Source organism: Cognaticolwellia mytili (assembly GCF_002104475.1).
In the GTDB taxonomy this organism is placed as follows: Bacteria; Pseudomonadota; Gammaproteobacteria; order Enterobacterales; family Alteromonadaceae; genus Cognaticolwellia; species Cognaticolwellia mytili.
In genome coordinates, this window is the sequence record NZ_NBOF01000002.1 from 1 (window position 1) to 57,671 (window position 57,671).

Annotated in this window: 49 protein-coding genes; 17 read left to right on the plus strand and 32 right to left on the minus strand. The window is 37.8% G+C overall.

Annotation, left to right across the window (positions count from 1 at the left end):
* Positions 1–1,576: 1,576 nt before the first annotated feature.
* Both B7C41_RS20585 and B7C41_RS05010 read left to right on the plus strand, forming a co-directional pair.
* Positions 1,577–4,720, plus strand: a complete 3,144-nt coding sequence (locus B7C41_RS20585) for a S8 family serine peptidase (RefSeq protein WP_085297720.1) — start codon at positions 1,577–1,579, stop codon at positions 4,718–4,720.
* Positions 4,721–4,827: 107 nt separating this feature from the next.
* Positions 4,828–5,376, plus strand: a complete 549-nt coding sequence (locus tag B7C41_RS05010; RefSeq protein WP_085297721.1) for a PEP-CTERM sorting domain-containing protein — start codon at positions 4,828–4,830, stop codon at positions 5,374–5,376.
* 95 nt (positions 5,377–5,471) lie between these two features.
* On the opposite strand, the gene pssA is transcribed toward B7C41_RS05010, so the two are convergent.
* The 4 genes from pssA to rluD form a co-directional block, all read right to left on the minus strand.
* Positions 5,472–6,275, minus strand: a complete 804-nt coding sequence (gene pssA / locus B7C41_RS05015) for a CDP-diacylglycerol--serine O-phosphatidyltransferase (protein ID WP_085297722.1) — start codon at positions 6,273–6,275, stop codon at positions 5,472–5,474.
* A 169-nt stretch (positions 6,276–6,444) separates the two neighbouring features.
* Complete coding sequence (gene clpB / locus B7C41_RS05020; protein WP_085297723.1) at positions 6,445–9,027, minus strand: ATP-dependent chaperone ClpB; 2,583 nt, start codon at positions 9,025–9,027, stop codon at positions 6,445–6,447.
* Between the two features lie 177 nt (positions 9,028–9,204).
* Positions 9,205–10,044 (minus strand): peptidoglycan editing factor PgeF, encoded by an 840-nt coding sequence (gene pgeF, locus B7C41_RS05025; protein ID WP_085297724.1) that lies wholly within the window; start codon positions 10,042–10,044, stop codon positions 9,205–9,207.
* The gene (gene rluD / locus B7C41_RS05030; RefSeq protein WP_085297725.1) at positions 10,022–10,999 is read right to left on the minus strand and encodes a 23S rRNA pseudouridine(1911/1915/1917) synthase RluD; all 978 of its coding nucleotides are present in this window, start codon (positions 10,997–10,999) and stop codon (positions 10,022–10,024) included. Before rluD ends, pgeF begins: the two co-directional genes overlap by 23 nt.
* Before the next feature lie 175 nt (positions 11,000–11,174).
* Here rluD and B7C41_RS05035 point away from each other — a divergent pair, with 175 nt between their 5' ends.
* Positions 11,175–11,939 carry an outer membrane protein assembly factor BamD gene (locus tag B7C41_RS05035; RefSeq protein ID WP_085297726.1) on the plus strand — a complete coding sequence of 255 codons (765 nt, stop codon included), beginning with the start codon at positions 11,175–11,177 and terminating at the stop codon, positions 11,937–11,939.
* 91 nt (positions 11,940–12,030) lie between these two features.
* Here the strand turns inward: B7C41_RS05035 and glnB are convergent, their stop codons facing one another.
* Positions 12,031–12,369: a nitrogen regulatory protein P-II gene (glnB, locus tag B7C41_RS05040; RefSeq protein WP_085297727.1), complete on the minus strand. Its 339-nt coding sequence runs from the start codon at positions 12,367–12,369 to the stop codon at positions 12,031–12,033.
* A gap of 260 nt (positions 12,370–12,629) precedes the next feature.
* Between glnB and nadE the strand changes: the two genes are divergently transcribed.
* From nadE to B7C41_RS05055, 3 genes are all read left to right on the plus strand, one after another.
* Positions 12,630–13,472, plus strand: coding sequence for an ammonia-dependent NAD(+) synthetase (gene nadE, locus B7C41_RS05045; RefSeq protein WP_085297728.1), 843 nt, complete (start codon positions 12,630–12,632; stop codon positions 13,470–13,472).
* A 78-nt stretch (positions 13,473–13,550) separates the two neighbouring features.
* A complete protein-coding gene (locus tag B7C41_RS05050; RefSeq protein ID WP_158089084.1) occupies positions 13,551–14,114 on the plus strand; it encodes a GspH/FimT family pseudopilin in 564 nt (187 codons plus the stop codon).
* A gap of 285 nt (positions 14,115–14,399) precedes the next feature.
* On the plus strand, positions 14,400–14,963 hold the full coding sequence (locus B7C41_RS05055; protein ID WP_085298613.1) for a GspH/FimT family pseudopilin: 564 nt from the start codon (positions 14,400–14,402) through the stop codon (positions 14,961–14,963).
* A 53-nt stretch (positions 14,964–15,016) separates the two neighbouring features.
* On the opposite strand, the gene B7C41_RS05060 is transcribed toward B7C41_RS05055, so the two are convergent.
* From B7C41_RS05060 to murJ, 12 genes are all read right to left on the minus strand, one after another.
* The gene (locus tag B7C41_RS05060) at positions 15,017–15,358 is read right to left on the minus strand and encodes a hypothetical protein (protein WP_085297730.1); all 342 of its coding nucleotides are present in this window, start codon (positions 15,356–15,358) and stop codon (positions 15,017–15,019) included.
* 1 nt (position 15,359) lies between these two features.
* A complete protein-coding gene (locus tag B7C41_RS05065) occupies positions 15,360–15,794 on the minus strand; it encodes a type IV pilin protein (RefSeq protein WP_211279493.1) in 435 nt (144 codons plus the stop codon).
* Entirely contained in the window at positions 15,794–19,474 is a 3,681-nt protein-coding gene (locus B7C41_RS05070; protein ID WP_158089085.1) for a pilus assembly protein, read from the minus strand. The genes B7C41_RS05065 and B7C41_RS05070 overlap by 1 nt, the downstream gene beginning before the upstream one ends.
* 1 nt (position 19,475) lies before the next feature.
* On the minus strand, positions 19,476–19,982 hold the full coding sequence (locus B7C41_RS05075) for a pilus assembly PilX family protein (protein WP_085297732.1): 507 nt from the start codon (positions 19,980–19,982) through the stop codon (positions 19,476–19,478).
* Complete coding sequence (locus B7C41_RS05080; protein WP_085297733.1) at positions 19,976–20,983, minus strand: PilW family protein; 1,008 nt, start codon at positions 20,981–20,983, stop codon at positions 19,976–19,978. The genes B7C41_RS05075 and B7C41_RS05080 overlap by 7 nt, the downstream gene beginning before the upstream one ends.
* Before the next feature lie 8 nt (positions 20,984–20,991).
* Positions 20,992–21,543 (minus strand): type IV pilus modification protein PilV, encoded by a 552-nt coding sequence (gene pilV, locus B7C41_RS05085; protein WP_085297734.1) that lies wholly within the window; start codon positions 21,541–21,543, stop codon positions 20,992–20,994.
* A 409-nt stretch (positions 21,544–21,952) separates the two neighbouring features.
* Entirely contained in the window at positions 21,953–22,882 is a 930-nt protein-coding gene (gene ispH, locus B7C41_RS05090) for a 4-hydroxy-3-methylbut-2-enyl diphosphate reductase (protein ID WP_085297735.1), read from the minus strand.
* Between the two features lie 20 nt (positions 22,883–22,902).
* Positions 22,903–23,334: an FKBP-type peptidyl-prolyl cis-trans isomerase gene (gene fkpB / locus B7C41_RS05095; RefSeq protein ID WP_085297736.1), complete on the minus strand. Its 432-nt coding sequence runs from the start codon at positions 23,332–23,334 to the stop codon at positions 22,903–22,905.
* 12 nt (positions 23,335–23,346) lie between these two features.
* Entirely contained in the window at positions 23,347–23,859 is a 513-nt protein-coding gene (gene lspA, locus B7C41_RS05100; RefSeq protein ID WP_085297737.1) for a signal peptidase II, read from the minus strand.
* Positions 23,860–23,984: 125 nt separating this feature from the next.
* Positions 23,985–26,834: an isoleucine--tRNA ligase gene (ileS, locus tag B7C41_RS05105; protein ID WP_085297738.1), complete on the minus strand. Its 2,850-nt coding sequence runs from the start codon at positions 26,832–26,834 to the stop codon at positions 23,985–23,987.
* A gap of 74 nt (positions 26,835–26,908) precedes the next feature.
* Complete coding sequence (gene ribF, locus B7C41_RS05110; protein ID WP_085297739.1) at positions 26,909–27,850, minus strand: bifunctional riboflavin kinase/FAD synthetase; 942 nt, start codon at positions 27,848–27,850, stop codon at positions 26,909–26,911.
* Between the two features lie 101 nt (positions 27,851–27,951).
* Positions 27,952–29,532, minus strand: coding sequence for a murein biosynthesis integral membrane protein MurJ (murJ, locus tag B7C41_RS05115; protein WP_085297740.1), 1,581 nt, complete (start codon positions 29,530–29,532; stop codon positions 27,952–27,954).
* Positions 29,533–29,872: 340 nt separating this feature from the next.
* Here murJ and rpsT point away from each other — a divergent pair, with 340 nt between their 5' ends.
* The 6 genes from rpsT (at position 29,873) to B7C41_RS05145 (ending at position 37,245) form a co-directional block, all read left to right on the plus strand.
* Positions 29,873–30,133 carry a 30S ribosomal protein S20 gene (rpsT, locus tag B7C41_RS05120; RefSeq protein ID WP_085297741.1) on the plus strand — a complete coding sequence of 87 codons (261 nt, stop codon included), beginning with the start codon at positions 29,873–29,875 and terminating at the stop codon, positions 30,131–30,133.
* A gap of 144 nt (positions 30,134–30,277) precedes the next feature.
* Positions 30,278–31,933, plus strand: coding sequence for a dipeptidyl-peptidase 3 family protein (locus tag B7C41_RS05125; RefSeq protein ID WP_085297742.1), 1,656 nt, complete (start codon positions 30,278–30,280; stop codon positions 31,931–31,933).
* A gap of 259 nt (positions 31,934–32,192) precedes the next feature.
* On the plus strand, positions 32,193–33,548 hold the full coding sequence (locus tag B7C41_RS05130; RefSeq protein ID WP_085297743.1) for a M16 family metallopeptidase: 1,356 nt from the start codon (positions 32,193–32,195) through the stop codon (positions 33,546–33,548).
* Positions 33,535–34,923, plus strand: coding sequence for a M16 family metallopeptidase (locus tag B7C41_RS05135; protein ID WP_085297744.1), 1,389 nt, complete (start codon positions 33,535–33,537; stop codon positions 34,921–34,923). Before B7C41_RS05130 ends, B7C41_RS05135 begins: the two co-directional genes overlap by 14 nt.
* Positions 34,924–35,020: 97 nt before the next feature.
* A complete protein-coding gene (locus B7C41_RS05140) occupies positions 35,021–36,628 on the plus strand; it encodes a GMC family oxidoreductase (RefSeq protein WP_085297745.1) in 1,608 nt (535 codons plus the stop codon).
* A gap of 95 nt (positions 36,629–36,723) precedes the next feature.
* Positions 36,724–37,245, plus strand: a complete 522-nt coding sequence (locus B7C41_RS05145) for a TlpA disulfide reductase family protein (protein ID WP_235839612.1) — start codon at positions 36,724–36,726, stop codon at positions 37,243–37,245.
* Between the two features lie 55 nt (positions 37,246–37,300).
* Here B7C41_RS05145 and B7C41_RS05150 read toward each other — a convergent pair whose 3' ends face one another.
* A complete protein-coding gene (locus B7C41_RS05150) occupies positions 37,301–38,458 on the minus strand; it encodes a tetratricopeptide repeat protein (RefSeq protein WP_143764307.1) in 1,158 nt (385 codons plus the stop codon).
* A gap of 279 nt (positions 38,459–38,737) precedes the next feature.
* Positions 38,738–38,869 (minus strand): hypothetical protein, encoded by a 132-nt coding sequence (locus B7C41_RS20510; RefSeq protein WP_268875397.1) that lies wholly within the window; start codon positions 38,867–38,869, stop codon positions 38,738–38,740.
* Between the two features lie 108 nt (positions 38,870–38,977).
* Here B7C41_RS20510 and B7C41_RS05155 point away from each other — a divergent pair, with 108 nt between their 5' ends.
* Entirely contained in the window at positions 38,978–41,128 is a 2,151-nt protein-coding gene (locus B7C41_RS05155; protein ID WP_085297747.1) for a M3 family metallopeptidase, read from the plus strand.
* Between the two features lie 83 nt (positions 41,129–41,211).
* Here the strand turns inward: B7C41_RS05155 and B7C41_RS05160 are convergent, their stop codons facing one another.
* From B7C41_RS05160 to B7C41_RS05185, 6 genes are all read right to left on the minus strand, one after another.
* On the minus strand, positions 41,212–41,649 hold the full coding sequence (locus B7C41_RS05160) for a DUF3010 family protein (RefSeq protein ID WP_085297748.1): 438 nt from the start codon (positions 41,647–41,649) through the stop codon (positions 41,212–41,214).
* A 92-nt stretch (positions 41,650–41,741) separates the two neighbouring features.
* Positions 41,742–42,539 (minus strand): tRNA-uridine aminocarboxypropyltransferase, encoded by a 798-nt coding sequence (locus B7C41_RS05165; protein WP_085297749.1) that lies wholly within the window; start codon positions 42,537–42,539, stop codon positions 41,742–41,744.
* A gap of 269 nt (positions 42,540–42,808) precedes the next feature.
* Positions 42,809–43,612: a DUF2884 family protein gene (locus B7C41_RS05170; RefSeq protein WP_085297750.1), complete on the minus strand. Its 804-nt coding sequence runs from the start codon at positions 43,610–43,612 to the stop codon at positions 42,809–42,811.
* Between the two features lie 209 nt (positions 43,613–43,821).
* Positions 43,822–44,973, minus strand: coding sequence for a cell division protein ZapE (zapE, locus tag B7C41_RS05175; RefSeq protein WP_085297751.1), 1,152 nt, complete (start codon positions 44,971–44,973; stop codon positions 43,822–43,824).
* Positions 44,974–45,070: 97 nt separating this feature from the next.
* The gene (locus B7C41_RS05180) at positions 45,071–45,280 is read right to left on the minus strand and encodes a cold-shock protein (protein WP_077287100.1); all 210 of its coding nucleotides are present in this window, start codon (positions 45,278–45,280) and stop codon (positions 45,071–45,073) included.
* Positions 45,281–45,579: 299 nt separating this feature from the next.
* Positions 45,580–46,092 (minus strand): RNA methyltransferase, encoded by a 513-nt coding sequence (locus B7C41_RS05185; RefSeq protein ID WP_085297752.1) that lies wholly within the window; start codon positions 46,090–46,092, stop codon positions 45,580–45,582.
* Between the two features lie 223 nt (positions 46,093–46,315).
* Between B7C41_RS05185 and B7C41_RS05190 the strand changes: the two genes are divergently transcribed.
* Positions 46,316–46,930: a hypothetical protein gene (locus B7C41_RS05190; protein WP_085297753.1), complete on the plus strand. Its 615-nt coding sequence runs from the start codon at positions 46,316–46,318 to the stop codon at positions 46,928–46,930.
* 175 nt (positions 46,931–47,105) lie between these two features.
* On the plus strand, positions 47,106–47,771 hold the full coding sequence (gene lepB, locus B7C41_RS05195; RefSeq protein WP_085297754.1) for a signal peptidase I: 666 nt from the start codon (positions 47,106–47,108) through the stop codon (positions 47,769–47,771).
* A gap of 111 nt (positions 47,772–47,882) precedes the next feature.
* Here the strand turns inward: lepB and B7C41_RS05200 are convergent, their stop codons facing one another.
* Positions 47,883–49,664, minus strand: a complete 1,782-nt coding sequence (locus B7C41_RS05200) for a thiamine pyrophosphate-dependent enzyme (protein WP_235839614.1) — start codon at positions 49,662–49,664, stop codon at positions 47,883–47,885.
* 272 nt (positions 49,665–49,936) lie between these two features.
* Between B7C41_RS05200 and B7C41_RS05205 the strand changes: the two genes are divergently transcribed.
* A complete protein-coding gene (locus B7C41_RS05205; RefSeq protein ID WP_085297755.1) occupies positions 49,937–50,728 on the plus strand; it encodes a peptidylprolyl isomerase in 792 nt (263 codons plus the stop codon).
* 102 nt (positions 50,729–50,830) lie between these two features.
* Here B7C41_RS05205 and nudC read toward each other — a convergent pair whose 3' ends face one another.
* From nudC to hpf, 4 genes are all read right to left on the minus strand, one after another.
* Positions 50,831–51,820 carry an NAD(+) diphosphatase gene (gene nudC / locus B7C41_RS05210; RefSeq protein WP_085297756.1) on the minus strand — a complete coding sequence of 330 codons (990 nt, stop codon included), beginning with the start codon at positions 51,818–51,820 and terminating at the stop codon, positions 50,831–50,833.
* Between the two features lie 19 nt (positions 51,821–51,839).
* On the minus strand, positions 51,840–52,172 hold the full coding sequence (locus B7C41_RS05215; protein WP_085297757.1) for a winged helix-turn-helix transcriptional regulator: 333 nt from the start codon (positions 52,170–52,172) through the stop codon (positions 51,840–51,842).
* Between the two features lie 146 nt (positions 52,173–52,318).
* Positions 52,319–52,732 (minus strand): alternative ribosome rescue aminoacyl-tRNA hydrolase ArfB, encoded by a 414-nt coding sequence (arfB, locus tag B7C41_RS05220; protein ID WP_085297758.1) that lies wholly within the window; start codon positions 52,730–52,732, stop codon positions 52,319–52,321.
* Positions 52,733–52,884: 152 nt separating this feature from the next.
* Positions 52,885–53,241, minus strand: a complete 357-nt coding sequence (gene hpf, locus B7C41_RS05225; protein WP_085297759.1) for a ribosome hibernation-promoting factor, HPF/YfiA family — start codon at positions 53,239–53,241, stop codon at positions 52,885–52,887.
* A 299-nt stretch (positions 53,242–53,540) separates the two neighbouring features.
* Here hpf and B7C41_RS05230 point away from each other — a divergent pair, with 299 nt between their 5' ends.
* On the plus strand, positions 53,541–54,653 hold the full coding sequence (locus tag B7C41_RS05230) for a 1-acyl-sn-glycerol-3-phosphate acyltransferase (protein ID WP_085297760.1): 1,113 nt from the start codon (positions 53,541–53,543) through the stop codon (positions 54,651–54,653).
* Positions 54,654–54,846: 193 nt separating this feature from the next.
* Here the strand turns inward: B7C41_RS05230 and B7C41_RS05235 are convergent, their stop codons facing one another.
* Complete coding sequence (locus B7C41_RS05235; protein ID WP_085297761.1) at positions 54,847–55,728, minus strand: discoidin domain-containing protein; 882 nt, start codon at positions 55,726–55,728, stop codon at positions 54,847–54,849.
* A gap of 390 nt (positions 55,729–56,118) precedes the next feature.
* Positions 56,119–57,555, minus strand: a complete 1,437-nt coding sequence (locus B7C41_RS05240) for a zinc-binding metallopeptidase family protein (RefSeq protein ID WP_085297762.1) — start codon at positions 57,553–57,555, stop codon at positions 56,119–56,121.
* Between the last annotated feature and the right edge of the window lie 116 nt (positions 57,556–57,671).

Genomic DNA, 57,671 nt, shown 5'->3' on the forward strand with positions numbered 1-57,671 from the left:
GGATAACTATGTAAAATCAACGTTAATGTGAGTGTCCACACAAATTGCATGATAACTAATTGTTAAAGAACGTTAACTCGATGAGTTAACCGAAACAAAATCTCATTCGCTTTGCTTCGTTGCTGCAGGCCTTGCCTGAAGCAGGATGCGTATAATACGCTTCCGTATTTTAAAGTCAACATTTTATTTCGTTTTTTTGAACTTTCTTTTTAGAAGATTCAAAACCCTACTTTATAACGTTAAGTCAGCTACTTTGGCCTAAACCAGTGTAGTTAACTCTTTAAAACAAGCTTCTTGGGTTGCCCCGAAGAAGTGGAGCGCATTATGGCGATTTTTCAGAGCACGTCAACACTTAAATGCACTTTATTTACATAATAACGTTTGTTTGCTCTTTAAATAACCAAGTCGTATTTTTATCGCACCATCACTGAATAAGGTGTTCTGGATTTGACTTGAGCTTTACATTTAAACATTGAACTTGCTTATTTCCTCCGTTTACCGCGAACCTCTTACGATCTCCATTCACAACAGATATAAATTGTGAAGTCGCCGTAGAAGCTGAATTACTTCGGCTTAATTTATAGTAAGAAATTTCAACTCGGTTTAATAGGCACCATAGTTTATTAATAATAAAACTTTTACAGCCCCTCAACTTCCAAAGATGACAATTTGGTAGATATCAAACTGTTTATGTATTCGAATAGCAAGCTATATAGGTGCATCAACAACGACGATAGGCGATTAAATAGTTTTTATTAGATGCCATTGCTTAAATAGAGCTGAGGTTGAGTATTAATATAAGCAATGCAAGAGTTAGATTTCTAATGCGTTTAGATCGTCCGTAACATGCTCCCCCCCCAAAAAAAAATCTCTTGCGCTAACTTCATTTAATTAGAAGCAGGCATTGATATTTATGTCCATAATAGGCTGTTATGTACTAGCTTTGGAAGCCATTTAAAAAAATAGAATATTATAGATAAAAGTTACGATTGATAAGACAACTAGAAACAAAGCTTTAGCTATATTTAAAATGGGAATAATCGATTAATGAGTACTTTAGGAAAGTTATTTTATTGAAATGCGTTTCAGGAGCATGACACTTCACGATTTCGTATCCAACAAATTTGAACCTGCAATTTTGGGGTTAAACGAGAAAATCACACAACACGCGGGAAATCGTTATTTGTATAAAAACATTCTAAATTGATTGTGACAGATTATTTTACACTTTATTAACAATCAATATAAAAATTTTAATTCGGATTTACCCCACCCTACCTTGCTAATTATGAACTTTCATATAAAAAAAAGAAAAAAATAAAATAATATTCAAAAACTAGTATCTAGAAAAATCAAACTGTAAATATAAGGGCAATATATTGTAATTAAAATGTAAACAAAACTTACAGTTTAAATTTAAAAACGCCAACAAAGATAGCAAGTAATTGATATTAATCACTTTATTTAATTGGCATGATTTATGCTTTTATGTAGATTCGTTTAAAAGCTATTCAGAATATTAGATTTATCTAGTTTTAGACTTATTAACGAAAAATAATAATAATCGGAGAGAATAATGCAGTTTAAAAAATCTATCATCGGCAGTCTAGTTACTTTAGTCGTTACAGCCTCTTCTGGCATACAGGCAAATGAAATAATAGGAAATACTGACTTATTAAAAGAAGTCGGTCCTATAAATGTTGTAAAGAAACGTACTTCGTTATACATCGTTCAAATGAAGGAACAACCTGGTGTCGCGCAAGCTCAAGCAATAGGCGAACTTCTACCTTCTAATCAAACGGTAGGTGTTGCAGGTAATAGCTACAACGCAAGCACACCAGCGATGGTAGCTTATACGAATGCCTTGCAAGCACGACAAGATGAAGTTGCTAGTGAAATAGGTTCATTAGATATCATCCACTCGTTCAAGCATACATTTAACGGTTTTTCAGCTAAATTAACTGAAAAACAAAAAAATCAACTTGAATCTCACCCTGACATAATTGGTGTATGGGAAGATGAAATACAAACGCTAACAACGTCTAACACACCTGAGTTCCTTGGTTTAACAGGCCCAGGTGGTCAACATACGCTCGATATTAAAGGTGAAGATGTTGTTATAGGTATATTAGATACTGGTATTGTTCCAGAACACCCAAGTTTCGCTGATGATGGTACTTATTCTGACCCCGCTACATTTGGCTGGGCCGGCACTTGTGATGCAGGTCAAGAAGCTGCCGCAGATACATTTAAATGTAATAATAAATTAATTGGCGCTCGTTTTTTCAATGAATCTTTTAAATCAGTTTATGAAATTCAGACAACATTAGGTGAGTTTATTTCACCACGTGATGCTGATGGCCATGGCTCTCATACAGCAAGTACTGCAGGTGGTAACGCTAACGTTGCCGCAGTATTATCTGGCGCAGATGCAGGTATTGTTTCTGGTATCGCACCACGAGCTCGTGTTTCAGTATATAAAGTATGTTGGAATAGTGATTATGAGACTCCTGAAGGAGTTAAAGAGCGCGGTTGTTTCCCAAGCGACAGCATGGCTGCAATTGATCAAGCCGTCATCGATGGTGTCGATGTTATTAACTTTTCTATTGGTGGTAGTCGCACTGACTTAACACAGCCAGCGGCTGCAGCAATGTTACGTGCAACACAAGCTGGTGTATTTGTCGCTGTTTCAGCTGGTAACGATGGTCCAGATGTTGAAACTATTGGTACACCCGCACCATGGATAACAACGGTAGGTGCATCGACTTATAATGGTACATCTAAGGTTATCGGAAAAGAACTCGATATTAACGCTGGCGATGCAGTTGGTACTTCTCTTGTATCAGTACCGGCCGCCTTTGCCCCTGCTGCCAATGGTTTATCTGGTGATCTAGTTGCTTCAGAATCTGTTGAAGCATGTGATACAGATGATGGAACTAACCCTATCATGGAGCAAGCGAGCTTAGCCGGCAAAGTAGCATTAATTTCTCGTGGTTCATGTTCTTTTACTGAGAAGTTCCTTAACGCACAAGAAGCAGGTGCAACTGCCGTTATTGTTTATACTTATGTCGACACTGCGCCATTTGCTATGGGGGGAACAGATCCCGCTGTAACTATACCAGGCTCAATGGTTTCATTTAATGATGGTCAAGCGCTATTGACTAGTATAGGTAATGGGGAAACTAACATTACTTTCTCTGATACTAATGCATCAATTGATTCAGTTGAAGTTGGTAACACCATGGCTGATTTTTCATCGAGAGGGCCAAACACTGCCAGCTACGACATTATTAAGCCTGATATTACCGCTCCAGGTGTTAAAATTTTAGCAGCAACGACCAACACTCCAATGTTTGAACCACATGGTGCAACATTTAAGTACTTACAAGGTACATCAATGTCTAGCCCACATATTGCGGGTATGGCAGCATTATTTAAAGGTTCAAACCCAGAATGGTCTCCTTCACAAATAAAATCTGCATTAATGACAACTGCGCGTCAAGATATTACTAAAGAAGATGGCACTACGCCGGCTGATCCATTCGATTTCGGTGCTGGCCATGCCGCACCTGTCGACGCTATGGATCCTGGTTTAGTTTATAGTGCTAACTATAATGACTATCTTGCTTTTTTATGTGGTATTGGTAATGAAACATTTGTGGCTGGCTCAGGCACTACTTGTGCGGCATTAACGGCTGCAGGCTTTAGTACAGAACCAAGCCAACTAAATATTGCTTCCATTGGTATTGCAGAACTAGCAGCGCCAGAGTCTATTTCAAGAACTGTAACAAACGTATCAGGAACTGATAGCATTTATACAGCTACAATCGTAGCTCCTGAAGGCGTTAACGTATCTTTAACTACATTTGATGCTGAAGGCAATGCTAACGCTGATAACTCGTTAGTCGTCGCTGCAGGTGGCACTGCTCGCTACGCATTGAACTTCGCTAAAAATGATAGTGCCGTAATTGATGAATGGAAATTTGGTTCAATTACTTGGACTGATAGCGCAGGCCACACCGTACGTAGCCCTATTGCAATAAAAGCAGCAAAAGAAGCTACAATTGAAGTGCCTGAAAATATTTCAGTGAGTTTAACGCGCGGTAGAGCTTCTTTTCCAGTAAAAATGCTTTATACAGGTCGAACATCTATTGATTACGCTGGTTTAGTTGCCCCGTTTGGCTCTACTCGTACAGTAACTCAAGATGCAGACCAAGACTTCTCATTTAATGAAGCTGGTTTAGGCACGCACTTATTCGAAATACCAGAGGGTACCAAAGTAGCTCGTTTCTCATTAATTGACGGCTTAATTGGTGATGGATCAGGTGCTACAGATCTAGATTTATACGTATATCGTTGTACTAAGTGGAGCTGTACTCGTGTAGATCAATCGCTTAATGGAGGTTCTAACGAAACTGTCACTTTAGTTAACCCTGAGCCTCGTACTGATGCTAGCGTTGGTGATACTTATTTAATCTGGATTCATGGTTATGATTTAGCAGGTGCTGAAACATTAGACTACACTATGCCAGTTTGGATTGCTGACGGTGTTGATGCTTCAACTCGAATTTCATCCAGCCGTCGTGCTATAAAAGATCGTTTCAATCATGTAAGAATTACCACAAGAGGCTTAACTGAAGGTACTTACATGGGTGGTATTACATTTTATGATGATAAAGGTGAAGCGCAAGGTACCACGGCTATTCAAGTAAATAATTAATTCATAAATTAAAGAAATAAAGCCCATTAAGTTAAAAACTAATTTAATGGGCCATTAAATACTTGCCTATTTAGGCTACAAGCAAAAAATTAAAATAAAGGTGTAACATGTTAAAAAGCATTAAAAATATTTTCTTAGCAATGTCAATTACATTACTAGCAGTAAGTTCAGCGAACGCGGCATTAATTTCTCACGATATTTTATTTGATGATATCAATACTACTGACGTTGTGTTTGAAAAGATTGGTTATTTTGTCGTTGATACTGAGAAAGCTGATAGCTGGGGCCAAATAACCACATGGGAAGAATTTCAAATAGATATGTTCGGCTCTTCATTTAATTTTCTAACTGAAGCTGAAGCAGATGTAATTGACCCATTTCTTTTTGGCTATTTTCAAGCAATCCTTGATCCTGGTAATCTTTCAGCGGGTATTGAATCTATAGGGTTTGATGTTACTGACAATGCCGCATTCAGTTTAAACTTCAACGCCTCATTCGACTTTGGTTCCGGTATTCTTGATGTATTTGATACCGTAACTGGTTTCGAAAGCGCTGGAAATCTTCAACTAGGTGCCGTAGATGTTCCTGAGCCTTCTATGCTTTTGCTTTTCTTGACCGGTCTTATTGCACTACGTTTAAAAAAACGTCAGGCTTAATTAGCTGACCGATAGTGTTAATTAACGAAGTAGTTAATTAACACTATCATACTTTATCTACTGATAGAGCTTACTGATAATAAAAACCACACATTCTAGCCCTTATTACCTTTCTCTTTATTATCTTTTTTGTCCATACCATCAACAGCACTCTCACCAACAACATGCCTTAGCTTTAACTTTTTCACAGAGCGTATTGTTGTGAATGGTCCTGAACATGCGTAGAGTGTAAAGATTAAAAGCAATATATTTTCAGGGCTTGATGCAACAACAACAAAACCCAATACAATTAATAGCACAACGATAAAGTTTACTTTACCTTTCCAGTCTACGTCTTTAAAGCTATGGTAACGAAAATTACTGACCATTAATAAACCTGCCACTATGGTTAATAACCCGACAATAAACCCATAGTGCTGGCCATCAATTTGGTATTCACTACCTACCCATATCAAGCTAGCAATAACACCAGCCGCAGCAGGACTTGCTAAACCTTGAAAGTAACGTTTATCTGCAACACCAACCTGAGTGTTAAAACGAGCAAGACGTAAAGCGGCGCAGGCGACATAAATAAATGCGGCTAGCCAACCAAACTTTCCAAAGCTCGATAACGCCCAGTTATAAGCAACAAGCCCTGGAGCGATACCAAATGAAACCATATCCGCCATACTATCGTATTCAGCGCCAAACTCACTTTGCGTATTTGTCATACGCGCGACTCTTCCATCTAAACCATCAAAAATCATGGCAATAAATATTGCGATGGCTGCATTAACATAATCTCCATTCATAGAAGACACTACCGCATAAAACCCTGAAAAAAGCCCTGCAGTCGTTAGCAAATTAGGTAAAAGGTAAATACCTTTCGTTGAAAATGATTCATCATTGTCGTTAGGCATAAACTGAACCCTACAAATAAAATGGCATAAAGAATGTTAATCTAGCATAAGTTTAAATGTTAAAGGTAGAGGAAGCGGTGTTGAAGTTTACTGCACAGATATATAAATTTGGCTAGCAGTAACATCAAATAAAGTCGTCTGATGTTACTACCATATTGTGAGTGAGATGCTATTGAGGATTTTTAATAAAGCTTAAGCTGTCATCTATAAGTTCAACATTAATACAATCACCGGCAGCGAATTCATTTGCCAATAGCTTCTGTGCTAGCGGATTTTCAATTTCCTGCTGAATTGAACGTTTCAACGGTCTAGCACCAAAGACTGGATCAAATCCTACTGAAGCGACAAAAGACAACGCTTCATCAGATAGTATCATTGTAATGTCGCGCTCTTCTAATCGCTTAGTGAGTGAAGCTACATGGATAGCCGCAATATGCTTAATTTGCGTTGCCATTAATGGGTGAAATACTACTGTTTCATCAATTCGGTTAATAAATTCTGGTTTAAAGTGATGAGCTAACTCCGCGATAACTTTAGCTTTCATTTCCGGATATTGGCTATCGTCTGAAAACTCTTGAATAACATCTGAGCCAATATTAGACGTCATAATAATTACGGTATTTTTAAAGTTAACCGTCCGTCCTTGCCCATCAGTTAATCGACCATCATCTAATACCTGTAGCAAGATATTAAATACATCAGGATGTGCTTTTTCAATTTCATCAAGCAATATTACTGAATAAGGCTTACGTCTGACTGATTCTGTTAAGTAACCACCTTCTTCATAGCCGACATACCCTGGTGGTGCTCCAACTAATCGAGCCACAGAATGTTTTTCCATAAATTCTGACATATCGACACGAACTAGCGCATCTTCGCTATCAAAAAGAAAGTGTGCCAAAGCTTTAGTCAGTTCAGTTTTGCCAACCCCTGTTGGCCCTAAAAATAAAAAGGAACCTATCGGTTGGTTCGGATCAGCTAAACCAGATCTCGAACGACGAATAGCGTTTGATACCGATATCACGGCTTCCGACTGGCCAATGACACGTTTATGCAGCATCTCTTCCATTTGCAATAACTTATCACTTTCGCCTTCAAGCATTTTGGCAACAGGAATCCCTGTTGCTCTGCTTAAGACATCGGCAATTTCAACATCAGTAACTTTGTTACGTAATAGTGTCATTTCTTGCATTTCAGCCTGAGTGGCAAGATCTAATTGTTTTTCAAGATCTGGAATACGACTATATTGTAATTCAGCCATCGAATTAAGATCGCCAGCACGTCGAGCCGCTTCAAGTTCGATACGCGCCTGCTCTAAATCAGTTTTTATTGCTTGTGTGCCATGCAATGCCGCTTTTTCTGTTTTCCAAACCTCATCCAACTCGTCATAGCTCATTTGGCAGGTGGCAATATCATCAGAAATTAAATCTAAACGCTTTATCGATGCAGGATCAGAGTCTTTCGACAATGCTCGTTGCTCGAGTTTTAGTTGAATCAAACGACGTTCTAATCTATCCAAATTCTCCGGTTTTGAATCCATTTGTAAACGGATACTTGATGCAGCTTCATCAATCAAATCAATGGCTTTGTCGGGTAGTTGTCGATCACTAATATATCGGTGTGACAATGCAGCTGCTGCAACAATAGCTGGATCCGTTATTTCAACATTATGATGTAACTCATAGCGCTCTTTCAAACCGCGTAAAATCGCAATGGTGTCTTCGACACTAGGCTCATCTATTAGTACTTTTTGAAAACGACGCTCTAATGCTGCATCTTTTTCAATATATTGCCGATATTCATCTAAAGTCGTTGCGCCAACACAATGTAAATCACCACGTGCTAAAGCAGGTTTGAGCATATTGCCAGCATCCATCGCGCCGTCAGATTTACCGGCCCCCACCATAGTGTGCAGTTCATCAATAAATAGAATGATTTGCCCTTCTTGTTGAGAGAGTTCGTTAAGTACCGCTTTTAAACGCTCTTCAAACTCACCTCGATACTTTGCTCCAGCAACAAGCGATCCCATATCAAGCGAAAGTACTCGTTTATTTCGAATTCCTTCAGGTACTTCATGATCAACAATACGCTGTGCCAAGCCTTCCGCTATTGCGGTTTTACCTACACCGGGATGACCAATAAGTACCGGATTATTTTTAGTTCGACGTTGCAATACTTGAATGGTACGACGAATTTCATCATCACGACCAATTACTGGGTCTAACTTCCCTTGTTCTGCACGTTCAGTTAAATCAACTGTATACTTATCTAAAGCTTGGCGAGTTTCTTCAGCATTAACATCATCAACACTGTTGCCACCACGAATATGTACTATCGCATCTTGTATACGTTGTTCACTTGCACCGAGCCCTTTAAGAACTTGTCCTAACTTACTTTTATCTTGCAGTGCTGCCAGTACAAATATTTCAGAAGAAATATACTTATCACCATGTTTTTGGGCAAACTTGTCACATAAATTAAGAATATTCCCCATCGCAGCAGACAGTTGTACTTCACCACCTGTACCCGATACTTGAGCCAGTTCGCCTATCGCCGTTTCCAATTGCGTTCTCAATGTACGAACATTAATACCGGCACTTTTTAATAATGGGATAATGCTGCTAGCATTTTGATTTAACAATGCCAACATTAAATGTATAGGTTCAATGAATTGGTGATCTTTGCCTAATGCTATTGATTGAGCATCAGATATTGCCATTTGGAAAGCTTGAGTGAATCGGTCTAAACGCATGAATAATCTCCTATTGCCATATTACTGGACTTACATTTCAGTTACTTATGTTATAGGGACACTCAACTAAAATTTCAAGTAAGCAGAGTTCATACAGTTGATTTAGAACAAGAAAACACTTTCAATTTTAAAGCGTTATAACGATGTAGAGTTATTAGAGAAACATGGCTGTATAACTTAAACGAGTGAAATAACACTCGCCATGCGGCCAGTTTTTCCCTCTCTACGATATGAGTAATATTTACTGCTTTGAGAGAAGGTACAAGCATTAGTTATTGAAATATTCTCAATACCAAGTTCTTTGAGCTGAAATTTTGCAACCATGACTAAATCAGCCGAAAATTTGATTGGATTCTCTATCGAGTTATCGGTATTTAAAGCCGTAAATGCAGCGGAAAATTGAATTGAACTCTCGATAAACCTTTCTTTTACCTCACTTCCAACTTCAAACGCGCTTGCACCAATGCAAGGCCCAAACCAAGCAACAATATCACAGGCTGGAGTTTTCATTTTATCTATCGTTGCTTTAATAATGTTCGCCACTAATGGTCGCCAGCCAGCATGAACCGCTGCTATTTCATTGCCGTTTTTATCAGCCAATAAAATAGGCAAGCAATCTGCCGTCATAATAGCAAGTGCAAGCTTCTTTTCGCGAGTAATAGCTGCATCAGCAACAATTGGCGTTATCTTGTGGCGGTCTACGTAAGTAACATGATTACCGTGAACTTGCTCTAACCACTGAATTTTTGAATCGTTTTGTAAGTAACTCAATAATATATTACGGTTATATTCAACCGATATTGGATTATCGCCGACATGAGCACCTAAATTAAAAAAATCAAACTCAGTAAAACGTTCTCCTACATCAGCTTCGCATTTTTTTATAGAATCAAGATTATCAAGCGACCTTTTATCTTTAGGAGGGAAACGGGTCGTAGAAAAGGCCAACACCTTAGGCGTCGGCCAATTAACTACATGCAAGTTTTCTGGTGACTTAGTAGTCACTGCCACTGGCATGCTCTTTAGAGTCATCACGTAGCATATCAGTTAATGCCACCATATCTTTAGGCACATCTGCATGCCAGGTCATCAGCTCCCCCGAAATAGGGTGGTACAAAGATAACATTGCGGCATGTAATGCTTGGCGTTTGAACTGACGTAGCGTTTCACGTAACTCTTCCGATGCATTTTTCGGTGGACGAGGACGACCACCGTATACCGGGTCACCAACCAATGGATGAGTAATATGTGCCATATGCACTCGAATTTGGTGTGTACGACCAGTTTCTAAACGTAAACGCAAGCGTGTATGTAGTCGAAACTTTTCCATTACACGGTAATGTGTCACTGAAGGTCGGCCAGAAAACGTCACCGCCATATGAGTACGCTTAGTGGCATGACGACCAATAGGCTCATCTACAATACCACCCGCTGTCATAATACCATTAGCAACCGCTTCATATTCGCGGGTAATTTCACGCGCTTGTAAAGATTCTACTAAATTTGTTTGTGCGGCAATCGTTTTAGCAACAACCATCAAACCTGTGGTGTCTTTATCTAAACGATGCACAATGCCAGCACGTGGCACGACATCTAATTTTGGACAATGATGTAACAAGGCATTTAGCACCGTGCCGTCAGGGTTACCCGCACCAGGATGAACAACCAAGCCTGCTGGTTTATTGATCACCAAAATATCATCATCTTCATAAACAATATTTAATGGAATATCTTGGGCTTCAAAGCGAATTTCAGCTTCAATTTCAGTATTGATGGCAATTTGCTCACCACCAAACATTTTTTCACGTGCTTTATCGACTACCTGACCATTAACGGTAACGTGACCGGCCAATATCCACTCTTTTAATCGTGAACGTGAATAATCAGGGAACATTTCCGCCAAAGTCTGGTCGAAACGTTTACCTAAGCATGATTCGGGAACCGTATCCCGGTGTTGAATTATTTCAGCCATTAAACTCTCTATTAATTAGCACTGTGCAAGGCATGATTGCTAGGTTAGAATGCCAAAGCTTATTTTACCTCTTTGCTTGAGCAATTACATTAAGTAATTACATTAAGTCGTAATCGCAGCGAAGAAGCTAATTATTTTAACTAAAACCTAAAACAAAGTAGTGATATTGAAGTCTATGGAAAAAATGACAATAAAAATAATGTGCCTAACATTAGTACTAGGCTTAACTGCCTGTTCAGGAACAAACGAAAAAGAAATTGAAAAGGTGCCAGATAAGTCGGCTCAAGCATTATTTTCCGATGCGCGGACGTCACTTGACAATGGGTTGTATCAAAAAGCTATCCAAATATTATCTGCGATAGATTCCAGGTACCCTTATGGACCAATTTCTCATCAAGTGCAGTTAGACTTAATTTATGCTTATTATAAAAGTGGCGATGCTGCACAAGGTATTGCATTAACGGATCGTTTTCTAAGATTAAACCCGACCCATGCTAATTTAGACTATGTCTATTACATGCGTGCTTTAATTAATGTAGCAACCCAAGAGAATTTATTTCAAGATTTAGCGGGTATTGACCGTTCAGACCGTGACCCTACAGCTGCTCGTGAAGCCTTTAAAGATCTTAAACTAATCATAGAAAAATACCCAGAAAGCAAATACGCGGCAGACTCTCGTCAACGCATGCTAGCGATTAAATCTCGTTTAGCTAAGTATGAACTTTCTGTTGCTCGCTACTACTTAAAACGTGAAGCTTATGTTTCATCGGCTAATAGAGGTAAATACATTGTTGAGTATTTCTCACCAAGTCCTGAAACAGAGCAAGCATTAGAAATAATGATCCTATGTTATGACGAACTTGGCTTAGAAGATTTACGTGTTAATGCAAAACAAGTACTTGCCGCTAATTACCCTAATAATCCGTTAGTTGCCAACTAATTCTATTGTTAAAGCTGACTTAAGTTAATAAGTTATTCATAAAAAAATACCAGCATTAAGCTGGTATTTTTTGTTTAAAATAAATTAAAGCTTAAATAGCTTCTTCATCTTCTTCACCAGTACGAATACGAATAACTCGTTCAACATTAGTGATAAAAATTTTTCCGTCACCAATTTTTCCAGTTTGTGCGGTTTCTAAAATAGTATTTACACAGCGGTCAACATTTTCATTGGCGACCACAATCTCAAGCTTCACTTTAGGTAAAAAGTCGACCATATATTCAGCTCCACGATATAATTCAGTGTGGCCCTTTTGTCGACCAAAGCCTTTAACTTCTGAAACGGTCATACCTGTGACACCAATTTCACCAAGTGCTTCACGAACATCATCCATTTTAAAAGGTTTAATTATCGCTTCTATCTTTTTCATCTTTACAGCCTATAAGTTGATTTGAGATCCAGAACAATACTTTAGATATATTATCATCTTTATCACTGCTTAATATCAATATCTTGATCTGGATTTATATTCCATAGCCAAGTCACACAAAGATATGGGGTTCAGCGAATACTTTAAGAATCGCGTTAGCGCAAAAATTCTATTCAAGAAAAGACTTTGTTACACTACATGCTTATCAAAGTTCACTAATACAACTTGTAAAATGCCAAGTACGACTAAAAGGAAATATAATGGATCCGCAGGCAATAATCGATGAAATGAAAGTAATACCTGAAATTGACCCAACGTTCGAAATAAAACGTCGTATAGAGTTTATCAAAGCAAAGCTGAAACAATCGGGCTTAAAAACTTTAGTATTAGGCATTAGCGGTGGCGTTGATTCATCTACCTGCGGACGTTTAGCACAGCTGGCTATTGACTCGTTGAATAACGAAGTTAAACAAGAGCAGCAAGTATATCAGTTTATTGCCGTTCGCTTACCTTATGATATCCAAGCAGATGAAGAAGACGCACAATTAGCATTGGCCTTTATTAAGCCTAGCCATTGTTTGACAACAAATATTTATAACGGCGCAGAAGGTATTCACAATGAGGCACTTGCTGCATTAACCAACGTCAATATATTATCAGCCGATGAAGCACAGGTAGATTTTTCAAAAGGTAATGTCAAAGCAAGAGCGCGTATGGTGATGCAATATCATATCGCAGGCATAGTAGGTGGTTTGGTGCTAGGCACTGACCACTCTGCCGAAAACATTACCGGGTTCTTTACCAAATGGGGAGACGGAGCTTGTGACTTAGCACCGTTGTTTGGTCTGTCTAAAAGACAAGTTAAAAAGCTTGCGACAGCCCTTGGTGCGCCAGTACAACTTGTTGATAAAGCGCCGACCGCAGACCTTGAAGAGCTGTCTCCAGGTAAAAAAGATGAGGAGGCATTAGGCCTAAGTTACGATCAACTCGACGATTTTTTAGAAGGAAAAAACACAGACAAAATAGTTGAAGAAAAAATTATCGCTATCTATTTGAAAACACAACACAAGCGCTCAGCAATACCTACTATTTACGAAAACTAAACATTATAATTTGGTAAATACCAATATTTTTGACTATACCTAGCGGTGAAAAAGCACTTTCAACTAAGGATGGTTGTCATGTCAAAGTATCTTGGATTTACAATTATTGAAGTATTAGTTTCGTTGGCAATATTGCTTAGCCTAATAACCATCGGTATTCCTAGCCTTGATAATTTCATTATACACATGAGAGTGGATAACGAAATATCAGCTATGCATCGTATGTTACTGTTAGCGAGAAATAGCGCAATTAACAATGAACTCTACGTTACATTCTGCCCACTAGATAATGATAATAAATGCACTACTGATTGGGGTAAAAAGCTAACGGTCTTCAAAGATATTAATAAGAACCGCCGTTATGAGATAAATATTGGCGAATCAATAATTAAAATTAAGTCAGCAATTAATCCCAACGATAAATTGCAGTATGGCAAGGGGCGCAATGCCCTTGTTTATGGCCCTACTGGCCACCTTGTTATTTGGGGTGGCAATGCAACCTTTAAATATTGCCCCAAAAGCCATGAAAATAAGTCACGGGGCTTGGTCATATCAACGTCAGGTCGAGTATACGAAACCGCATATAACGCAAAACGGGCGCAAGATACAAATAGGAGCGGCAAGATTATTGTATGCCATTGAAATTTTATCATTTGCTACTTAGCCTCAGTTCAGCGTAAGCAGCACCACCCAACAATGTAATTTAAGCGCCTACTTACGTTGTTGGTGTGCCAAATAGCTCGCTATTGGGATACATAAATGCCTTAATATCCAATTAATTTACTACATTGCTGGTAATGGACTTCTCAATACATTGATTATCAATACATTATGATATTCATCAAGCTGAATTGTGGCTATTCTCTAGTTGTCGTTACCATTTGATGATATAAATATCCATAGAATACTTTGCATGATTAGGACCAGATGCTTAAAGATAAATGCAGTGGTTTCACCCTGACAGAGTTATTAGTCGGCATTGCTATTGCCAGTATACTAATGATGTTAGCATTACCAAAGCTAAGCAGTTTTACTGTTCGTCTACGTGTTGATAATGAAATATCGGCACTACATCGCTTGATACTGATTACACGTAACAGTGCAATAAATTCAGGAAAAAGTGCTATTATTTGTCCATTATCATCAACATTACCAATAATATGCACAACAAAGTGGCATCAAGCTATTAGCGTATTTATTGATAACAATAATGATGGGAATTATGATGATAACGATACTATCGTAAGTATTAAAGCGGCAATACCGAGCATCGACAAGTTACATTACGCACAAACTAGTTTAATTTATACCGCCTTGGGAAATTTGTCCGCAAGCCCCGTAACATCAGTTTTTAGCTATTGCCCAAGCGAAGATACTGATAAGTCGAGAGCTATTATTGTTTCCGCATCTGGGCGTAGTTATATCACTTCAGATACTGATAACGACGGCAAAGATGAAGATAGAAATAAAAACCCCATCACTTGCTCATAATCTACCTATATAACTAAATAACATCTACATTGACTCTTATCACCTGATATTAACTAGCCCATGTTTTCTTCAAGTTTATCAAGCTTAGCGGCAGCCTTACGCTTAAAAGTTTCATGCATGTATTTACATTCAATTACTTTATAAATTACCTTGCGTTGATTATTCTTTGGCAAAGCCTTATCGTCATTAATACTCATCAGTGACACTTTATACACCTTGAGACTAGCTACTGACACATTATAATTACGATGAATCATAAAGCCGCCACCAAGTAACTCGGTGTAACATTTTATATCAATACGATGGCCGGTGATCAAATTATGCATTTTTTGCTCAGCCGTAATATTGGTATTAACGAATAAGCCCACTAAAACTAATAAATATAATTTCCTCACCTTAATTTTCCCAACATGTCAAAGATTTAGCTGATTTTGTCCCTTTCTCATCAATAGATAATGTTACACACGAGCTATCTTGGCTCGCTTGAGAGTTTTTAGCTGTAGCAGTTAAGGTAAAAGTTCCCCCTTCAACCCCCTCTAATGACTCGATAATGCTGTCGATACTGTAATTACCTGAAGCGGTTATATAGGGATCAGATGCCATGCCAAGTAATTCCATATTTGTAGTATATGTTCGATGATCAATAAAGTATTGCTCTTGCAAGTTGGCAAGTTTTACCAATTCACGTTGAGCTTCTGTTCGATTTGATTTAACGATATACCCGATATAAGAAGGGTAAGCAACTGACGCCAGAATTCCCACAATAGCAACACTGACTAACAGCTCTAGCAAGGTAATACCTTTCGTATGCTTAATTTTTTTCTGAGCCATTATTTCACCTCCTTAAGATACAAGTAACTTTGGGATGTTATCAATTTGGAATTAACATCAATGACCTGTCCCCCTGTTACCAATTTGATCGTCGCAGCATCAACGCCAGGTTGGGGGTTATCTATATCTTCACCTGGCTCTGGTATTGCCTTAGGATCAGTTGTGACGATTATCGTTGGTGTATCTGGCATTCCCACTCCAGTGAATGTCTTTCTCCAGTTATAAACAGTTCGCCCCTGATACATATCAATTGCATAAAGAAAGCCAGAACCATCAATTAAAGAGCAGCTACTCCCATCTATTACTGCTCCAGGTATAAACGATGTAAAATAGGCAACACCGTTAATAACAATGGCCTCGGCAGTATTTTTCTCACCTGGAGACAAGTAATCATAATACCAACCAGATTTCGAACTCACCACTATCGATAGATCATCAAACAAGGCCTTCTGTGATGATGACATCGGCACCGAATAATCACCAAAAGGGTTATCAGTAAAATTATATAGATCACTTTCTTTTATCGTTTTTGGCACCACTGCTTTAGGCGCTGTTGCTCCGGAAACATAAGATTCTGTGATAATGTTTTCATCCTTTATCATGAAGAATTTGTCTGTTGTTTTCGTATCCGTTGGCGTTGATCTATCACCGCTGCCAATCAATATGGCATCATAAGGCGTTTCTTGGCTTGTAATAGTGTACTCACCAGTTCCAACACCGTTATTATCAAGCTTTTCTGTTTTTAGGGTGTCGGTAATAAAGGTCCGAACAATGGAAGGTTCGCTAAAAAACCGTCGATCAACTTCGTCAGTTATTCCTCCAAGCTCAGCTAATTTAAATACTGTCCATGGTGTATTACCAAAAGGTTGATCACCAGGCATATCAACACGCCATACATTTCCCCCCGTATCTCCAACATATAGCCGATCAATTAAGCCATCCGAGTCACTATCAAGCACAGCAACTCTTGAAGGGATACTGTCAGTAATACCCTCAAAATAAGTATTATTTTCAGAGGTTGCCTCCGTAGTTAAACTCCACAACAATACGCCACTCTCAGCATCAACCATATATATACCTTTACCAAGATTATCAACAGCATCAACCGCAGGAACGCCTAGAGCATCTTTTGCAATATCATAGCCTCCAGCAAATATTAAAACCGGCTTAGGTATACCACCTCTGATATTTAGTGTTGAATAGCCAACTCTAGGTTGTGACCATGATTGCCCCATCGTCTTAAATTCTTCATTACTGTTATCAACTCCCCACAACCATTTAGGGCTATTTTTATTTGAAATATCAAGGGCATAATAAGCACTACCTCCACGGCGCAACCCAAAAAACAACCAAACCTTATCTTTTATCGGATCAATGGTGCCATCACCGTTAGCGTCCTGAATATGCACAGTAGCTCTGCCATCAATGGCATATTCTTTACTTGATGATGGTAAGTTATCTTTTAATTTTTTAATTTTTGAAAAAAACTTTTTTGGCATAAATGCCCATACTTCATCAACACTAGTATCACTATCTTTAAACATGTGCAGCACACCACTATTAGTGCCAACAATGATTCTTATGTCAGGTGAAACCCCATCATCACTCAAGCCGTAGTTAATCACTACAGGTTTAAAGTGCAAAGGGTCACCAAGTACATCTGGCCTAATATCAGTTATGCTGCCATCTTTATCTGCGTCATCAACATCTAAACCCAAAGCCCAGTTAAAGTAATCAATAACTTTACTATCCGCTACACCTAATGCTGCTGCTAACCCAGACTGGCCATATTTATCGATCGCTATGGCTAAGTCGATTGGCAAAATTTTAGGTTTCTCGGTAGTGCCACCTATGTCGCTAAGAATGTTACGACTGGTCTTCTTACGTAACATTCCAACAACACCACCTTGCGTAACATCGTTGCCATCAGCACTTGTTGATGATGGCCAATATGTTGACGCGGTTGCTAGTATGTTGCCAGTATCATGATCAACAGCCGGTTTTTCGTAGCGATCTACCTGTACTTTATTGATAACTTTTAACTTCTTTAAATTGCCTTGCCAACTCGCACCGTTCGCAGGAATAAACATGCCATAATATGCGGAATCAAGTGTTTCTGTTCGATCAAAGCTATTTGATGCTACTGATGGTGCGGTGAATGTGGTATTAACTTCCAAAATACTACTTAGTGCTTGCTGAAGCCGGGTTCCAAGCTGAGTAGGGTCGGTTGCATCGTAATATTCACCACCTCCGGCAGTTGCTGCAGCTTTTAACAGCGTTGTTGCACCTGATGAACCAGAGCTAAATCCGACAGTAAACAAAGTGGCTATTTGATCGCCGGACAAATCATCATTTAGATCTTTTGTATGCATATATCTTGCAAGCTCAGTTAGATGATTACCCGATATTGACGTCAAGCCAGTTAATTGTTTGATCGAAGAGTCCGCTGCAGTGTCATTAGTTGGTAATCCATCAGTAATTAATATGACAAAAACTTCATCACTACAGCCTTTATAAGGTGCAATGTATTTTGAACCATCTATGATTGAAGTATCATATTTAGGGCTGTCTTTTAAATGCTTATAACCGCGGCCATAACTCGAAGATCTATCTTTATCTTTATTCCCCCAATGTACAGCTTTACCACCAAAATACTGTGCAGCCTCGTATAAACTTTCACATAAAGGTGTGCTGCCTGATGGTATAATCTGGCTATTGATCACTGATGGTAAAGTTTGCCCATTTATCATGACATTCAATTTTGTTCTGGCTGATGGCGTCATTTCCTGTATACCAAACACCACCCTACCGCCATGACTTCCTTCCCTTGATGAGTCTGTATCGCCATTAGCGTTATAGACTTGTAAGCCAAAATCAACAGATGGTATAGAGTCAATTAAATTAACAAGTGTTGGTTTAGCAATATCAATACGCTCAATAGTCGTTTCACCGATAGCTGATCCATCCAAAAAATTGTCCCCTTGTTGCCAGCGTAGGTAGTTATCGCTGTACAAGGTAACAACCTGCCCAGTCCAATCAGCATTAGATTTACCAATATTATTATCATAATACACCGGGGATTCAGCACTACCTTGCCCATTAATCGGGTAGCCATTAGCAAGTGGATTTAAACTGCCTGCGTTAAGTATTTTTGTATTAACATTTTGACTGACGGGGTTATTATTTTCCAAATTATCAATATCAATCGTGACATCATCTTGGCAATCAATTACAGAAACATTCTGGCCTGTGCTGTTCGGTATTTCATCCCAACTACCTGTATTGCCTTTAAATACATATTCTCGGATCCTACCAGTATAAAAACCTATCGTCGCTAACCTGTCTATTGCGGCTTTACAGCTATTAATATCAGCAATGAATCGGCGAGACTCGCCCTCGTCATCAACGAGAGGTAAAGTTTCTACAGAACCTTTACCATAATAAATATAATGAGAAGCTCTAAAGTTGAAATTTCCAGCATAGGCATACTTTTTAGTGGCATCATAAGCATTTTTTACTGTTTGGTAGTCGCCCATACTGCCGGACGTATCTAAAATCAATAATACCTGTGGCTTTGCCCCTGACTGTTGAGTGCTATTGCCTATGTATAATTCAATATCTTCACCAGTTGAAAAAAATGCGCACCCGACTAATAAAATAATAAATAGCAAAAATTTCATCTCAGTTCCCCCCATTGATTAATTGCTGTGTGATACCGGCATTAATTTCAATAGCACTATTATAGGTCCGTCCATATCGACGCACGACATTAACATTTAACACATTGCACTTAAAAACCTGTACAGAAGATGCAGCAAACGCATGTGGACAATCAGCAATTAGCTGTGATGGGTTTACAATCGTAATTTTGGCTGTGATAACATTAGCTTTTGTTACCGTTGGTGCTAAAGGGAATAATGCCAATGCAGAAGTAAAGCCATTAGTACCATTTACCTTTCTTACTTGATTATAAATAATATTGTCTACTTCACTTTGTGCTTCTTGTAATGCTACTAACTTATCTTGACTTGCTCCCGACATTTTCATGTCGGTCGACGTATTTTGCATTAACGCTACAACTACAGCAGTTAATGCAAATAAAAACACTAAAGAAACAATTAAAACCACTCCACTTTGTTTATTAGGTGATCTTAATAGAATCAATGTAGCAAAATGAGCATTTACCATGAGTTTATCCTCGCATTTTTAAGTGCAACGGTTGAACTAAATAATAAGCGTCTGAAGTTATCCCCCTTAGCTTCAAAACGAGTATCGCCAAGTTGATAAACATTGTTGTTGATATACTTACTATCCGGCAGAAGATCACGCACTAATATATAAACCTTAACGGCAACTATGCGAATATTATTATTGCTATCCCAGTAGCCCGTTGTCATATTCTTTGCAGAAATATAAGCATTAACAGAGCCGTCGTTCGTGGTATCAACACCATACATAAAATATAACCTTTCAATACCTTCGACCATGATGTCGAAAAATATCGCTGAAGCCGCATTTTGCAATCGCCCCTGCATTAAAATAGGTATATTATTACTCCCATGTGTATCTACACGAACATAATAAATATGGTGTTGGTACTCCCAAACCCTACCAATATTTACCTTAGGAATTTCAAACGCATTACCAGCAAATATTGCTGCACTATTGGCATTTGATTTAATGTAATAACGATTATTAGGCAAATCAGCAATAGTTAGTGGAGCTAATGGTGGTAAGGGATCAGAAAATGGATGAGAAATAGCGCGCTTAAGTTGTAATAAATCACTTCCAATTTTTGCATTTTTAATGCACCCGCCCATTACCGAGCTGTTTAAAACAGTTACCCCCCATAATGTTCTAAATGCACCGACCGGACCTGGAAAGCTGCTATTATTAATGCCGCCGCCGACACAGTCACCAGAAACGTTACTAGGGTCTGGTGATAATACGAGCCCTGCTACAGTAATATTCCCGCTCAAATCCCCCCAAAAGTTTTGCCGAAGTAAGTCATCAGTTATCAAAGTCATGGCAAAACGACCATTTTCTTGTAATTCACCGGCACTCGTTGTTTCACTACTCGTCGTACGCATAGCAACAAAAAGACTTAAAACACCAGCGAGTAAAGCAAGGCCAATAGCTAAGGAAATAAATATTTCAATGATGGTAAAACCATCTTGCTTTTTTTTCATACCGTTCTCTAAAACATAAAAGCATTAACCACTATTTGTCGGCGCTGATTTGTTATCTCACCACATTCTTTTGCAAAAGCACTATTGTGCGTTGCCCCATCAGATGTTTTCTCTCGGCCTTGCCAGCTAATGACAATATCAACTTTATTATTAAGATGATTAATACATGCCATAGCACCTATTAAGCCACCAGCATTCATAGCATTATTTTTTACATCGGCTCCTATCAAATTACTTTCCCATTCGTACAAATCATGTGCAACCATCTGCTGCCAAGTGCATAAGGTAGTCACTGAACGACAATTAGGTACCGGAATAAGCTTCGAGGCTTTTCCATCGCCATAGGTTCCGCTATAAGCATTTAAGCTTGCTAATGATGAGTCATTGCTTCGCATTCGATCTAAAATATCTTGCGCAAGCGTTGATGCCATCGACCGCTGCATTGCATCAAAACTGCCTTTTTTAACTGATGCTTGCATAGCCACTGCACCTAGAACTCCAGTGACTAAGATAAACATTGAAACTAAAACTTCAATGAGGGTCATGCCTGAGACATTCATCTTTTGGGATTTTATTATGATGCTATGCAATTTTTAATCGCCTTATAAATAGTAATTTAAAGCGATAAACATTAACGAAAGAAAGCCTAACCTTACGTTAGAAGACAGCACGCCAGAAAGTATATACTCAAGCCACTTGAGTATATTAAGCATAGGAAAAATTTGAGTTTTGACAAGCAGGGCAGCACAAGGAAACTTGACTAAAAAAGAAACTGTCAGTATTAAAAATTGTCTTTGTTCAGGAATATTATAGTCAAACACTAAAAAAGAGGACAACCAGCAAGACTCATTGCTTCACATTACAAGAGCCCAACAGCTATCAACTGAAAACTATAAAATAACAGCTATAAATGATGGCAATAGATTATCTAAAACAAGTTCGTCATAACAGATATAGCTGTAGATAGAGTTAACGTAATTCTATCGGCACCGCAAATACGGTATTTTCTTCACGCCCGGGATACTCAATAACTTCTTTACCACCGAGTGATTTTAGCTCGCTAATAACTTGTTGTACCAATACAGCTGGAGCAGAGGCTCCGGCTGTAACGCCTACTTTAGCAACATTATCAAGCCATGTAGTGTCAATGTCTGCAGCCGTATCAATTAAATAAGATGTTGTACCAATCTTTTCAGCTAGCTCTCGTAAACGGTTTGAGTTCGAGCTATTTTTTGCACCAACAACCAATAACAGTTCAACTTGTTCAGCAATGGAGCGAACTGCATCTTGTCTATTTTGCGTCGCGTAGCAAATATCATCCTTTCGAGGGCCTTGAATCAACGGAAACTTTTTTCTCAAAGCATCAATCACATCACTAGTATCATCAACAGATAGTGTGGTTTGACTACAATAGTAAAGTTTTTCCGGATTCTTAATTTCCAATGTTGCAACATCTTCAGCTGATTCAACGAGGTAAATCCCGCCTTCTTCACTTTCGTATTGCCCCATCGTACCCTCAACTTCAGGGTGACCAGCGTGTCCGATCAAAATACACTCGATGTTCTTACGACTTGTTCGTGATACTTCCATATGAACTTTAGTCACTAAAGGGCAAGTTGCATCAAACACTTTCAAACCGCGTGATTTTGCTTCATTACGAACAGCTTTAGATACGCCATGAGCACTAAAAATGACAGTACTATCATCTGGCACTTCAACGAGTTCATCAACAAATATCGCACCGCGATCTTTTAAACCGTTAACCACAAACTTGTTATGCACAACTTCATGGCGAACATAAATAGGTGCTTCAAATAAATCAAGCGCTCGGTCAACAATGCTAATGGCTCGGTCGACACCGGCGCAAAAACCGCGAGGATTAGCTAAAATAATTTCCATATGATACTCGTCGTTACTAATTATTTAACTTCAATAACATCAATTACAAATGTTACTGCTTGACCTGCCAGCGGGTGGTTAAAGTCAATGGTTACTGAACTACCTGACACATCTTTTATCATACCTGGCAATTCACCACCTGGTTGAGAAAACGTTATGATGTTGCCTACTTTGGCTGGCGCTTCTTCACTGAACTTACTGATATCCATATAGTGAATATTTTCAGGTAAAGGCTCACCAAAGGCATCAACAGCCGCTAAAGTAAATTCTTTGCTTTCTCCAGCTGATATTCCAACAAGTTGTGCTTCAAATGCGGGTGATATGCTGGCATCACCCATGATAATTTTAGCCGGCTTTTTGTTAACCTTAGTGCTATCAGCTGCAGAGCCATCTGATAATTTCATGGTTATATGGGCAATAATTTCTGAAGAGGTTGTTACTAAGTTTGTCATAAAAATATCTCTTTAAGCGTTAGTATTTGTAGCTTTGTTATTCGGTTCGCCATTCTTAAAAGAATCTAGAATCATTAATGCGGCGCCAATAAAAATCATTGAGTCTGCAATATTAAACGCAGGAAAACGGTAACCAAAACCATAAAAATCAATAAAATCGATAACATAACCAAACAGCACACGGTCAATTAAATTACCAACAGCACCACTCAACATTAAAGCAAATGCTACAGATAATAGTTTTTGTTGTTTCGGTGTTTTAGCTAGCCAAACAATAAAAACGATACTGGCGATGGCGGCAATTGCAGTGAAAAACCAACGTTGCCAGCCCCCTTGGTCAGCTAAAAAGCTAAATGCTGCACCAGGGTTATGTACATAAGTAATATTGAAGAAAGGTAAAATGTCGATTGATTGATATAAGTCCATATTAGTGGCGACTAATTGTTTGGTTACTTGATCGGCAAATAAGCAAATAATCGTTAACCACAACCAACGTAGTCCCGTTTCAGTAAATAAACTTGTCATAAATAAGTCTCTAATGTTCCGTTGCGCGTCATACGCTAATTTTTATTATTATAATAATTAGAAAACGTGCAGACTTTACCCAAGCACTACACGTTTTAATATTACTGATTTAGCAATTAAAGGAGTTAAGCGTATTTACGCACTTCACCTTCGCCATCAACGTTAGTAATACAGCGCCCGCAAAGTTCAGGGTGCTGTTCGCTTTGACCAATATCTTCAGTAACATGCCAACAGCGATCACATTTGGCACCTTCTGCTGGAGCAACGGTTAACCATAAACCGTCAACGCCTGTAGCAATAGCACTACCATCGTTAGGTATAGGGTTAGCTGGAACTTGTTTAATAGTTGCTTTTGATGTAATTAATACAAAACGTAATTCATCACCTAACTGTTGTAGTTTTTCAGCTAAATCAGTTGTTGCATATAAAGTAACTTGTGCTTCAAGGGCTTTGCCAACCACCTTATCTTTGCGTGCGACTTCTAATGCGGTATTAACAGCACCACGTACTAATAACAACTCGTTCCAGTAGTCGTTATTTAAAGCACTGGTTGTTGCTGTTTTTGGTAAGCCGTCAAACCATACACCAGTGAAAACGAACTCTTCACGAGCTTCACCTGCTGGCGTTGGTAGCGCTTGCCAAATTTCCTGTGCGGTAAATGACAAAATAGGTGCCATCCAACGAGTCATAGCTTCGGCAATTAAGTACATCGCAGTTTGACATGAACGACGAGCTACGCTGTCTTCTTTCGCTGTGTATTGACGGTCTTTAATAATATCTAAGTAGAAACCACCAAGTTCAGTGGTACAAAAGTTCATTAACTTGTGTACAACCACATGGAATTCGTATTCGTCGTATGCGGCAATAATTTCTGCTTGTAGCTGCGCTGCTTTATCTACTGCCCAGCGATCAAGTGCCACCATATCATCAAAAGCAATTGAATCTGTTTTCGGATCAAAGCCGTTTAAGTTTGATAATAAAAAGCGCGAGGTGTTACGAATACGACGATAAGCATCTGCTTGACGCTTAAATATTTCATCACCCGCGGTAATTTCTTGCGTGTAGTTAACTGATGCTGTCCATAAGCGCAAAATATCAGCACCTAAAGTATTAGTAATTTCTTTTGGCGTAATAACATTACCTAATGACTTAGACATTTTGTGACCTTTAGCGTCAACCACAAAACCATGAGTTAGCACTTGCTTGTATGGTGCTTGGCTGGTCATGGCAACTGAAGAAATCATTGACGACATAAACCAACCACGATGTTGGTCTGAGCCTTCAAGGTATAAATCAGCAATGCCATCAAACTCTTCACGGGCATTAACCACTGAGTAATGGGTTGTTCCTGAGTCAAACCAAACATCTAAGGTATCGGCAACTTTAACGTATTCTTGCGCGTCATCACCAATCAGCTCTGCTGCTTCTAAATCAAACCATGCTTGAATGCCTTTTTCTTCAACACGCTTTGCTACAGTTTCAATTAATTCAATGCTACGCGGATGCAATGCGCCGGTATCTTTATGAATAAATAATGCCATTGGCACGCCCCAGGTACGCTGGCGTGAAATACACCAATCAGGACGACCTTCAACCATAGACTCAATACGGCGTTGACCCCAATCAGGGATCCACTGCGTTTTTTCAATTTCGTTAAGCGAGTCTTTACGCAAGCCTTTATTGTCCATGCTAATAAACCACTGCGGCGTCGCACGGAAAATTAATGGCGTTTTATGGCGCCAGCAATGCGGGTAAGAATGTTCCAATGCATGATGATGCGCAAGCTTGCCATGTTCTTTTAAGGTTTCAACAACATTGGCATTAGCTTTAAATACATGCTGACCAGCAAACAATTCAGTGTCATCTAAATAAACACCATTCGCGCCAACAGGGTTAGCCACTTCCAAATTATAAAGTTTACCAACCTCGAAATCTTCTACACCGTGACCAGGAGCAGTATGCACACAACCTGTACCTGAATCAGTAGTTACATGCTCACCTAAAATAACCGGTACGGTAAAGTCATAAAATGGGTGTTGAAGTTGTACTAAATCTAACTCAGCACCTTTACAAAAACCTAATGCGTGATATTTAGTAATCCCAAAGCGGTCCATACAAGAAGTCACAAGGTCTGACGCTAAAATTAAGCGCTCTTTACCCTGCTCAGTTTCACATTGTACTAAGGTATATTCAACATCAGCATGTAATGAAACCGCACGGTTAGCTGGTAGTGTCCAGGGTGTTGTGGTCCAAATAACAACCGAAATCTCACCTTCACCTTCATGATTTTCAGGATGATCAAATTTATCGGCAACGCTTTGTTCTACGACAGTAAATTTCACATCAATTGCTGGTGATTGCTTATCTTTATATTCCACTTCAGCTTCAGCCAAAGATGAACCACAGTCTGTACACCAATGCACAGGCTTAAAACCTTGATGTAAGTGGCCATTTTCAGCAATTTTGCCTAGTGAACGAATAATGTTCGCTTCAGTGTCAAAATCCATCGTGCGGTAAGGTTTATCCCAATCCGCAAAAACACCTAAGCGTTTAAAATCATCGCGTTGACCATCAACTTGTTTAGCGGCATATTCACGACACTTTTCACGAAAGACACTAGCAGAAACTTTATGGCCCGGCTTACCTACTTTCTTTTCAACCATTAATTCAATCGGTAAACCATGACAATCCCAACCTGGCACGTATGGCGCATTGAAATCAGACAATGTTTTTGATTTAACAATAATATCTTTAAGGATTTTATTAACCGCATGACCAATATGAATATTACCGTTTGCATAAGGAGGTCCATCATGCAAAATGAATGACTTCTTACCTTTTTTTGCCGCTCGAATTTGGCCGTATAAATCTTTTTCAGCCCATTCTTTTAGCATATTCGGTTCACGATTCGCCATATTTCCTTTCATTGCAAAAGAAGTTGCTGGCAAATTTAGGGTTTGTTTATAATCACTCATTAAAATAAATATCCGTTGTCGTATTCACTAATCTATTAATTAGTGTTGGGTAATGTTTTCTTAACTGATTTAAATTAAGCTAAGTTTTGCACAAAGGTGCGGGCCTGCTCTGTATCTATCGTAATTTGCTGTGTTAGTTCAGTTAGCGAGCTAAACTTTTGTTCACTGCGGAGTTTTTTCAACATCACTACCTCAATGACTGCACCATACAAATTGTTATCAAAATCAAAAATATGTACTTCTAATTGTTGCCTTATACCAGCAACGGTTGGTCTTGAACCTATATTAGCCACACCAAAGTGCTTACCAAATTGGCTTTTAACCTGCACCGCATATACGCCTGCAACAGGTGATACTCGACGCTTTAATCTTATATTTGCTGTAGGAAAGCCCATTTCTCGGCCACGTTTATCACCGTGAAATACTTTACCAATAATTGAGTATGCTCGACCTAGCATGGTTTCTGCACCCGCTAAATCATCTTGCTCTAGTGTTTCTCTTATTGCAGTACTACTAATTCTACAACCAGCTAATTTATGGCTAGTCGTATCAGTTACCGAAAATCCTAGTTTTTCGCCCGCCATATTCAGCATTGAAAAATTGCCTTGACGGTTTTTGCCAAAACGAAAATCATCACCAACAATTAAATGCTTTATTGCTAGGCGTTTAACCAGTAACTCTTCAATAAAAGTTTCGGCGCTTAGACTAGCAAATTTTTTATTAAAATTGATACAAATTAATCGATCAACACCTAAGTTTTTCAACAAGGCATATTTATCACGTAATCGACAAAGTCTAGCAGGGGCAGTTTCTGGTGAGAACAGCTCTTGAGGTTGCGGCTCAAAAACTAAAACAGCGGCTTCACAATTTAGCTCTTTGGCCTTTTTAACTAAGGCTGAAATTACTTGTTGGTGACCTAAGTGCACACCATCAAAATTGCCTATGGTTAACACACAACCTTGACGATTTTTATCGTCACTTATATGCATATTGTGAATGCCACGTGTTAATTGCATGAACCTAATAAACCCTAATGCCAACCATTGCTAGCTATCGATAAATCATAAAAGAATAAAAACTGACAAATTATATATCAGTAAGCAATAAGAATCAGCCCTTAGTGCGAGTTATTTTGTGAGATTTTGATATCAGAAATTCGAATACCTAATAATAACAAACATACAAAATAGCTAAGCACTCCTGCAGTAATACAAATAATAAGTTTCACTACTTGCTCAATGAAACTTAACGATAGCCAAAATTCAAATGCTGGCGATAAATAAAAAACCACTAACGCCATGACAATAGCCGAAAATATCAAACGGGCGATAAACCACCAGGTTTTTTTCGATAATTGAAAAACATTGATGGCTTTTAAACCATGATAAAGCATCATTGCATTTAATGTTGCTGACAACGTTGTGGCAATAGCCAAGCCTACATAACCAAAGTACGGTGCCAACATAATATTAAAAGCCATGTTAGCCACCATCGCTTTAATTGCTATTTTAACTGGTGTTTTGGTGTCTTGACGAGAATAGTATGCGGGCGCGAGTACTTTAATAAACATAAAGCTTAGTAAACCTGCAAGATAAGCATATAACGCATAGGATACCTGCAACACTTGATGTTGGTCGAATTCCCCCCGCATAAATAAAATCATAATAATAGGTTGTGCAAGTACCATCAATCCCGCAAGCGCTGGCCAGCCAAACAAAGATACAATTCTCAGTCCCCAGTCAACCGTGTCACTAAACTCTCTGCTATCTTTTTTGGTATGCAGCTTTGATAAACTCGGTAATATTACTGTAGCAATACCAATACCAAATAGCCCTAAAGGGAATTCTAATAAGCGGTCAGCATAGTATAACCAACTGATTGAACCGGTGATCAGCATGCTGGCTATAATGGTATCAAGTAAGAGATTGATTTGGGTAACAGATACACCGAATAAGGCGGGAAGGATCAACTTGCGAATTTTAGTCACACCTGGCGCACTCCATGCCCATCTCGGTTTAACCAACGCTCCTGCCCGATATAAGAACGGTAATTGAAAAGCAAATTGTAAAAAACCACCTAAAAATACGCCCCAAGCTAATGCGAAAGCAGGGTCGTTCATGAGAGGTGCTAAATAGATAGCACAAGCAATAATGCCAACATTAAGTAAAACAGGTGTGAAAGCGGAAACAGCAAAACGTCCATAAGTATTTAATATCGCGCCTGACAATGCCGTAATACTGACAAACCAAAGATAAGGAAAAGTAATTTTTAACAACGTACTGGCTAAATCAAATTTTTCACTGGCTGGCCCCTCATTTAGCCAATCTAGAAACCAACCAAAACCAAATAAAGCAACAAAAAGCGGTGAAGCGAGCATGCCAAATAAAGTCACTAAGGTAATAATTACCCCTAAAGTACCCGATACCTGTGCGATCAGTTTGCGGGTGTCGTTACGCCCCTGCTCTTCATCGAGGGTGTGATATTCACTTAAAACTGGCACAAACGCTTGAGCAAAAGCGCCTTCTGCAAATAAACGGCGGAAAAAGTTAGGTATTTTATTAGCAAAGAAAAATACATCTGCCGACGCACCAGCCCCCATAACATTAGCAATTATCACATCACGCACTAAGCCAAGAACACGTGAAATTAAGGTCATTGCGCTAACAATAACTCCTGACTTAATTAGTTTTTTACTCAAACGATTCAATCCTATTTAATCAATGGCTATTTGTTGTTTTCGAGTTTTCGGCATATTTCATGTGCTAAACGATTCGGATATAACGTAATAACTGGTACTAGCTTACATTATGAGGCTTTTATAATTTTATAAACAAGCATTTAATAGCATTAAGACGTTAGTTTTACTTCCAACTTCCAACTAAAAACCTTAGAATGTCCGCATTGGTTTTATTTATACAAACGGGTAATTATCCGAGCTGTCAAATTAACGCAGTAAATTGTTTGACAAACCAGTTAAAAACAGGCATATTTCGTCGCCTTAAATTTAGGCAATATTTATTCAATTTTAGGAGTTCACCTTGGCTAACTCAAAGTCTGCTAAGAAGCGCGCATTACAATCTGAAAAGCGCCGTCAACACAATGCAAGCCGTCGCTCAATGATGCGTACATTACTTAAAAAAGTAATTGCTGCTATCGAAGCCGGTGACAAAGAAAAAGCATCTACAGAATTTGCTGTTGCTACACCGATCATTGATCGTTATGCAAGCAAAGGGCTTATTCACAAAAATAAAGCTGCTCGTAGCAAGAGTCGTTTAAACGCTGCAATCAAAGCGCTTTAATTTTGTACCGAATTAAAAAACCGGCTTTTGCCGGTTTTTTTATACCTAAAAATCACCTACCTTATAAACTTTATTGATCTAAGACCTTGCGCTTGTCAGTGGTTTTGTTAGTCTCTAGCCGGTATTTAATAAGAGAGACACGACATGAAATTTTCAAAAATTGCATCTGTAATATTAGTTGCGAGTACACTATCAGCTTGCGGTGATAAGAATGAAGCTGTAGATTCTTCAGCTGTTAATTTGTTACCCGAATATCAAAACCGCTTAAACATTTACAAAACGGTGACATTAAGTGCTGACTTGTCACACTTATCCAGTAATCAAAAACAAATGTTATCGCTCCTTATTGAAGCATCTGACATCATCGACGGCCTTTTTTGGCAACAAGCTTTTGGCCAAAATAAAGCAACTTTTCTTGCCTCAATCAGTGATGAGAAAGTACGTGAGTTTGCCCGTATTAATTATGGTCCTTGGGATCGATTAAATGGCGACAAAGCATTTTTAACTAATACAGCTGAAAAAAGTCATGGCGCGCAATTTTATCCTGCAAATATGACTAAAGCAGAATTTGAACAAGCGACATTCGAAGATAAAAATGGCCTGTACTCATTAGTGCGTCGTAATGAAAATGGTCAATTAACTACAATTTCCTTTTCAGAAGCTTACGCTGATGAAATCAATCGTATCGCTGTTATTCTTGAGAAAGCATCAACCTTGGCAGATGATAAAGAATTTGCTGCCTATCTTAACATGCGTGCTAAAGCAATACGCACAGATGACTTTCAAGCATCAGACTTTGCTTGGATGGACATGAAGAATAACCCAATTGATATTGTTATCGGACCAATTGAAACTTATGAAGACCAACTGTTTGGCTACCGAGCTGCATTTGAATCATATGTGTTAATTAAAGATATGTCTTGGAGCGAGAAACTTGCTAAATATGCTGAATATTTGCCTGAGCTGCAACGTGGTTTACCAGTAAATAAAAAATATAAAGCAGAAGTACCGGGCTCTGATGCTGACTTAAATGCTTATGACGTTATTTACTATGCAGGGCACTCAAATGCCGGTGGTAAAACCATCGCGATTAACTTGCCAAACGATGAGCAAGTACAATTAAAGAAAGGTACTCGTCGCTTACAATTGAAAAACGCAATGCGTGCAAAATTCGATGCGATCATGACACCTATTTCTGAAACGTTAATCGTGCCAGAGCAACGTAAAAACGTAACTTTTACAGCTTTCTTTGCAAATACTATGTTTCATGAAGTTGCACACGGCTTAGGTATTAAAAATACCATTAATGACAAAGGTACGGTACGTCAGTCATTAAAGGAACACGCCTCAGCATTAGAAGAAGGTAAAGCTGATATTCTAGGGCTTTATATGATACGTCAATTACTTGCTAAAAACGTTATCACTGAAGGTACTTTAGAAGACTACTACACCACATTCTTGACAGGTATATTCCGCTCTGTACGTTTTGGTGCTAGTTCAGCGCACGGTAAAGCAAATATGGTAAGGTTCAACTACTTTGCCGAGCAAGGCGCTTTTACACGTAATGAGCAAGGTTTATACACAGTTAATGTTGAAAAAATGACTGCCGCAATTGATTCTTTGTCTAAGCTAATTTTAACTTTGCAAGGGAATGGTGATTATCAAGGAGTTGATAAACTAGTCACTGAAAGTGGTGTAATAAAAATTGATTTAGCAACTGACTTAGCAAGCTTAGAAAAAGCGAATATTCCGGTTGATATTACTTTCAAGCAAGGAAAAAAAATTCTTGGCTTAAACTAAGGCGTAATTTTCGTTCTCATGAGAAAGTACTATAGCTAAAGTATATCCCCTCTTATAAAGGCTAAACCTCAGTTTAGCCTTTTTTATTGTATTCCATACCAGATATCAGCTGTGTTCAGTATCATTTTTTGGATACCTTAAAAGAATAATAATAAACAACAAAAGCAGAAGTATATTAATTCTTCCTCCCTAGTAAACGTATTTAATTTAACATAAAATTAACACCCTGAATAACCAACAGGCTCATTGGAGTTAACCTATGCACTTTACCAAATTAAAGGCAACAGCTATTCGACTAACGCTGTTAATTTTTTTCTTTTCTGGCGCAAGTCACGCCATCACCACCGCTCAAAATGTCAATACTTTCACGCTTAAAAATGGCATGAAGATTATCGTATTAGAAGATAAGTCGATTCCCAATGCTAATATGTATTTGTTTTGGAAAGTGGGCTCACGTAACGAAGTACCCGGCATTACAGGTCTTTCACACTTCTTTGAACATATGATGTTTAATGGTGCAAAGAAATATGGTCCGAAGATGTTTGACCGTACAATGGAAGCAGCAGGTGGCTCAAACAACGCTTACACCAGCGAAAATTTAACTGTTTATACCAACTGGTTCCCAACAGATGCTATTGAAACTATTTTTGATTTAGAAGCTGACCGTATTGAAAACTTAGCTATTGAAGAGAAAAGCGTTGAAAGTGAACGCGGAGTGGTCACTTCTGAGCGTACTACCGGTCTTGAGAATTCAAACTTCAGAGCAATTTGGCAAGAAGTCAAAGGGGCAGCATTTAGAGCGCACCCTTATAGTTGGTCCGTTATCGGGCATGCTTCAGATATTGAAAACTGGCGTTTGGAAGATTTAAAACAATATCATGCCACCTATTATGCTCCCAATAATGCCGTTGTTGTTATTGCTGGTGATGTCACAACAGCAGAAGTAAAAAAACTAGCTCAAAAATATTTTGAGCCTATTCCCGCACAGGCACCTCCTAGAGAAGTGCATACAGTAGAGCCTGAACAAAAAGGTGAACGCACTGTTTATGTTCACAAAGCTTCGGTAACAACACCAAACATCATGATGGCGTATCACGTACCGAATACACAACATGAAGATTATTATGCCTTAGATATTCTTAACGATATTTTAGCGACAGGTCAAAGTTCACGCTTGTATAAATCTCTAATTGATGAGCAACAAGTTGCCAGTGACTTATTTACTTACTTACCTGAAAGCATTGATCCAAACTTGTTTTATATTTACGCCGTTGCAGCAAAAGATGTTAGTGCTGAAAAATTAAAAAAAGCGCTAGTAAAAGAAGTGAACAGCATTATTAAAAATGGTGTTGAAGCACAAGAGCTTGAAAAAGTTAAAAATACAAAGTTGGTCAATTTTTACCGTACTATGGCAACGATTAATGGAAAGGCTAATACCATAGGTTCATACGAACTTTACTTTGGTGACTACAATAAATTATTTTCAGCACCACAAGACTATAACAAAGTAACGATTGCCGACATTCAAAGAGTCGCCCAAAAATACTTAGTAAAATCAAACCGCACTGTCGGTATTTTATCTTCTGAAAAGGACAGCAACGATGCGGATTTATAATTTATTGAGCAGCTTAATTATCGCCAGTTTTGCTCTTGTAGCTTCACAAGCTAAAGCAAGTTACACACTACCTGAATATCAAAAAATCACTTTAGATAATGGTTTAACTGTATATTTAATGGAACAACATGAAGTACCACTCATCGATGTAAACATTGTTGTTAAAGCTGGTGCAATTAACGATTCAATTTCAGGTTTAGCTTATTTAACGGCTGAAAGTTTACCGTTAGGTACTGAGCAGCAGTCAAAAGGCGAAATCAATGAAACGATAGACTTCATTGGCGCAAATATTTCTGCCTCTGCAGGCAGCGAGTCATCTTTTGTAGAGAGTTCATTCGCTAAAAAAGATCAACAAGTGATGTTGAAATTGCTAAAAGACATTATCACTCGTCCTAAATTTTCAGTGAAAGAGTTTAATAAAAAGAAGAAGCAACATTTATTAGCATTAGAACAAAGTAAAGAAAGTCCAAAATCAGTGATTAATAATTACTTTAAAGAAATGGTTTTTGCCAATTCGACTTACAATGCAATAACACAAGGTAATACAGCGTCGATCGAAAAAATTAAGTTGAAGGATATTAAGTCATTTCACCAGCAATGGTATCAACCCCAAAATGCAGCTATCGTCATCGTTGGTGACTTTAAAAGTGCTGAAATGTTAAAGCAAGTTAAAACGCTTTTTTCAAAATGGCAAAATCATGCTGATTTAGAAGCTGTAGCAATTATGCAGCCAAAGCCATTAACACAGGCAAAAGTATTGTTAGTTAACAAAGAAGACGCCATTGAATCAACATTTACCATTGGCGGGCTTGGTATTGCACGTAACACCCGTGATTTAGTCGGCATATCTGTGATCAATACTATTTTAGGTGCTCGATTTACATCATGGCTAAATGATGAGTTACGGGTAAATTCCGGGCTAACTTATGGCGCAAGAAGTAATTTTACTCATTATAGTCAGTCAGGTAGTTTTGCTATTTCAAGCTTTACTAAAACAGCGACTACGGTAGCAGCAATTGATCTTGCCTTAAAAACCTATAACCGTTTATGGGACCGAGGAATTGATGAAGCAACACTCGCTTCAGCAAAAGCCTACGTAAAGGGAAAGTTTCCACCAAAATTCGAAACCTCACAAGATTTGAGTAACTTACTAGGACAAATGTATAGCTATAATTTTGATGAAAGCTATATCAATACCTTTGAACAGCAAGTTAATTCATTAACTATTGCTAAAACTCAGCAACTTATTAATAAGTACTTCCCAAAAGAGAATTTACAAATGGTTATTATTGGTAAAGCTGCTGAATTAATTGATACTGTTGGCAAATATGGTGAGATACGACAAGTTAATATTAAAGAGGTTAGCGATAAGTAGTCCATAACCTTCACACTTGAATAAATGACTTTTTTATATCATAGTGGTCTGACTTGTTGAGATCATAATAATAAAAGTTAATTTTGAAGGTACTGGTGTGAAGACGTTTGATTTTGTAGTTGTAGGTGGAGGCTCTGCGGGCTGTGTATTAGCTGATAAATTATCAGCCTGCGGTAATTATAGTGTTTGCTTGCTCGAGGCAGGGAAAAAAGATAAAAACTGGTTAGTACACTTACCTATTGGTATCATCGCCTTAATGCGAAATCGCACGTTAAACTGGCAATTTAATTCTCAACCAGAAAGCACCTTAAATAACCGTTCAATATACACTCCTCGTGGTAAAACTTTAGGTGGTAGTAGTTCAATTAATGCCATGTTGTATATTCGGGGACAAAAGCAAGACTATGACCATTGGCATAGCCTTGGTAATCAAGGTTGGAGCTATAATGATGTTCTCCCATACTTTAAAGCGCTTGAGCATCAAGAACGTGGCGCAGATGAATACCATGGTATCAATGGCCAACTCAATGTGGCTGACTCCGCATCAAAGCCAACTGTCAATGAAGACTTTATTCTGTCAACCATTGCTGCGGGCTTTCCGGAAAACAATGATTTTAACGGCGCTACTCAAGAAGGAGTCGGTTATTACCAGGTCACACAAAAAGATGGTTTACGACACAGCGCAGCAAAAGCTTTTTTGACTCCTAATTTACATCGTAAAAACTTAACGGTTATCACGCAAACACAAGTCGAAAAAATTATCATTGAAAGTGGCGTTGCTACGGGTGTTAGCTTCAAACATAAAGGAGAACTGCAATCGATTAACGCAAGTAAAGAAGTTATCTTAAGTGCTGGCGCTATTAATTCCCCTCAAATATTAATGCTTTCAGGTGTTGGACCAAAAAGTGAATTAGAGCGAAATGATATTAAAGTGATTCATGCACTTGAAGGTGTCGGGAAGAACCTACAAGATCATGTTGATATTCTCAATGTCGCACAACACCAAAGAACAGAAATACTCGCTTATCGCCCCAAAGCAATATGGTGGGGTGTAAAAGAAAGCATTAAATTCCTTGCTAAACGAGCCGGCTTATTAACAACCGTTATTGCAGAAAGTGGCGGATTTATCAAATCAGATCCAAGCTTAGCTGAGCCTGATTTACAATTACACTTTGTGCCGGCAGCAATGGATGATCATGGTAGAAATAATAAATTACTGTGTACTTACGGGGTGGCAATACACGTTTGCTTACTGAGGCCTAAAAGCAGTGGCACTATTACTTTAAACAGTAATAAAATTAGCCAACACCCTCGCATTGAAATGAATATGCTTGCTCATCAAGACGATATAGATGCGATGATAAAAGGCGTGAGAATTGCAAAGAAGATTCTTTCAACACCACCACTATCGACCACACATGTAAAATATATTTTTCCAAGTAATAATTGCAGCTCCGATCAAGAAATTCACGAATTTCTAAAAAATAAATGTAATACCATCTATCACCCTGTTGGCACCTGTAAAATGGGCCAAGATGAATTAGCCGTTGTTGACGATAAATTGAAAGTCCATGGCATTGAAAAACTTAGAGTCGTTGACGCTTCTATTATGCCGACTTTGATTAGCGGTAATACAAATGCACCAACTATGATGATCGCAGCTAAAGCGGCGGAATCAATTTTGGCTGATGCAATTAAAAATTAAAGAGCATTATTTACAAATAAAAAATAAAATTGAAACCAGATAGGTAATTGGCAGGTCAAATGCTTTAATCCAATCATTTATTTATGGTGACCTTTTTGAATACACTTATAAATCAAAAAAAACGTATAGCAGCGCTTTTATTAATGGTCTTATCGCTATTCTCATTTAGTGCATTAGCCGACGAAAGCACAGAAACAGTAACAGCACCTACGGCTCCAGCTTGGCAGTTGAAAACTCAGTCAGGTAGCGATATTTCTTTATCGAAATTTCAAGGACAAGCCGTTATTTTACACTTTTGGGCGACATGGTGTCCGTATTGTAAAAAATTGCAGCCAAAATTAGTAGAACTGGAGAAAAAGTATAAAGATAAAGGCGTAAAAATTGTCGCAATTAGCTTTAATGAAGATGAAGGTGCATTACCACAAGATGAATTAGCATCTCGTGGTTATAGTTTTATCACTGCTGTAAATGGTGATGAGGTAGCAATGCGTTACGGTGTAAAAGGTACGCCAACCACTTTTTTTATCAATAAAAATAACCAAGTGATATTTAAATCGACCAGTTCTGATATTTCTGATCCGCGTTTAGAGCTTGCCACTAAAGAAATAGCTAAATAAACTAAACGTAGGGCAAATGTTGCTTACCCTACGTTTCCTTTTACCTATTTTCCAACTAAATAGCACTTAATTGATAGAGTTGTTTTTTGTATTTTCGCTTTTGTTTAGGCTCATGTAGCCAAGGTAAAGATTGCTGTAAAATTGCAATCGCTTGTAATTTCTTTCCTTGTATTAAATATACTTCATGTAACTCTAAATAGGCTTGCTTGACATAAGGCGCAAGTTTAATGACCTTGCGATAGAAGCGCACCGCACTAGAGTGTTCATTTTGGCGCCTAGCTAACTGTGCTTTCTCAAGCCAGTGATATGGATTAGGATCATAAAAGCTTTCAATACGTTGTTTCATTTCTTTAGCTTTCTCAAACCTTTCTTGACCATTTAATAACACGACATAATTATCCAAAACACTAATATTAGAATCAGAGCTATCGATTGCAGCTAAATATAAACGTTCTGCATTAGCATCATCACCTCTTTTTTTATGCAATAGCGCTAGTAAATTCATCGCCGAGGCACTTTCACTATCTATATGATAAGCTTCACTTGCATAAGCAAAAGCACTATCTAGATTATTTTCTATATAGAATTCTGCTGCTTTATTGACATAATACATCGCTAAAAATTGATTCTTCTTTACCACTTTAGAGCTAATGTTTCCTTCTTGCGGAAAGTAATCTATAACAATGGCAGGACGACCAAGGTAAATAAAGTTATTCTCAGGCACAAAACTGGGATCATAAAGCAATGATTGCACATGACTTGATGACAAAATAACATTACCATGTTTTTCGTAGATAGGTAGGGAGTGCATTTTACGATAGTCTATTTCGACTCCAACGAGTCTAGAGAATGCAGTCGTTAATATAGCTAAACTCATACAGTTGCCGCTATTATTCATCATTGCTGCACTAGCAGTATAAGTTTTACCGTAATAGGTAAAACTAGATAATTTATTTTCTAAAAAATACCGAATAGCTTCATGGGGCAAATAGCCTTCATTAATTTGTTGATTATAAAAATCTAAAAAAGTCTTTTTTTGCAGCTTTGTAAGTAGATATAATTTTTGCTCAGAAATAACAGGAGCAACCATTTCAAATAGCTTGAGATTAAGTGGTACAGGTTTTCTATTAGCCGATGTATTACTGACACTAGTGCAACCAATAGTGGCGATCATAAAAATAGCTAAAACCCAGTTGACTTTTTTTAACATCATCAAATCCTTATGCTCATACACCTTCAAAAAACACAATTATCGTTCGAGAACTGCATATAATAAAGACATACAATTAAAATACGATAAGATTCGTAATACACTTTATAAAAAATAAAGTGTGCTTTGTCTAGCACTTTTATTTCAGTTAATATAGAAAGCAACAAAATTAAGTAGCATCACATGCTCTCCTACTGACTCTGTGTATATTCATATAAATTATTAGATTTAAACATCCCCATACAGGTAAAAACCAATATCAGGATATTTTAACGTCAATTACTAACCATTCATCCTAATTTGTAAATCGTGCTCTTGTACCGAACTCATATGCGACATAGAATTACTGCAAGCTTCAAAGCGATGTGTACCCGTCTCAATTGAAGATGAAATTTCAGCGTAAAGCTTAGACATCAACTCTGCCTCTAAGGGCAAGCAGCTTCAAGTGCAAAGGGTGTATACAAACTATCGCATTGAGTAAATCTTCGTATCCATTTGGAAATAAACCAAAAAGGTAATTTAATGAAAACTCGTTATCTAGCACCTCTTGCAGTCACCATTGCTTTGGCTGGTTGTCAGCAGAACAATGCTCCTGTAAACGTAACGCAAATTGAGCAAAAAGTTCAAAATAGCGCAAATAACCCATTCTTTGCAGAATACGACACGCCATACGGTATTCCACCATTTGATAAAATTAATAAAAGCCACTATTTACCGGCTTTTTATCATGGTATTGAGAAAAATAAGATTGAAATTGATGCACTGACAAAAGTTAGATCTCGTCCTACATTTGAAAATACCATTGTTGCCATGGAGAAATCTGGCGATTTTCTAAATAAAGTTAGTAATACCTTTTATGGTTTAACTGGTTCAATGTCTGATGAAGAAATGCGTGCTATAGCGAAAGAGATATCGCCAAAGCTATCAGCCTTAGGTGATGACATTGCGTTAAATGATGCTTTATTCCAACGCGTAAAACAGGTGTATGACCGAAGAGAGCAACTTGAGCTTCGCACAGATCAAAAACGTCTTTTAGATAAAACTTATAAAAGTTTTGTTCGCGGTGGTGCAAACTTAAATGATGCTGACAAGCTAAAGCTACGTAAATTAAATGAAAAGCTTAGCGGTCTTAGTTTAAAGTTTGGTGAAAACTTATTAGCTGAAACCAACGGTTTTGAAATGGTAATCGATAATAAGGCTGACCTTGACGGATTACCAGAAGATATTATCGCTGCAGCGGCAGAAACTGCAAAAACACGTGGCCATGAAGGTAAATGGGTATTTACCACACATAGACCAAGTAAAAATCCATTTTTAACCTACTCAACAAACCGTAAACTGCGCGAAACGATCTACAAAGGGTACACCATGCGCGGCAACAACGGCAATGTGAACGATAACCAAGCTATCGCTAGTGAAATGGCTAGCCTTCGTTACCAAAAAGCACAGTTATTAGGTTATAAAACCCACGCACATTTCGTGCTTGAAAATGCAACAGCAAAAACGCCTGAAAATGTTTTTGAGTTATTAAATAAAGTTTGGCCTGCAGCGTTAGAGCGTGCAAAAGAAGAAACAGCAGATATTCAAAAAATGATCGACGCTGAAGGTGGTAAGTTTGAAGTTGCTGCTTGGGATTGGTGGTACTACTCTGAAAAAATTCGTAAGCAACGCTACGATATTGACGCATCAGAAACTAAGCCATACTTTTCATTAGAAGCGACACAGCAAGGTGTTTTCTATACTGCCGAGAAACTTTGGGGTGTAACCTTTAAAGAGCGTGATGACTTACCTAAATACCATAAAGATGTACGTACATTTGAAGTTTCTGACCGCGATGGTAGCTACATTGGTATTTTCATGGTTGACCATTACGTGCGTGAAAGTAAACGTGGTGGCGCTTGGATGAGCAGCTTCCGTAAACAATTTAAAATGAATGGCGAAGACGTAACGCCTATTATCTACAACGTATTAAACTACCCTCGCCCTATTGGTGACCAACCAACCTTGTTAACGTTTGATCAAGCATCAACCTTATTCCACGAATTTGGTCATGCAATTCAAGGCTTATTGTCTGATGGTTATTACCGTTCACAAACTGGTACATCACTACCTCGTGACTACGTAGAGTATCCTTCGCAAGTGATGGAAAACTGGATGACTGAGCCAGAAGTATTAGCAAATTTTGCTAAACACTACAAAACAGGGGAAGTTATTCCTCAAGCACTAGTAGAGAAAATTCAGGCATCAGGCAAGTTTAACCAAGGCTTTGGCACCACAGAGTACCTTGCAGCCGCATTACTGGATATGAGCTGGCATTCACTTGAAACAGCTGAATTACAAGATGCTAATAGCTTTGAGAAAAACGTTTTAAAAGAAATTGGTTTAATTGAGCAAATTGCTCCTAGATATAAAACCGGTTATTACTCACATATCTTCGCGGGTGGTTATTCTGCAGGTTATTATGGCTATATTTGGTCAAATATTTATGACGCTGACACTTGGTTAGCATTTAAAGAAAATGGCATATTTGATCAAAAAACGGCTGAACTTTATCGTAAACATGTATTAGAAAGCGGTGGAACTGACGATCCAACGGTAATGTACCGTCGTTTCAGAGGTCAAGATCCTAAAGTCGAAGCGCTTATTGAGCGTCGTGGCTTAAGTACTAAGTAATTATGCTTACCTAGAATATAAAAAGGGTCGCTAACTAGCGACCCTTTTTATTATCTTATTGACTAAGTACAAACCTACTCATTTTACTGTAAGTACATACTACCTTCAAAAAAGCCAAATACAGTTTCAAATGCAGGTTGTTGATATTGCTTTAAACCAGTATCACGAAAATCAATATCGACTTGGCTGCGTGTTAATGCTTTTTTGATAAATGTACCTGCAAGGATTTCTACAGGTAAATCTTTGATTAACTGAATTGCTGCTTCTAATTTAAAGCCAACAGGACCACCCGCAAACTTACCTTTTAGTGCACGGCCTTTAATAACAACTTTATCAACTTTGTAGTCTTCCATTAACTTTGCAAAAGTCGCTTGGAAGTACTGAACTTCTTCGGCATCACCAGCATCAACAAGGCTAATTTTCTGTACGCGCGTTTTAGGTATGTCGTACAACCCATTTTCTTTTGACATGATACAAATAATTGCATCGTTACCTTTTAACTCAACACCACATATTTTCATAAATTAACCCCATTTCTATTGTGTGCGTTATTATAAATTAGTTTTACTTAAGCTGCAGTGTTTTCATACATTTAAAGTAAAGCTTATCGCTTTTATTTCTTCGTTAAATCTTCGATATTGGCGGTTGCTAAATCTTTAGCTAACACAATATCATGTTGTTTAGTAAATGCCATGTAATCAGCAACCGCATTAGGATTGCCCTTATTTCCTTGGCAAACCGCTCTTTGATATTCATAACTAAAAACATCAAACCATAAGTCGAGCAAATTAGCATTGGTTTGCTCTCCTGTTAGCGATAATACCTGTGCAGCAACTTCGGCGGTCGCTAACTCAGTATTATTTGCTGCCACACGAATTTGATATCGAGAGCTTATTTCTGCATCACTTTCAGGCGCTTTAGGTGTAAATGATACAACAGGTAGATTTTGTAAATATGGACTGCGACGAAACATTTTTTTCGCTTCGCGCCAACTACCATCAAGCATAATAAATAATGGTCTTTTACCGGAAGAAAGCACCACTTCATTATCGAAAATTTCTCGCTCTTCACCCGCATAGTCTTTCGGGAACACAATCATAGGTTGCCAAATAGGATTGGCTAACAGTGCAAGTACTTCTGGGTTTTCTTCTGTTCTCGACCACAAAAAGGCATAAGTATCTGGTATTAAATCAGCAATAAGCTTACCGGTGTTACTCGGCTTTAACACTTCGGTATCGTACATTAATAATAAGAAGCCAGCATTAGATTCTACATTTGGTGTCAATGAACAAATACAAAATTTTTCAGCTAATCGGCACAGCTCACAACGGATCACTCGCTGCCCCCTCGACTTATAAGTCGTTGTGCTTAAACTTTTACGATATTGATGAAGTCGTTGAACTGCGTGCATAAGTGATCTATCAGCTGATTTTGGGGCGCTACTTTAACGTGCAGTTTCAGCCTTAGCAATAAAAATACGATAAAACACGGTAAAAAGAATAATATAATTTCGAACATACACACTAAAACGCATTGACACCTAATGATGCACTAATGCTTTTAAAGATATGCAATCTGCGAGAAGCCTGTACATAAAAAGCGCTAAGGTACTAACCCTAGCGCTTCTATTGAAAATCAGATTATAACGTAATCACTTAATCATAAAAATCAGTCGACAGATTAAATCTCATTATGTGATGTTTTTTGACTAGCAGCGATGAAGTTAAAACCCGCTATCTCGTCAATTTCATCTTTTAATTGTTCTTCCATTTCATCAATCATGATCACTGATTGACAAAGTGCTTCACCACGTTTTTCTAAACCTTCGCCACGCGACTCCATTTCATGTTCTATTTGTTGTCCAAAGTTTTCCATACGTGTTTCAAAGGCATCCATATTACCGCCAGAAAATAATATTTCTTGGCCAACGGCAATCATTAAACTACCAATAGAGTTTTGAATTGTACTTTCAACCGCGGTTTCAATACGTTGTTCAAAATCGTCGCCGAAGAAGTCATCACCAGCAAAACCATCTTCATCAATGTAGAAGTCTCTTGAACCGTCAAACTCACTATCAACTTCAGTACGGATAGTCGTTAATTGCGTGGTTAAATCTGCACTAACATTATTCCCTTCGCCTAATAACTCATTGAAGGCAAGGTTAACTCCGTCAATCGCTAAGTCGATAGCATCAAGCGCAATACTTTTCACTTCAGGTACCACATTACGGATACTTGTTGAATATTCTGTTAATAGCGATTGCTGGCTACTGGTTAAATCGATTTCTTCACCATCCACAATAAGCGTGTCATTATTAACAATGGTATATAGTGGAGATTTATTTTTAGAGAAGGTAATTTCTTTGGCGCTAATATTAACACCACCATTTAAATCTACGTTACATGACTCACTAGAAAAAGAACTGTCATGAGCATAGCTTGTTGAACTTGCGATAATTAATGCAGTAGCGATCAAAGTTTTCATATTTACCTTCCTTTATAAACTAATCAAATATAGAGTTTTATTAACACCCTGTTATCAATATTGTTTACAAGTCTAATGCCAAAATAAAAACAGCTAATTATCAATAAGTTAAAAAACAAAGAAAATTAGAAAATAAAAAAATGACTAATATTTAGTTAGATAGTAAATATAATGGTTAAATTAATATTAAAAATGAAATACAAATGTGATTAATAGACAAGTCTTTGCATTTCAAACAAACGAGACTTACAACGAGCAAACTCAAAAGCCAATTGGCTGCCTTGATAAAGTTCATTAATATCAACATCTGCTTCAATAATAAGACGAATACCTCTATCGTAAAACTCATCAACTAAGGCGATAAAACGCCTTGCTTCATCATCTAAACCTCTAAGTTCTCCCATCACTACGCCGCTACGCTGGTAACTGTCTTCTACCCCTGAAAATACAGCAGGGATAAGCTCGCCACTAAACTGTGGCACACTACTAATTAGTACCACTTTGAACATATCAGCCAATTTAATATAGTCTCGTTGGCTACGCGGTCCAGAGCATATGGCCATAAAGTCAAACCAAACAACATCATCAGCTAGTGCAAGGTAATCGATATTTCTATGGTGAATTGTTATTGAGCTTTGATACTGCATAGTTTCGCTAGCAAGTTCGGCAAAGTGTTGCTTGAGAAAAAGCGCTTCGCTATTGGCTTTTATATGAAAATCACGATAATGACAGGCTGTAGACTCTTCTTCATTTAATCGATAATCATGTGGACCATCAATTGAAATGACTCGACAATAGCAATTGATAAGATCAATTGTTGGTAAGAAACGTTCTCGCTGTAGGCCGTTTTTATAAAGCTGCACAGGTGCGCAATTTGATGTCGCGATGAGTGTAATACCAAGAGAAAACATCGCATCAAACAACCCTGCCAGTAACATCGCATCAGCAATATCGTTGACAAAAAACTCATCAAAACAAAGAACATCAACATCCTTTGCCCAAACGTTAGCAATGAGAACTAAGGGGTTAGCTTGACCATTAAAATCACCCAACATTAAATGCACACTTTCCATAAAACGATGAAAATGCAGACGCTTTTTACGCGTAATATTAAGCTGTTGATAAAACAAATCCATCAGCATGGTTTTACCGCGTCCGACACGACCATGAAAATAGATGCCTTGAATAGGACCTTGTGATTTAAAAAGTTGTTTTACTATGGATGTTAGCTTACGATGTTTGAATTTTTCGTTTAAGCTTTGTGATAACTCTTCTAGTGCAACAACAGCACGATATTGTTCTTCATCTGGCTTTAAATCATGTGATTGAATTAACCGATGATAATACTCAATAACCGACATAATTTTTCTTCAGGCATAAAAAAAGGGCAGACAATGTCTCCCCTCTTTTTTAACACTATTTAATAGTTTAGCTAGCATTGCCAGCCAAAAGTATTAATTAAAGTGCTACGATGTTCTCAGCTTGAGGACCTTTTTGACCTTGAGTAACAGTAAACTGTACTTTTTGGCCTTCAGCAAGAGTTTTAAAACCGTCGCCAGAGATTGCAGAGAAATGTGCGAAAACGTCTGGACCAGATTCTTGCTCGATGAAACCGAAACCTTTAGACTCGTTGAACCATTTAACTGTACCAGTAGTTGTATTAGACATTTTAATTATCCTATTTATTCGTAATTGATGCCTCAAAAATAAGGCGATGTTGCAGGAAGTGTTGCTATTACTTATTAAACAGGACGAGCTACTTACTAATATAACTTCGAAACTTTGTACATAAATATAGGTCTTACTTTCTAGCTGAGATGGATAATAGAGATTTCCTGAGAATAGTCAAGCCGTTTTGACGAAAAACCAGTTTTCTTTTAAAAAAAAGAATGAATAGTGCTTAAAATCAACAATAACAGGCAATACCTGACTATTCGGTCAACTAGCTTAGTCAGTTTGAAGCATAATTAGTTAACTTTGACTTTCACTGTATTATTAGTATCGCGGCTTTTTTTAATGAGCTCATCACCAATGACTGTCTGCGTAGATTTAGCAAGCCGGTCATAAAGTAACACATTAACACTGGCCGCTAAATTCATACAGCCAATCGTCGGCACATAAACTACTGCATCAGCTCTATCAATAACTTCCTGGGCAATTGTGCCATCTTCAGGTCCAAAAATATAAAGTGCATTTTCAGGGTGCTCAAAATCAGGCAACGATATTGCGCCTTCAATTAAGTCAACACAAATAACCTGCTGCTCAGGCAATATATTGTCAATTAAAGACTCAGCCGCATTTAAAGGAATTTTACGAGAAGCATCTTTTGTATCAGTATGAAATTTTGCAGCTCTTGCATATCGAACACCCGTGTAACGTACTTCATTTACTTGATAACAACCAGCTGCACGCATAACTGCGCCAACATTCGTTGGACTTTTAGGATCGGTTAATCCAATAACAACATTTTCTTTTTTCATTTCTACCAATACTTTTAGCTAAAGCGAGTTAATTCTGCGCAATTTTGCGCTGCAATGAAAAAGACTACAAGAAGATTTTATTAAAACCCTAGTAAAAAATATATATTTAAACAGCTGGTACTTAGCGTTTGGAATAAATGACAAAAACATCTCTAACATAGTGACTTGTTTCTGATAGCATCATGCTTAGCTTATTTTCATTTTTAAAAAGTAGAGTCATTACATGATCTTCAAAACAAACACATTTAAAAAAGTCCTCTCTGGTATTATCTGTTTTTATGCAAGCTCAGTTATCGCTAGCGACGCACCATTAGTTTCCATTGATAGCCACGATACATTTTTTGCCAATATCAAAAAACATTGTGGCAAAGCCTTTCAAGGCAAAGTCGCCATAGATAATGCAGAAGGTGACAGTTTTGCTAACAAAGAACTCATTATGCATGTGAGAAAATGTAGTGACGATAAGTTAGAAATACCGTTTCATGTTGGTGATGATGCTTCAAGAACTTGGATAATCACTAAAACAGGCTCAGGACTTTCATTAAAACACGACCACCGTCATCAAGATGGCAGCCATGATGAATCAACTATGTATGGTGGGCATACCAATGACGCAGGTTGGTCACAAGTTCAGTCTTTTCCTGCCGATGAGTATTCAAAACAGCTATTTGTTAAAACAGGTATCCCGCAATCAGCAGGAAATACTTGGCAGATGTTTATCTACCCAGAAAAGTTTAGTTATCGCCTTATTCGCCAAGGTCGTGAATTTCGTGTCGATTTTGATTTGCTGACACCAGTTACGCCACCAGCAGCACCTTGGGGTTATAGCGATAGATAACGAAGGCTAATTTACAAGTCGAGGGATAATTTCTTCAACTTGGAAATAAGCAGTTACATTTCCGTTCTCTATTTTCCGTCAAATGGTGGAACTTTAAAATAATGATTTAGTCGAAGACTAAGTCATTATTTTTATATTACATTATTGATCTATCAAGCAATTGAAAGGGAATATCATGAGAAGAAAAGTTTCAAACTTATTTAAAGAAAACAAATCTCTACTACTATTTATTAGCTTAATGCTAGTTTTTCGCAGTGCAGTCGCCGATTGGAACGATGTTCCTACTGGTTCAATGAAACCAACCATTGTCGAAGGCGATCGTATTCTCATTAATAAAATGGCTTATGACTTAAAACTCCCTTTCAGCCAGCAAACATTGGTTAAATTTACCGACCCTGAACGTAACGACATCGTGATTTTTGAATCAAAAGTTGCCGACAAGCGCTTAGTTAAAAGAGTAATAGGTATTCCAGGAGATACCGTATCATTGGTTAAAAACCAGTTACATGTTAACCAAGAAATTGCCAACTATAAAGTGCTCGCAATAAAAAATGATTACGTACTAAGCGAAGAAAGCATTGCCGGAAATAAACACTTGATACGCACTAAAGTGCAACCAGGTAATGCTATGCAGCCAACGCGAGCTAACTTTCGTGAAATAACCATTCCCGAAGGCTTCTACCTGATGATGGGTGACAACAGAGATAATAGCGCCGATTCACGTTCGATTGGCTTAGTCCCGCGCGAAGAAATCATTGGTCGTTCGAGTAAAGTCGCTTTTTCTTTAAACTATGACAAATATTTAATGCCACGCAGCGATCGTTTTCTAAAAGCGATTTAAGTATAAATTCTATATTTGAAGTGTGATGGTTAAGCTAAAAATTTTCTTAATTTAACCATCATGTTTTTTCACAACTCTACTTTGCAAATTAATTGCTTATAAAGCGAATGCCTACACCGTCAGTGCCTGCCACTGCTCTAGCGCGTCAGCTTGGCCATTCTTAGCTTTGATATATAAGTTAAGTAAACGAATTTCATGGCACTGCTTCTCTTCTATCGGCTTGGCTAATACTTCAATTAAAGAAATACCGGAACGCTTTAATGTCTCCTCAAAGCGAGAAATAAAATCACCTGTGGTGTTAATGGTCGTTGAATGCCCTTGATAACCTTGAATCACTTGGTGGACATCAAATCGTTCATCATTGCAGTGGTATATCGCATCATCACCGCTTTTTCCTAAATGAAAAACGTTGTTGCGCATATAAATAATGGTGACATCGGTTTTATCTTTTAAAAAATGAATCAATTCATTTAACTGAAAATGAAAGCCACCATCACCAATAATAACCACAGCTCTTTCATCTTTTGCATTGTCTTGAATACGTTGAGCTACAACACGCGCATATGGTAGTGCAGTCCCCATAGCACCATACCAAGGATTCGTTAGCCAACCACGCCCTAAAGATGATTGCTTCACCTTTAAGCTATAACTCGCAAAATATGAATTTCCCACTTCAGGTAAATATACTAAAGCGGTATGAGTCTGGCTCTGTATGTGATTTAACGTACTGGCTAAGTTATTAAAGTCAACTTCATGCTCAAAGTTTACTGTTTTGCATTCAAGCTCTGGTGCGAAAAAATCAAATACTTTTTCGTGACGTTGCAGTAATAATTGAAATATTTCGATCAGATCTTGCTCTAATAAGGTGCCACCTTTCAGTAAGGTTTTATTAGTCAGCAATTCAATTTTATGTGTGCCCGTTGCGAACGCTATGTTACTGTCTTGCGGTAAAATACTGCTAGCGACATCAATAACATAATCTACTTTATTTTCAATATAGTCTCGACCTGAGGATTGTGTGAAAACGCCATTATATGCACCTAAACAAAGCGAGTCGAATTCATCAAAAATTCCTTTGGCAAACCAGCTTGTTGCATAAGGAATGTTAAATTTATTAGCAAACGCCATTAGTAATCGTTGTAAGGTTTTATTGTGCTTTAACCTATCGCCTAAATACAGCACCGGAAACTGAGCACTCGCTAGTTTTTCAATAATGGCATCAACGACTAATTCAGAGCCTGTAAGTACGTGCTCACAACCACATATTTCACCAACAAGTTTCGGCAGTTGAATTGGTTGTGTCTTTTGGAACACTTGGTCTCGAGGTATTTCGATAAAAACCGGTTGTTTGGTTTTATAAGCATGAGCCACTAATTGATAAAAGCGCTCTCCCGCAACATTTGGGTGTCCATCGGCTCTTTGTCCTTGTAAGCGTTCAACTTTCACGCCTAATGCTGCAAAAGCATTTAAGGCATTATCATATTCAGTTTTCCAAGCGGTATTAGGGTGTAAAGTATGATGAATAGCTAAGCTATCTACCTCGGCTTCAGCAGGTGCTCCAGAAATAAAAACAACAGGCAAACCTTCAGTAACCGCCAATGCGGCGGCAGATGCACAAGGTAAACTGCCCACCATATAAGTTGATAAACAAAAACCGATACCATCAACTTCAGCTTTTGCACAAGCAGAAAACCCGGCATGCATTTCATTACTTGATGGACAAATTGCTACTTTAGGGGCAATAGCTGCGATTAGATTAGCCGCAAAATCACCACCTACACCATAAATTCGCTCAGCACCAAAAAACTGAATAACATCGGCAATAACATTGCCTAAAGTGGGCAGGCTTTCATTATAGGTCTTGCCTAAATTCATTTCATATGAAATCGACACTTAAAAATCCTTAAACACTATTTTCACAAAGAGCGAGGACTTTACTAAGAATGATTAGGCTCACGACTGATCAAGATCATCTTTCTACGTTCATTTTAATATCAAGGTAAGGTTTGCTTGGCAGAATATATTTACAGGCAATGTAAAGTAGGATATTTGAATGAAAAACAACTTTTACATTACATAAACCTAATATTAGCTCTTGTTGCTTTACACAAAAAAATTTATTATTTATGGACTTTTAATATAATAACAATGACGTAAATTACCTTATGACTTTATCGACTCTTTCAAAAATATCAATTGCTGCACTTACCTTTGCCAGCCTTTCAGTTTCCGCGACCATCGTAGAATTTACAGTTTCATATGGGACGTCTACTGAAACATTCAAAGTTAACTTACACGATGAAACGACCCCAATAACTGTCACTAACTTCCTTAAGTACGTTACAGATGAAGATTATAATAACACTGTAGTACACCGTGTTGAGCCAGGGTTTGTTATGCAAGCTGGTGGCTTTGAATTTACAGGTAAGCTCCCTTTAGACGCCATTCCAACAGATAATGCCATTAAAAATGAACCTATATATTCAAATGTTAGAGGCACTATTGCTATGGCAAAGGTTAGTGGCAATGAAAATAGCGCAACAAGCCAGTGGTTTATAAATTTATCAGATAATAGTGGCGGTGATCCAAAGTTAGATATTCAAAACGGTGGTTTTACTGTTTTTGGTGAAATAGTTGAAGGCATGGATAAAGTAGATGCTATTGCCGCTTTATCTCTTTGCGGTAGTACACCAATGCCAAACTACACGGCCGAACAATGCGCTGATACAAGCTTTGTTCCAGGCACTGAAAATTTTGTCACCATAGTATCGGCGGTGGTTTCTGACTCGACAGTAAACTCGGCTGATAGCCTAACACCAGTAAAAAACACCTCAATACCCGTTACACCACCGGTAACACCTACACCACCGAAGTCTAGCAGTGGCGGAGGATCTATCGCTTGGTTTGGTTTAGCCTTTACAGCCTTAGTTTCAATTCGACGTTTTTTTAAAAAATAGCATTAAGTCTTAACCTTTGCATTCCAGTGCTGTTGGAATACTCAAACTAAAAACAGCCCTAATTAGGGCTGTTTTTAATATTTAAATCTACAACGCTATGAATTAGCTTCTGCGTTGTTTTTCACACCAAGAGTCTATTAAAAGCCTAGCTATCGACTCTTTTCTTGGCAACTTAGCACCTTCTACATCATCACCCCACTCATAAAAATTAGCAAGTTGTTCAGCAGTAAACCAATCAGCACTGCGTAACTCTTCTTCTTCAAGATTAATTTCAGTACTTGTTGCGCGTGCGATAAAACCTAGCATCAATGAATTTGGAAATGGCCAAGGTTGAGAATCCACATAGCTGATCTCAGTAACAGTAATTCCTACTTCTTCAAATACTTCGCGACTGACCGCTTCAGTCAATGACTCTCCAGGGTCAACAAAGCCCGCAAGAGTGGAGTAAACTTGTTCAGATATTCGATGATGCTCTGCGAGTAAGCACATTGCAGGCCCAACTTCAGGCTGATACTCAACAAGCATAATAACTACAGGATCGGTTCTTGGAAATTGCTCTTTTTGGCATTTATCGCTCAAGCATTGCATTCTATGGCCACCATCTAGAGGCTGTGTTTTATTGCCACAAGAGCCACAGTAAACAGCACTTTGTTGCCAATGAATTAAAGCCTTAGCATAACTTAATATCGAAGCTTGCGCAGAGCTTAACAATGATAGAGAACGCCTAAAATCAATAAATTTAGCAGTACGCTGTACTTTATTATGGCCGATACCTAACAGCCATTGTTCTAGCGCTGCTTCACCGAACTCTGATAAGTCAAAAACAAAGTGAGCGGTATCGCCTTCTAAACCTAAAAAAGTTAACTTATCGCTTTGGCTAATATCTGATATTGATAAAACATCATTACTTACACTATTTTCGTTTTGATGATAAACAAAGATTTCTTGCTCTAAATAAAGAAACTTATTTTGCCAATAGAAATAAAAGCAACTTTCATTAGCTAATATTTTATCAGCGAGCCAGGCTGTATTTTTTCTTAAGTGACTTGCTCTATCAAGTAGCATTTTGCAAAATGTTAGTTCACTGCTCATACTAAATTCCTTTTTAACTTTACGGCTGTTCAAATGACAACTGCCATTGTTTAGCCCATTGGCCTAGTGGCGATATAACTTCAAACAACCCTAAGCCAATTGACGTTAATTGATAACCTTGAAGGTTTTTTTCAATCAATTTCGTTTGTTGTAATTCTTTAAGACGAGTCGTTAATAGAGTTGGAGAGATATTCTCACAGCAAGCTTGTAGCTCGCTAAAGCTCAACGTCCCTTGCCGAAGCTGCCATATAATTCCTAAGGCCCAAGTTCGACCTAATAAATCAAGCAATGCCATGATCGGTTTACCTGATTTAGAGCCTCGCACTGGTGTTCCCGGTATAGGTAGAGCCATATTACTCCCTTTAAACTAACAAGTTATTTTTATCTGCTGACAAAAATTTAACTACATATTATGTAGTAAGCTACATAATATGTAGTTAAAAGGCAAGTAAACCGATAGTTACGATATGAAAAAATGGCTTAATCAGAGCGCTAAAACTATAAATTGACCTTGCTACGTAGTGATTTGGTTTCACCCTTTTTCTTTTTATTCTCTACTCGACGCTTTTGAGAGTTTCGGGTTGGTTTGGTTGCTCGGCGGGCTTTCTGTACTACCATTGCGGCTAAAATTACTTCCTTTAACCTTTTGAGTGCATCATCTTTATTTTGATCTTGTGTTCTAAAAGACTGAGCTTTAATGATCACTACACCATCAGCAGTAATACGGCTATCTTTCAACATTAATAGCCTCTCTTTATATATTGTAGGCAAAGATGAGCGCTTAATATCAAAACGTAAATGAATAGCAGTAGCAACCTTATTAACCCGTTGACCGCCATTACCCTGTGAGCGAATAGCATTAAGCTCTACTTCCCATTCTGCTAGAGTAATTGAATTAGAGATATCTAGCATTGAATTCCACTGCAATTTTTATTGTCATAAGTTTCTTACGCTTAAATGGCTTATTTTTATAGCTATTATCATATCAACACAATATTCCTAAAATGAAATTTTAAAAAATAAAAAAGGAGGCTACTGCCTCCTTTGATATAAAAAGCATAAAATTAATTCAGGTTCATTTCTTGCACTTTTTCATGAGCAATTTCAGGTGCTGTTATCGCTGGTTTACTGTGTAAATTCGCTTTTAGTAAACCTTTACGATGCTTTAATGCCGCATCTAATTTTTTTGCTGCGCCTGCGATGGCTGGATACATCACATCATCATTTGCCGAAGCAGAGATGCGACCGCCTTCATAGGTTGTTCGCAGCTCTACATTATGTTTGTTATGTTCTTGCGACAAAATTACATCTAGAGAAATTAGTGTTGGAAAATGTGTCGCTATTTTTGAGAATTTTTCATGGATATGTTCTTTGATTGAATCAGTAACGTCGACATGATGACCTGAAAGATTTATTTTCATAGGTATTCCTTTTTATTGGTTACTCATTATCAATACTTGGGTCTAATTGATAAAAACGCAAGTCAAACACAAAAAAAATTCTAATTAATTTTAACTTTGATGATTTCCCAATAGTTTTACTAACACCAAGCCATTGCAAACTTTATGAGCTCTTTCAAATGAGTATCTCGAGTAATTCTATCTATGATTTCCGAAAAATTTACTCAAAGCATTAAACAATGCAAGCATTTTTAAAGTTGATTCGGTTATAATCGAGCTTATAGTTACGTTTATTTTTACCCTTTTAAAGAGATTTCTGAATGTTTGATGATATAAGACCTTATCGAGATGACGAGGTAGCTGCAGTAATCGAAAAGTTAATTAATGAAAGAGGTTTACAAGTTTCAATTGCCAGCTTGAAACTGCCAAAATTATATCGATTTTTTCCAAGTTTTGCTTGTTCAATTGTTAAATTGTCTTTAAAGTTTCGTGCAAAAAAGTTTCACAACATTGAACAAATTCAAATAGAAGTTGCAAAGTATCTTCACCATTTAATTAAAAAAAGTACTGATGGTTTTAGCTTCAGCGGCATAGAAAACTTAGATAAGTCTAAGCCAGCATTATTTATCAGTAATCACAGAGATATTGTTTTAGATGTCGCCTTAGTCAATTTAGCACTTTATAAAAATGATATTAATACCGTAGAAGCTGCTGTCGGCGATAACTTACTACATCAACCTTGGGTTGCTGACTTAATGCGTATTAACAAAAGCTTTATTGTTAAACGTAATGCCGAAAATAAACGTGCCATGCTAAAATCATCAAAGCAGCTATCTGCTTATATTCATGATACCGTAGCAAACCGTCAGCAAAACATCTGGATTGCTCAGCGTGAAGGTCGCGCAAAAGATGGCATTGATAAAACAAATTCAGCATTGATTTCTATGTTATTGCTCAATAAAGATAAACAGGTGCCTATTGAAGAATATTTAGAACAACTAAACATTATACCTGTGTCCATTTCCTATGAATTTGATCCTTGTGACAATGATAAAGCCATCGAGCTTGCGGAAAAAGAAGCAACAGGTAGCTACGTCAAGCAAGAAGGTGAAGATCTTAAAAGCATCACTCAAGGTCTAGTTGGCCAAAAAGGTCGTGTGCATTTAGAGTTTTGCCAGGCTATTAAAGGTGATTTTGCGGACAGTAAGGCTATTGCAGCGACGATAGATAAAGAGATTATTGCTAATTATAAGCTTTATAATAGTAACTTAGTTGCCCATGCCACATTAAATCGGCAACAAGCTGATACCTCGGTACTCGCACAACTTAACCAACGTATGGAATACCTCTCTGATGAGCAAAAACACTGGCTATTAACTATGTACGCTAATCCTGTTTATGCTAAAGAGCAGCTTGCCACTGGTATAGTTTAAATAACATGAACCCTGATTAGTAATTATTGATTATGAAAATATTACCGTATTTAAACTCGTTCAATTGAGAAGTGAACTGGCTACTCAAGAGTACTTACTTAAGGATGCCCCCAATTATTCAATACACTTGAAGCACTGGGGGCATTTATAGTTAGCAGAAATATAAGTGAGATCTCAACCTTATATTTAGTTGCTACTTAGAAAATACTTCTAATTCATCAATTTCTATATAGTTATCACCATAGTTCGATGTTACTTTAATTCTAAATATTTTCGCTTCTACTTTTTCTGGCAAATCAGCACGCTGATCAATTGTTTTTGATAACGAATATTTACCCTGTTCTTCAAAGCTTTGACCATCAGCTGAGGTCAGAATAGTGATCCCTTTAGGGCCTCGACCTAATTCAGCAGCTTTTGTATTAATTAACACCCTAAATCCTGAAACACTCACTGGTCTATCAAATTCTACTTGCAGCCAGTAACCATCTGTCGGCACAGTCTTCTCTTTCTTAATTAACCAAATACCACGGCCAATAAGTGTTCCTTCTTCTTCAACTATTTGTGCGCCAAAGATATGGCCATCAAAGGCAGCGGCAGCGACATCAGCACTATAATACCCACTTGCGCTATAGTTAGATTCCGTTAGATTATTGGTATAAATTTGAGAAATACTGCCAAACGTACCTCTTCTTTCTAATGAGTCTCCTACTTTGTCATCATCATCAGCGTTTCCATCACCTTTGAGCAAAGCCAAATATTCAATAGCACATTCTTCAGAGCTGTTTTCAACGTAACCTATTCTAATCGTTTCTTGAGTTCTACGAACTAAATTTAGAACATCAAACCAATCATCAGAATAACTATGTCCGCGTTCAAACGTCATTAGCCAATCACTATCTTCATTATTAGTGCAAGTAATGGGCTTATTTTCAGGTACTAATAGACCAACTTTGATAGTTTCCGACTTCCCTACAAGAATATCTGTAACTTTACCCTTAAATTCAGCAACATCAGCGTTAGAAAAAAATGAAAGTGCGGCGAACGGTAAAGTAAATAACAATGACTTGGTCTTCATATTGTACCCCTTAATAAATATTACTAACGCTAAGCAAACTTAATGCCATTAATTTGTCAAAAAATTGGACTGGTGAGTGAGTATCATTATCGAAATTAAGCCAGCAGATAATCGGTAAATTTGGTATTTTGTTTGACATGAAATGGATAAAATATAATTTTATCCATTTAATTAAGGCTTGTTGATTTACTAATCAATCTGAACATAGGTCAAATAAATGACAAGCGAGCGGTGTTTTTCATAGCAAGTTGATTATTTTTGGCTAATTAATAGCTCTTAAGGGCAAGGAAAATGTTTCATATAAAAAGAATTATTATCTCAACATCAGATCGACCCTATGTTTAGTTTAAGCTAACAGTATGCTGTTAGCTTAAACAGTTTTAACCTTAATTACTTTTGCTGATAAAACGCAGACATCGCTTTATACAATGAATATAAATCAACTTTAGAGCCAACGGCATACGGTGAGTGTATTGATAAAATCGGCACACCAAAATCAATAACTTCCATATTATCATTTGAGAGATCACTGCCAATAGTGCCGCCAGATGCTTTGCCTTTATAAGTTGAAGTCTGCCACTTTATATCAGCATTATCTAAATAGCTTCGCGTCCACGCCATATACTCTGAGTTAGCATTAAAGCCACCACCATAAAGTTTCAAATTAACACCGTTTCCTAAACGCGGTGCATTACCGAGTTCCCATACACCTGACCACGTAGGATTAACACCAGGATTGACATCAGCTGAAATAACTTTAGTGTTGCGCAGAACCTTACGTAGTTGATAGTCGTTATAATCATCACCTTTTTGGTTATAAAGTAGGCCGCTAATCATATCAACGAGGTAAGTGGAACTCGCGCCAGTATTATTAATATTACCCACTTCTTCGTTATCAACGAGGTAAGCGATAGCTGTATATTCTGGTATTTTTTGTTCTGTCAGTGCTTTTACTGCAGCAATGGATGATGCTTTATCATCTTGGCCGTATGCTGCGATCATACTGCGATCAAAACCAACATCACGAGGTTTAGTCGCCGGTACTAACGCAAGTTCAGCAGAAACTAAATCTTCAACTGAAATATCATATTCCGCTTTTAAATAATCACTGACCTGATCTTTAATTTTTTGATCTAGTGCTGGTTTCGCAGCAACAATAACATCAAGCTCTTCTTTGCCAATAACGTTACGACTTGTACGTTTACGATTAGACGAGTCAACATGAGGAGCAAGATCTGTCACCATAAAGATTGGATCGTTTTCATCGAAACCAACAGAAATATTAACGACAGTGCCGTCTTTCTTATCCACTCGTCCAACTAAAGCTAGTGGAATGTTAACCCATTGATAAGTTTTAATACCACCATGAATGTATGTTTGAAACATCGCAAATTCTTGCTTTTCAAATAGCGGACGGCCTTTCAATTCCAAACGAGGCGCATCAATATGTGCACCTACAATGCGGGTACCTTGCTCTAATGGTTTTTTACCAATCACAATTAAGGTCATTGAACGGTCACGGTTAACATCATAAAAACGTGCACCAGGTTTTAAATTACTTTTTTCACTAAGTTTTTTAAACCCTTGCTTCTCTACTCTTTTAATGGTTTCTGTAACGAAAGTCAGCTCAGTAGGTGCTTTATAAATATAGTCTTTATACTCTGTGGCGTAACGCTCAACTGCTTTTAATTCTTTTGCGCTTAAATTCAACCAACTTGAAAGTGATGATTTTTTAGCTGTCGCATCTGCAGCTTGCACTAAAGCAGCTGAGGAAAATGTCAAAGTACTGGCAATGGCCAAACTTGTTAATGTTTTAGTTAAATTCATAGTATATGTTTAATGGTGACCCCAGATAAAAGACGTGCGCCATCATAGAAGCTAATAAGAACAGCTGACAAGCATTATTCGATAACTTGCTCATTTTAAGCTACAAATGCCATGTA

Coding starts and splice junctions, on each gene's coding strand:
- B7C41_RS05230 (WP_085297760.1), top strand. CDS start 53,541: ATGTTTGATGATATAAGACCTTATCGAGATGACGAGGTAGCTGCAGTA.
- fkpB (WP_085297736.1), bottom strand. CDS start 23,334: ATGACAAACTTAGTAACAACCTCTTCAGAAATTATTGCCCATATAACC.
- B7C41_RS05205 (WP_085297755.1), top strand. CDS start 49,937: ATGACTTTATCGACTCTTTCAAAAATATCAATTGCTGCACTTACCTTT.
- B7C41_RS05190 (WP_085297753.1), top strand. CDS start 46,316: ATGATCTTCAAAACAAACACATTTAAAAAAGTCCTCTCTGGTATTATC.
- nadE (WP_085297728.1), top strand. CDS start 12,630: ATGGATCCGCAGGCAATAATCGATGAAATGAAAGTAATACCTGAAATT.
- B7C41_RS05130 (WP_085297743.1), top strand. CDS start 32,193: ATGCACTTTACCAAATTAAAGGCAACAGCTATTCGACTAACGCTGTTA.
- B7C41_RS05240 (WP_085297762.1), bottom strand. CDS start 57,555: ATGAATTTAACTAAAACATTAACAAGTTTGGCCATTGCCAGTACTTTG.
- B7C41_RS05080 (WP_085297733.1), bottom strand. CDS start 20,983: ATGAAAAAAAAGCAAGATGGTTTTACCATCATTGAAATATTTATTTCC.
- hpf (WP_085297759.1), bottom strand. CDS start 53,241: ATGAAAATAAATCTTTCAGGTCATCATGTCGACGTTACTGATTCAATC.
- pssA (WP_085297722.1), bottom strand. CDS start 6,275: ATGCCTAACGACAATGATGAATCATTTTCAACGAAAGGTATTTACCTT.
- B7C41_RS05215 (WP_085297757.1), bottom strand. CDS start 52,172: ATGGCTCTACCTATACCGGGAACACCAGTGCGAGGCTCTAAATCAGGT.
- B7C41_RS05075 (WP_085297732.1), bottom strand. CDS start 19,982: ATGGTAAATGCTCATTTTGCTACATTGATTCTATTAAGATCACCTAAT.
- B7C41_RS20510 (WP_268875397.1), bottom strand. CDS start 38,869: ATGTCTAAGCTTTACGCTGAAATTTCATCTTCAATTGAGACGGGTACA.
- rluD (WP_085297725.1), bottom strand. CDS start 10,999: ATGGCTGAAATAATTCAACACCGGGATACGGTTCCCGAATCATGCTTA.
- B7C41_RS05070 (WP_158089085.1), bottom strand. CDS start 19,474: ATGAAATTTTTGCTATTTATTATTTTATTAGTCGGGTGCGCATTTTTT.
- B7C41_RS05185 (WP_085297752.1), bottom strand. CDS start 46,092: ATGAAAAAAGAAAATGTTGTTATTGGATTAACCGATCCTAAAAGTCCA.
- B7C41_RS05010 (WP_085297721.1), top strand. CDS start 4,828: ATGTTAAAAAGCATTAAAAATATTTTCTTAGCAATGTCAATTACATTA.
- lspA (WP_085297737.1), bottom strand. CDS start 23,859: ATGACAAGTTTATTTACTGAAACGGGACTACGTTGGTTGTGGTTAACG.
- B7C41_RS05160 (WP_085297748.1), bottom strand. CDS start 41,649: ATGAAAATATGTGGTGTTGAGTTAAAAGGTAACGATGCAATTATTTGT.
- B7C41_RS05235 (WP_085297761.1), bottom strand. CDS start 55,728: ATGAAGACCAAGTCATTGTTATTTACTTTACCGTTCGCCGCACTTTCA.
- ispH (WP_085297735.1), bottom strand. CDS start 22,882: ATGGAAATTATTTTAGCTAATCCTCGCGGTTTTTGCGCCGGTGTCGAC.
- B7C41_RS05155 (WP_085297747.1), top strand. CDS start 38,978: ATGAAAACTCGTTATCTAGCACCTCTTGCAGTCACCATTGCTTTGGCT.
- pilV (WP_085297734.1), bottom strand. CDS start 21,543: ATGAATGTCTCAGGCATGACCCTCATTGAAGTTTTAGTTTCAATGTTT.
- clpB (WP_085297723.1), bottom strand. CDS start 9,027: ATGCGTTTAGACCGATTCACTCAAGCTTTCCAAATGGCAATATCTGAT.
- B7C41_RS05165 (WP_085297749.1), bottom strand. CDS start 42,539: ATGCACGCAGTTCAACGACTTCATCAATATCGTAAAAGTTTAAGCACA.
- B7C41_RS05180 (WP_077287100.1), bottom strand. CDS start 45,280: ATGTCTAATACAACTACTGGTACAGTTAAATGGTTCAACGAGTCTAAA.
- B7C41_RS05135 (WP_085297744.1), top strand. CDS start 33,535: ATGCGGATTTATAATTTATTGAGCAGCTTAATTATCGCCAGTTTTGCT.
- B7C41_RS05050 (WP_158089084.1), top strand. CDS start 13,551: ATGTCAAAGTATCTTGGATTTACAATTATTGAAGTATTAGTTTCGTTG.
- pgeF (WP_085297724.1), bottom strand. CDS start 10,044: ATGCCAGTGGCAGTGACTACTAAGTCACCAGAAAACTTGCATGTAGTT.
- zapE (WP_085297751.1), bottom strand. CDS start 44,973: ATGTCGGTTATTGAGTATTATCATCGGTTAATTCAATCACATGATTTA.
- B7C41_RS05035 (WP_085297726.1), top strand. CDS start 11,175: ATGGAAAAAATGACAATAAAAATAATGTGCCTAACATTAGTACTAGGC.
- B7C41_RS05150 (WP_143764307.1), bottom strand. CDS start 38,458: ATGATGTTAAAAAAAGTCAACTGGGTTTTAGCTATTTTTATGATCGCC.
- ileS (WP_085297738.1), bottom strand. CDS start 26,834: ATGAGTGATTATAAACAAACCCTAAATTTGCCAGCAACTTCTTTTGCA.
- B7C41_RS05170 (WP_085297750.1), bottom strand. CDS start 43,612: ATGAAAACTTTGATCGCTACTGCATTAATTATCGCAAGTTCAACAAGC.
- B7C41_RS05065 (WP_211279493.1), bottom strand. CDS start 15,794: ATGGCTCAGAAAAAAATTAAGCATACGAAAGGTATTACCTTGCTAGAG.
- lepB (WP_085297754.1), top strand. CDS start 47,106: ATGAGAAGAAAAGTTTCAAACTTATTTAAAGAAAACAAATCTCTACTA.
- glnB (WP_085297727.1), bottom strand. CDS start 12,369: ATGAAAAAGATAGAAGCGATAATTAAACCTTTTAAAATGGATGATGTT.
- ribF (WP_085297739.1), bottom strand. CDS start 27,850: ATGCAATTAACACGTGGCATTCACAATATGCATATAAGTGACGATAAA.
- B7C41_RS20585 (WP_085297720.1), top strand. CDS start 1,577: ATGCAGTTTAAAAAATCTATCATCGGCAGTCTAGTTACTTTAGTCGTT.
- B7C41_RS05055 (WP_085298613.1), top strand. CDS start 14,400: ATGCTTAAAGATAAATGCAGTGGTTTCACCCTGACAGAGTTATTAGTC.
- nudC (WP_085297756.1), bottom strand. CDS start 51,820: ATGAGCAGTGAACTAACATTTTGCAAAATGCTACTTGATAGAGCAAGT.
- arfB (WP_085297758.1), bottom strand. CDS start 52,732: ATGCTAGATATCTCTAATTCAATTACTCTAGCAGAATGGGAAGTAGAG.
- B7C41_RS05125 (WP_085297742.1), top strand. CDS start 30,278: ATGAAATTTTCAAAAATTGCATCTGTAATATTAGTTGCGAGTACACTA.